The sequence below is a fragment of the Frigoribacterium sp. RIT-PI-h genome, from assembly GCF_001297205.1.
GTDB lineage: Bacteria > Actinomycetota > Actinomycetes > Actinomycetales > Microbacteriaceae > Frigoribacterium.
The window spans coordinates 1-41,454 of the sequence record NZ_LHOZ01000024.1; the positions used below are offsets into that span (position 1 = coordinate 1).

A 41,454-nucleotide genomic window follows, 5' to 3' on the forward strand; every position below is an offset into this window, starting at 1 on the left:
GCGGGCTCGTGCCGCCGCGCCCGCAGCGGCCCTCGCGGCGACCGACCTGGGACACTGGACCGGCGGTCGCGGACGCTCCCGCACGCACCAGGCCCGGGAGGACCACATGAACGGCGAGACCAATCGAGACGCGTGGCGGGACTCGGTCGAGACCTGGCTCAAGGGCGACGAGCGCAACGACGTCTTCGACGGCTACCTCGACTGGTACCGCGCGCCGGTGATGGCCGACACCGACGACTGGACGCGTGACTTCTTCATGCTGCCGGCCGTGGGCTCGGACATCCTGCACAAGCACGCCGGCTTCGTCGACGGCGACTCCGCCGTCTCGGTCGACGACACCACCTGGCGTGAGCTCAGCACCCTGATCGGCGAGGCCTTCGCCACCTACGCCGCCGCCAAGGCCTAGCCCCGTCCACCCCAGGAGGCGCGGGCCGGTTTCCGGCCTCGCCTCATCTGGCGGAGGGCGTGGGATTCGAACCCCGCGGCGCGCCAGCGACGCGTCCGCCCGGTCGGCGCCCTCCAGGGCGCGGTGCGGAACGCGCGACCCGTCTGGCGGAGGGCGTGGGATTCGAACCCCGCGGCGCGCCAGCGACGCGTCCGCCCGGTCGGCGCCCTCCAGGGCGCGGTGCGGAACGCGCGACTCGTCTGGCGGAGGGCGTGGGATTCGAACCCACGAGACATCTCTGCCCACTTGTTTTCAAGACAAGCTCCATCGGCCGCTCGGACAGCCCTCCCGGTGGCCTGGTGAGCTTCGCCGCCACGATGTGGTCAAAACGCCACGTTTTGTCGTGGCGTCGTGTTCATTTCGTGGCGGGGTGCGTCAACCGAGCAACCGGAGCCGAGTCTAGCGGACGACCCCGATCACACGCCGGGGCGAACAGCCGGCTCAGAGTGTCGCGAGCACCTCGGCGAGCCCGTCGTCCAGGTCGCTCGACGTCTGCTCGTTGGCCACCGCGGCGACGTCGTCAGGCGCCTGACCCATGGCGACGCCACGCCCCTCGCCGGCGGCCCAACGCAGCATGTCGATGTCGTTGCGCCCGTCACCCGCGGCCAGCACCTGCGACCGGGGCACGTCGAGCCACCGACGCACGCGCTCGAGGGCGGTGGCCTTGGTGACGCCGTCGGGGGCGATGTCGAGCCAGGCCGTCCAGCCGACGTTGTAGTTGACGTGCTGCAGGCCCATGCGCTCGACGGCCGTGAGGAAGTCCTCGGTGTCGTGGTCGGGCGAGACGACGACCACGCGGGTCGCCGGCCGGCCGACGAGGTCGTCGAACTCGACCTTCTCGGCGTTGAGTGCGGCCGCCGCGGCGGGGAACGACCCGCAGTACCGCAGCAGGCCCTCTTGGTCTTCGACGGCGTAGCCGGCGCCGGCGTCGGCCAGGGCCTCGCGGATCGTCGACAGCACCTGGGTCGGGTCGAACTCTTCCACGTGCACGCGGCGGTACCCCGTGGGGGCCGACTCGTCACGGCCCAGGGTGATCGCGCCGTTCGCGCAGACGACGTAGTCCGAGACGAGGCCGAGGCGCTCCATGACGGGCAAGGTCATCGACACCGACCGCCCGGTCGCGATCATGACCTGGTGGCCCTGGTCGTGGAGGCGCGTGATCTCGCCCAGGACGGCCTCGGAGATCGTGCCGTCCTCGGGCATGATCGTGCCGTCGACGTCGAGCGCGACGAGCCACCGGTCGGCGGCGGCCACGGGCTCGTCCTCGGGCCGGGGTGCGGCGGCGGCCTGGCTCATGCGACCGGCTCGATGACCTCGAGGCCGCCGAGGTAGCCGCGCAGCGCCTCGGGAACGACCACCGAACCGTCGGCCTGCTGGTGCGTCTCGAGGATCGCGACGAGCCAGCGCGTGGTCGCCAGGGTGCCGTTGAGGGTCGCGACGGGAGCGGTCTTGCCGCTTTCGGTGCGGTACCGGGTGTCGAGCCGACGGGCCTGGAAGGTGGTGCAGTTCGACGTGCTGCTGAGCTCGCGGTAGGTGCCCTGCGTCGGCACCCAGGCCTCGATGTCGAACTTGCGCGCGGCGCTCGAGCCGAGGTCGCCGGCCGCGACGTCGATCACGCGGTAGGTGAGGCCCAAAGCCTGCAGCATGGCCTCCTGGAAGCCCACGAGCGCGTCGTGCTCGGCCTCGGCCTGGTCGGGGTGCACGTAGCTGAACATCTCGAGCTTGTTGAACTGGTGCACGCGCAGGATGCCCCGGTTGTCCTTGCCGGCGGCCCCGGCCTCGCGGCGGTAGCAGGTCGACCAGCCGGCGTAGCGGATCGGGCCCGCCTCGACGTCGAGGATCTCGTCGGAGTGGGACCCGGCGAGCGCGACCTCGCTCGTGCCGGTCAGGTACAGGTCGTCGGCGGGCCGGTGGGAGACCTCGTCGGCGGGTGGGCCCAGGAACCCGGGGCCCGCCATGACCTCGGGTCGCACGAGCGTCGGGGTGATCGGCGGCGTGAAGTCGTTCTTCAGGGCGAGGTCGAGGGCCATGTTCATCAGGCCGAGCTCGAGGCGCGCACCGATGCCGCGCAGGAAGTAGAAGCGCGAGCCCGACACCTTCGTGCCGCGCTTGATGTCGATCGCGCCGAGCTTCTCGCCGAGGTCGGCGTGGTCGAGCGGCTCGAAATCGAAGGAGGGGCGGGTGCCGTGCTCACGGAGCGTCACGAAGTTCTCTTCGCCGCCCGAGGGCACGCCGTCGACGATCAGGTTGCCGATGCCACGCGCGGCCGTGTCGAAGGCCGCATCGGCCTCGTTCGAGGCCACCTGCGCCTCCTTCACGCGGGCGGCGAGCTGCTGTGCCTGCGCGACGAGCGCCTTCTTCTCGTCTTTCGGCGCCTTGGCGACGGTCTTGCCGAAGGCGTTCTGCTCGGCACGGAGGTCTTCGAAGGCGGCGATCGCGGCGCGGCGGGCCTGGTCGGCCGCCACGGCGTCGTCGACCAGCGACTCGGAGTCGCCCCGGGCCCGCTGGCTGAGCTTGACGAGGTCGGGGGATTCACGGAGCAACTGGGGATCGATCACCCGCCCATCCTAGGCAACGGCACCTGCCCGGCAGACGTTCTCCACCGAGCCTTCGTCTTCTCGTTACTTCACGGAGGCGCGTCCAATACGCTCGCCCCATGACCGCCACCTCCCCCTCCCCCGCCGAGCACGCCTCGGCGCCCGAGCCCGAGACGGCTCGCCAGACCGCCGCGGTCGTCTACAACCCGATCAAGGTCGACCTCGACGCGATCAAGACGGCCGTCCAGCGCCACGAGTTCTCGAACGGTTGGGGCCCCACGACGTTCTACGAGACCAGCAAGGAAGACCCGGGCGGCGAGGTGACGAAACAGGCCCTCGCCGAGGGCGTCGACATGGTGATCGCCGCCGGTGGCGACGGCACGGTGCGTGCGGTCGCCGAGGCCCTCCAAGGCACCGACGCCTCGCTCGCCCTGCTGCCCTCGGGGACGGGCAACCTGCTGGCCCGCAACCTCGAGCTCTCGCTCGACAACCTCGACGACTCGATCGCGACGGCGTTCAGCGGTCGCGACCGCGACATCGACCTCGGCGTCGTCGACATCGAGCGTGAGGACGGCTCGCGCGAGACCAAGGCGTTCGTCGTCATGGCAGGTGTCGGCCTCGACGCCAAGATGCTCGCGAACACCAACGACGAGCTGAAGAAGCGCGTCGGCTGGCTCGCCTACGTCGACGCCATCGCACGGGCCCTGCGCGACGACAACCGCATCGACGTCCGCTACGAGCTCGACGACCAGGGCCGCAAGTCGATGCGCGCCCACACGATCATCGTCGGCAACTGCGGGCTGCTGCCGGCGAACATCATGCTGCTGCCCGACGCGGCGATCGACGACGGCATCTTCGACATCGTCGCCCTGCGCCCCGAGGGGTTCTTCGGCTGGGTGCAGATCTGGGTCAAGATCGTGTGGGAGAACGGCATCCTGCGCCGCACGCACGTCGGCCGCCGCATCCTCGCCGCGAACAGCCGCGAGGTGCGCACGCTGCGCTACAACAAGGGCAAGAAGCTCGTCGTGCGTCTCGACTCCCCCCAGGACTTCGAGATCGACGGCGACTCGGTCGGCAAGGCCGTCGCCCTGCGCGCGGTCGTCGACCCGGGCGGCCTCACGGTCCGCGTCCCGGCCGACTCCTGATCAGCGCAGCCCGCTGATCAGCGCCGACTCCTGATCAGCGCAGGCTCCTGATCAGCGCAGGCCGCTGATCAACCCGCGCAGCCAGTCGCGGGCCTCGACGAAGGCCTCGTCGTCGTACCGCGGCGAGACCTCGGCCGGGGCACCGTCGGCACGCGGGTACGACCCGAGGAACATCACGCTCGGGCTGAACCGCTTCAGCCCGAGCAGGGCGTCCGCGACGCGCTCGTCGAGCACGTGCCCCTCGAGGTCGATCACGAACCGGTAGCGCCCGAGGGCATCGCCGATCGGCCGTGACTGGATCAGGCTGAGGTTGATGCCGCGGGTCGCGAACTGCTCGAGCATGTCGACCAGGGCACCCGAGCCGTCGGTCGGCAGCTCGACGATCAGGCTCGTCTTGTCGGCGCCGGTCGCGGGGGGCACGGGCACCGTGCGGCTGACCAGCACGAAGCGCGTGACGGCCTGGTCGTTGTCGCCGATGTCGTGGGCGAGCACCTCGAGATCGTGGTGGTCGGTGATGCCGGGAGGCGCGACCGCGGCGTCCGCGGAGCCCCCGACCCCGCCCTCCTCGAGCAACGACGCGGCGGCGGCCACGTTCGACGAGGCGGGCAGGTGCCCGTGGCCGGGAAGGGCGCGCTCGAGCCAGCGGTGGGTCTGCGCGTAGGCGACCGGGTGCGCGTTGACGACCCGCACCTCCTCGATGCGGGTGCCCGGCCGGGCGACGAGCACGAAGTTGACGCGCACCAGGTACTCGCCGACGATGCGGAGGCCCGGGACGGTGGCGAGGGCGTCCTGGGTCGCGCTGACGCCCCCCTCGACGCTGTTCTCGATGGCGATCATCGCGGCCGTGCTGACGCCCGACACGACGTCGGCCAGGGCCTCGCCGACGTTGTTGACGCTCTTCCAGGTGGCGCCGACGGCCTCGGGCACCTGCTTCAGTGCCGCCTCGGTGAAGGTGCCCGCGGGCCCGAGGTAGCTGTAGGTCGTCGAGGAGGCGCGGGTCGGCATGACGAGGAGCCTACTGAGAGCCGCCCGGGCACCGCGACGAAGGTCGGCGCCGGGTGCCAGGATGTCCCCATGACCGACCGTGCCGGAACACCCGCAGAAGCCAGCGACCTGATCGACCCAGAAGAGGTCTCGGCCGCGTACTACGAGCTCGTCCCCGACGTCAGCAAGGTCGAGCAGAAGGTCGTCTTCGGCACCTCGGGCCACCGCGGCTCCTCGCTCGACGCGGCGTTCAACGAGACCCACATCGCCGCCATCACACAGGCGATCGTCGAGTACCGGGCAGGCCAGGGCATCACCGGCCCGCTGTTCATCGGGCGCGACACCCACATCCTCAGCGGCCCGGCCGAGCGCACCGCGGTCGAGGTGCTCACCGGCAACGACGTGAAGGTGCTGGCCGACGCCGAGGGCGGCTACGTGCCGACGCCCGCGCTCAGCCACGCGATCCTGGTCTACAACAACGACCCGGCGAACACCGACAAGGCCGACGGCATCGTCGTCACCCCCAGCCACAACCCGCCCCGCGACGGCGGCTTCAAGTACAACCCCCCGCACGGCGGCCCGGCCGACAGTGACGCCACGAACTGGATCGCGAACCGCGCCAACGAGATCATCGCCGCCGGCAACGTCGACGTGAAGCGCGGTGTCGGCACGCCCGGCCGCCACGACTTCCTGCGCGGCTACGTGGGCGACCTCGTCAACATCATCGACATCGACGCGATCAAGATGGCCGGCGTGAAGATCGGCGCCGACCCGCTCGGTGGCGCGAGCGTCGAGTACTGGGGCGCGATCCGCGACGTCTACGGCCTCGACCTCACCGTCACGAACCCCGGCGTCGACCCGACCTGGCGCTTCATGACGCTCGACTGGGACGGCAAGATCCGCATGGATCCGTCGAGCCCCTCGGCCATGGCCAGCGTCGTGCACCGCAAGGACGAGTTCGACGTGCTGACCGGCAACGACGCCGACGCCGACCGTCACGGCATCGTCACGCCCGACGGCGGCCTGATGAACCCGAACCACTACCTCGCGGTCGCCATCGACTACCTCTACACGCACCGTCCCGAGTGGCGCGACGACGCCGCGATCGGCAAGACCCTCGTCTCGTCGAGCATCATCGACAAGGTCGCCGAGTCGCACGGGCGTCGCCTGTGGGAAGTCCCGGTCGGGTTCAAGTGGTTCGTCCCCGGCCTGGTCGACGGCTCGGTCGCGTTCGGCGGCGAAGAGAGCGCCGGGGCATCGTTCCTCCGCAAGGACGGCACGGTCTGGACGACCGACAAGGACGGCATCCTGCTGGCCCTGCTCGCGAGCGAGATCATCGCCGTCACCGGCAAGACCCCGTCGCAGCTCTACGCCGAGCTCGTCGAGAAGTACGGCGACCCGGTCTACCAGCGGGTCGACGCGGCGGCGACGAAAGAGCAGAAGACGCGTCTGGGCAAGCTCGACGGCGACGCCATCGAGGCGACGGAGCTCGCCGGTGACCGCATCACGGCGAAGCTCAGCAAGGCTCCGGGCAACGACGCGGCCGTCGGTGGCGTCAAGGTGGTCACCGACAAGGCCTGGTTCGCGGCCCGCCCGAGCGGCACCGAGGACGTCTACAAGATCTACGCCGAGTCGTTCGAGGGCCCCGAGCACCTCGCCCGCGTCCAGGCCGAGGCCAAGACGATCGTCGACGCCGCGCTGGGCGCCTGACCGACCGGGCCGACGGCCCACACCCCAGGAAGTCGCCGAGACCCCCACCCGCGAGTGGGGGTCTCGGCAACTTCTGGGGGTCTCGGCGACTTCTGGGGGTCCCAGGGGGTCAGCCGGCGTAGTCGGGGGCGGCGGGCAGGCCGAAGAACTCCTCGAGCGTGGTGACGCCCGTGTCGTGCATCTCGGTGGCGAGCGGCACGCCCACGTACCGGAAGTGCCACGGCTCGAAGGTGAAGCCGGTCACGGCGACCTTGTCGGCCGGGTAGCGCAGCAAGAACCCGAAGCGCCACGCGTTGGCCGCCAGCCACTGCCCCTGCGGCGTGTCGCCAAAGCAGGCCTGCAGCGCACAGCTGAGCGGCACGGGACTGATGTCGAGGGCGAGGCCGGTCTGGTGCTCGCTGAAGCCGGGGCGGGCGCTCTGGGCGTCGGCCTGTGCCTGCCCGAGGCGCTGCACCCAGCCGGCGTAGACGCTCACCTGGGTGTCGTACGAGCGGTACGCGCTCTGCACCTGGAACGCCCCGGCCCCCTCGGCCTCGCCCGCCTGGAACATGGCGACGACCGCGGCGGCGGCCTCGGCGCGCAGGGTCGGCGGGTTCTGGTGGGTCACGTCGGGCGTGACGAGGTCGGCGGGCACGTAGTCGACCGGGGCGAGGGGGCGCCGCTTGTCGCTGACCACCCAGAGGCTGGCGGGGTCGTCGACCGACCGGGCCGCCTTGTCGAACGCGGGTGTCGTGGGGGACGTAGGAGGCGCCTCCTCGGTCGGGGTCGGGGTGGGCGTGGGCGTCGGAGTCGGCGAGACGGTCGCGGCCGACGTGGTCGGGCTCGGCTCGGGCGCGCCCTGCGAGCACGCGGCCAGCAGGCCGGTCGTGAGGACGACGGCCAGCACGGTGGGCGCGGGGCGGGGCAGGGAGGGGCGTCGAGACATCGCGTCGAGCCTAGTCACGCGCGTCGGCCGGGCACGGTCGGCCGTCGCCTGACGTCGAGGACGGACGATTCCTCTTGTTGTCGGGATCTTGCTCGTGAAGTAACTTTGCGTACCGCGCAATGTCGAGTCGCGCCTCCTCCACCAGACTGACTCCCCCACCAGACAGAAGAGACTCCATGTCGAGCGCTGCCCCCGCCCCCACGACCACGGCCCCCGCCGAGCGCGAGGGCCTGATGACCCACCGCCAGATCCTGTATGTGATCTTCGGCCTGATGGCGGGCATGTTCCTGTCGGCCCTCGACCAGACGATCGTGGGCACCTCGATGCGGACGATCGCCGACGACCTCGACGGGCTGAGCCTGCAGGCCTGGGTGACGACCGCCTACCTGATCGTGTCGACCATCTCGACGCCGATCTACGGCAAGCTCAGCGACATCTTCGGGCGTCGGCCGCTCTTCCTGATCGCCATCACGATCTTCCTGCTGGGGTCGATCGCGGCCGGTTTCTCCGAGAGCATGTACCAGCTCGCGATCTTCCGGGCCATCCAGGGCATGGGCGCCGGTGGCCTGATGGCCCTGCCGCTGACGATCATGGGCGACATCCTCGCCCCGCGCGAGCGTGCCAAGTACCAGGGCTACTTCCTGGCCGTCTTCGGCATCTCGAGCGTCATCGGACCGCTCGTCGGCGGACTGTTCGCCGGAGCCGACCAGATCCTGTTCGTCACCGGGTGGCGCTGGGTGTTCCTGATCAACGTGCCGATCGGCATCGTGGCTCTGTTCATCGTCGTGCGGTTCCTGCACATCCCGGGCCAGAAGCGACGCGAGAACGTGCGCATCGACTGGTTCGGCGCCGCGGCCGTCATCGTGGCCGCCGTCCCCCTGCTGCTGGTGGCCGAGCAGGGCCGCATCTGGGGCTGGAGCTCGCCCGGCGCCCTCGCCTGCTACGTGATCGGTGCCCTCGGCATCGTCGCCTTCGTCGTGATCGAGCGGTCGATGGGCGACGACGCACTCATCCCGCTGAAGCTGTTCCGCAACCCGACCTTCTCGATGGCGACCGTGCTCGGCGTGCTCGTCGGCTTCGGCATGTTCGGTGCCCTGCTGACGGTGCCGCTGTACCTGCAGCTCGTGAACGGCGCGACACCGACCGAGAGCGGCTTCCAGATGCTGCCGATGATCGCCGGCCTGATGATCTCGTCGATCGTCGCCGGCCAGCTCATCTCCCGCACGGGCAAGTACAAGATCTTCCCGATCACGGGGACGGCCTTCATGGCCGCCGGGTTCTTCTGGTTCACGAACCTCTCGTTCGACAAGCCGTACTGGTTCATGATGGTCGGCATGCTGCTCGTCGGCCTGGGGCTCGGGCAGCTGATGCAGACCCTGACCATCGCCTCGCAGAACTCGGTCGGCGCCCGCGACATCGGCGTGGCCACGTCGGCGTCGACGTTCTTCCGGCAGATCGGCGGGACGCTGGGCACGGCCGTGCTGTTCTCGGTGCTGTTCAGCCGCATCCCCCAGACGATCGCCGCCGCGTTCGCCGACTCGGGCCTGCAGGGCCGAGCCCAGGCCGCCCTCGCCGACCAGTCGGTGCTGACCGACCCGGCGAACGCCTCGATCCTGAAGCTCTACCAGGCGGCCGACAACGGTGACACGTCACAGGTGAGCGGAGCGCTCGACGGCAACACGTCGTTCCTCAACACGGCCGACCGACGCCTCGCCGCGCCGTTCCTCGACGGCTTCGCGAACGCAGCGGTGACCGTGTTCTGGGTCGCCCTGGCGGTCGTGCTCGTGGCCTTCGTCCTGAGCTTCTTCCTCAAGGCCACGCCGCTCCGGCAGAAGTCGGCCATCGACGAAGCCGCCGACGACGCGCGAGCCGCCGTGGCCGCCGACGCCGCGCTCTCGGCCCAGGCCGTCGCCGCGCAGACCGGCTCGCTCGTCGCACCCGACACCGGTTCGATCGACGTCGCACCCTCGCGCGAGCGGCGTGACGACACCCCGCCACGGCCCTGATCCGGCGCCCGACGAGGTGATCGCGCGCCTGTCGAGGTGATCGGACGGCGCCCGATGAGCGCGAGCTGGTGTCGCGACACGGCAGGTGTCGGGTAGCGTTCCCTCGACGGCGCTTCGGTGCCGAACGGTTCGTCACGTGTCCGGCGTTCCCTGCCCGTGAAGCTCACGCGGGAGGCGAGACGACCGAAGGCCGCACATCCACAGGGTGTGCGGCCTTTCTCCGTCACGGGACGCCCCACCGGATCGATTCCCTGCGTGAAGCTCCGGTCGACACGGCGGGACGTCTCTGCCCACTCGAGGCGGACCTGACCAGCCTAAAACGGCGGCGAGCGACGACACAGGGGGTGACAACAAGAAAAAACCTGATCAGCCATGATTTTTTAGCTAGACACGCTAGCGATGTGGTCTAGACTCGCCGCATGCCCGACCAGCACGCCACCGCCGCACCCTTCGACGCGTCCGGCTATTGGTACAGCAGCAGCACCGAAGAACGTGGCGTCACGGTGCTGAACACCCTCCGCGCCTACCGCGCCGCCGAGGTCGCCATGCGGGCCCGCACCCGCAAGTCGATGAAGATGAACGACACCGACCTCGCGGCCCTCCGCTTCCTCCTCCGGGCCCAGAGGCTCGGCGACCCCGTCAGCGCGAAAGAGTTGGCCGCCCAGCTGAAGATCACCTCGGCGTCGACGTCGGTGTTGATCAACCGCCTCGTCGCGAGCGGGCACATGCTGCGCCACCCGCACCCGACCGACAAGCGTGGCGTGCTGCTGACCGCCACGGGCGACTCGAACTCCGAGGTGCGCGACACCATGGCGGCGATGCACGCCCGCATGATCTCGACCGCCGAGTCACTCGATGCCGACCAGGCCGCCGTGGTCGTGGGCTTCCTGCAGAACATGACGGCCGCGATCGAGATCGACGACCACCACGTCGACGGCGACCCGGCCGACGGGGCGGACACCGGCCGCGCCTCGTCCTAGCCGCTGAGCGAACAGCTGGTGAACTGACTAGATCGACTAGCCATCTCCGTGGCAGGCTGACCGCGCGACACCGATTCACGGCGGTGTCGTGACAGTCCGAAGTCCCGCAGTTCCGCCAGGCATCGCAGGGGTGCCAGAGACGAGCCGAACATGACCACGATCGACGTCGCTCGCAGCGACCGCTCCACCTCCGCCCGCAGCGCCTTCTCCGAGGTGCGCGACACCGCCCGTCAGCGCACGCTGGCCGTCATCGCGACGGCCGCCACCGGCGCGAGCGTCAGCCTCGTCGCCGCCCTGCTGCTCGCCCTCGGCGTCGTCCGATGACCGGCTCGTCGGGTCTCTCCACCCAGCAGATGCAGGGTCTCACCCACGAGCAACTCGTGTCGTTCGTCCGGGGTTCGGTGACGACGGCCGTCTCGGCCCTCGACCTGCACGCCGTCAGGCCGACTCGACCCGCGCCGACGGGAGCCGTCTGCGCATGACGGCCACCGCATCCTCGTTGCTGTCGACGAGCAGGTAGCGTCGGCCGAGGGCGTCGGCGACCGCCCCGGTGGTGCCGCTGCCGGCGAAGAAGTCGAGCACCCAGTCGCCTTCTCGGCTCGCGGCCTGCACGATGCGGCGCAGCACGCCCTCGGGCTTCTGCGTCGGGTAACCGGTCTTCTCGCGACCCGTCGGTGACACGATGGTGTGCCACCACACGTCGGTCGGCAGCTTGCCCCGGGCGACCTTCTCGGGCGTGACGAGCCCCGGCGCCATGTACGGCTCGCGGTCGACGCTCGTCGAGTCGAAGTGGTACCGCTTGGGGTCCTTCACGTAGACGAGGATCGTGTCGTGCTTGGTCGGCCACCGGTTGCGGCTCTTCGCGCCGTAGTCGTAGGCCCAGATGATCTCGTTCAAGAAGCAGTCCCGCCCGAACAGGGCGTCGAGCAGCACCTTCGCGTAGTGCGCCTCGCGGTAGTCGAGGTGCAGGTAGAGCGTGCCGTCGGGGGCGAGCAGCCGCCAGGCCTCGGCCAGGCGCGGCTCGAGGAACGACCAGTAGTCCTCGAAGCGGTCGTCGTAGCCCATCAGATCGCCGCGGATGCGCTCGTACTGCACGCCCTTGAAACCCGTCACCGAGGTGGTCGAGTCCTCGGCGCTGCGCACCGACGTCGTCGACCGGCGCCGCTGCTGGCGCCCCGTGTTGAACGGCGGGTCGAGGTAGACGATCGTGAATCCGCCGTCGGGCAGCTGGACCGTGACGTCGAGGTTGTCGCCCTGGACCACGAGGCTCGGGGAGGCGGTGGTCCAGTCGAGGGGCATCCGACCATTCTGCTGCCTGCCGGGCACCGACACGTGCCCGACTCCCGGCCGGGGGCGCGTAGCGTGTCGGGATGACCACCGAGGTAGAGAACCGCCCCACGCAGAACCAGTACGCCCTCGTCGAGGACGGCGAGACGATCGGCTTCGCGGCCTACGACGTCGTCGGCCACGAGATCCGCTTCACCCACACCGAGATCGAGCCCAGCCGACGTTCCGCAGGCCTCGGGGCCCGGCTCGTCCAGGGCGCCCTCGACGACGTGCGCGCGAACACCGACCTGCGGGTCGTGCCCCTCTGCCCGTTCGTGGTCGACTTCGTCGACGACCACGTCGACTACCGCGAGCTGCTCGACCGCTGACCGCGGCGCGGTCGCCGAGGCGGACGCCGGACAGGAGGCGCGGGTCGCCTCGCCGGCGTCCGTCGCGTGCTCAGGGCACGCGCGCCAGCCACTCGGGCGTCGCGAACTTCGAGGTGACGAGCTGCTCGGCCTTCTCGAGTTCGGCCTCGGTGACGTGGCCCTCGGTCGCGCCGTAGAGACCGGTGAAGGTCTGCTTGAGGCGCTCGATGATCTCGGCACGGGCCAGCCCCGTCTGACTGCGCAGCGGATCGACGCGCTTGGCGGCGCTGGTCGTGCCCTTGTCGCTCATCTTCTCGCGGCCGATGCGCAGGACCTGCACCATCTTGTCGCCGTCCATGTCGTACGACATCGTGGCGTGGTGCAGCAGGGCCCCGTTGCCCAGGCGCTTCTGCGCGGCCCCGCCGATCTTGCCCTTGGCGCTCGTGATGTCGTTGAGCGGTTGGTAGAAGGCGTCGATGCCGAGCGACTTGAGGGCGGTGATGACCCACTCGTCGAGGTACGCGTACGAGTCGGCGAAGCTCATGCCCTGCACGAGCTCGCCCGGGGCGTAGAGCGAGTAGGTGACGATCGACTGCGCGTCCATGAACATGGCACCGCCGCCGCTGATGCGGCGCACCACCTCGAAGCCGTGGGTCGAGGCCGCGTCGAGGTCGACCTCGTTCTTCAACGACTGGAAGCTGCCGATGACGACGGCGGGCTGGTCCCATTCCCAGAAGCGCAGGGTCGGGCCGCGGCGACCCGCACCCACCTCTTCGGTGAGCACCTGGTCGAGGGCGAGGTGGACGTTGGGCGACACCGGGGCGTCGTGGATGATCTGCCAGTCGTAGTCGCGCCAGTCCGTCGCCTTCGAGAGGCTGCGACGGATCGCCACGGCGATCGCCTCGGGCGAGAAGCCCAGCAGCACCGCGTCGTCCGGCAGCCCCTGCTTGATCGTCGCCGCGATCGTCGCCGCGTCGGACTCGACCGGCAGGCCGTTCACCGCCCGGTCGACGGCGTCGAGCGCCGTGTCGGGCTCGAGGAAGAAGTCACCGGCGAGACGGAACCCGGCGATGCGCCCCTCTCTGACGTCGAGGTCGACGACCACGAGCTTTCCGCCTGGGACCTTGTACTCACCGTGCATGGACGCAGCCTATGCCTGGTGCCCCACGCGGTCGTCGAGCCAGCGCACCAGGTCGGCCACGACCTCGTCGCGGTTGGTCTCGCGGAACACCTCGTGCCGGGCACCCTGGTAGACCACGAGCTCGACGTCGCTGAGCCGGCTGCGGTTGACGTACGCGTCGGCGAGCTTGCGGGCGCTGGCCTCGCCGCCGAGCGGGTCGTCGTCGCCGACGAGGACGAGCACGGGCAGGTCGCTCGCGAGCCGGGTCGAGGGGCGACCCATCAGGCGCAGCGTGTCGGCCGTGCCGAACAGCTGCCGGGCGGTCGCCTGAACCGACAGGGGGTCGGCGGCCATCGCGTCCACCACGGCCTGGTCACGGCTGAGCCACTCGTAGCCGGTGTCGCCGAGGTGGGCGTGCCGGGCGTTCAGGTCGCCCGCGTTCATGCTGCCGGGCATGCGGTACGCCGTGCCGCTCAGCACGACGGCGTCGAACCGGTCGGACCCCTCGTCGACGAGCTTCTGTGCCATCAACGAGCCCCAGGAGTGCCCGAGCAGCACGAGGCGCGAGCCGGGGTTCTCGGACCGCGCGATGCCCGTCAAGCGGACCACCGCCTCCATCGCCCCGCGCAACCCCGACGGGCCGAGGCGGCCGAGCTTCGTGTGGTCGCCGCCCCACTGGCCGAGGCCGGTCTCGCCGTGGCCGAGGTGGTCGTTCGCGTAGACCGTGTAACCGGCTCGCACGAGGTCCTGCGCGAGGTCGTCGTAGCGCAGCGCGTACTCGCCGAGGCCGTGGGCGATCTGCACCACGGCCTTGGGCGTCGCGGCCTTCCAGACGTAGTAGTGCACGGTCACGCCGTGGGCGTCGGTGAACTCGTAGTCGCCTCGGGCGGCGGAGAAGGTGGGCACGTGACCAGTCTCCCATCACCGGCCCGACTGCGACCCTGCCCCGGTCAGCGGCGGGCGTCGACGTCGGTGCGCACGACGCCGAACGCCTGGTCGAGGTCGACGTCGACCTCGGTGCCGTCGTCGAGGCGCACGTCGACCTCGTAGGCCACGCCGGCGTCGTCGCTGCGGTCGGCGTCGGTCACCGTGCCCCCACCGGCGGCGGCGAGGGCGGCGGCCGCGGCCCGGTCGTAGTCGGCGCCGGTCAGGTCGTCGTCGCCGCGGGTCGAGTCGTCGACCGAGTCGTCGCGCCCCGGACCCGCGACGGGCGTCGGGGTGGCGTCCGACCCGAGCGGGTCGTCGTCACGGTCGTCGCCCGCGACGGCCGTCGGCGTGGCACCGGACCCGCGCGAGTCGTCGTCGACGCGGCTCGAGGTGACGGCGTGGTCGCCGTCGAGCAGCACCGTCGCCTCGCGCCCGTCGGGCAGGACGACCTCGACCTCGTACCCGACGAGCCCGTCGTCGAGGGTGTCGACCTCGGTCACGGTGCCGCCACCGGTCTCGGCGAGCGCCGCCTCCTGGGCGCGGTCGCGGGTCTGTGCGGACACACCGTCGTCGAGACCCGAGGCGAGGGCCACCCCGCCGCCGCCCAGCACGAGGACGCCGACGATGCCGCCGGCGATCAGCAGGGACTTCTTCTCGGTGAGGGTGTTCTTCAGCATGGTTCGCTCCGTTCGTGGGGCCGCCGCGCGGCCGGGTCTGTCGCTCTCTCGAGCTGATGACCCCACTCTCGCGAGAGGGCACTGAAGCCGTGCTGAAGTCCGCTGAAGAACCGTTCAGGAGGCGCGGGTCGCGTCACCGGAGCAGGGCGGGCAGCGCTCGGGTCAGGCCGGGCCGGCGGGGAGGTCGACCACGAATCGGGCACCACCGAGCGGCGACGTGGTGATCGACACCGAGCCTCCGTGCACCCGGACGATCTCGCGGACGATCGCGAGCCCCAACCCGCTGCCGCCCGAGTCCCGGGCGCGGGCCTCGTCCAGGCGCACGAACCGCTCGAAGACCCGCTCCCGGTCGGCCTCGGCGACCCCGGCCCCGTCGTCGTCGACGGTGAGGACGGCTCGGCCGTCGCGCTCGTCGAGGGCGACGGCGACACGGGTGTCGGCGTGCCGGGCCGCGTTCGCCACGAGGTTGCGCACGACCTGGCCGAGCAGCCCCTCGTCGCCGTCCACGCGGGCCGGGCCGACGGCCGTGGCGTCGACGGCGAGCGGCCCCCGACCGTCGGGACGGGCGACACCGCGCAGTCGAGCTGACTCGGCGACCACGAGATCGTCGAGGTCGACCGGGCGACGCGTCACCCCGAGGGCGCCCTCGTCCGCCCTGGCGAGGACCAACAGGCCCTGCACGAGCGCCGTCAGCCGCGCCTCCTCGCCGAGGACGGTTCCGGCCAACGTCGCACCGTCGATGCTGCCGGGGTGCAGCAGCGCGACCTCGGCGTGCTGCCTGATCGTGGCGAGCGGCGTCTTGAGCTCGTGCGAGGCGTCGCCGACGAAGCGCCGTTGGGCCGTGGCCGATGCGTCGAGCCGGTCGAGCATGCCGTTCAGCGTGCGTGCGAGGCGGGCGATCTCGTCGCTGCCACCCGGGTCGGGCAGCCGGTGCGACAAGTTCTGCGCCGTGACCGTGTCGACCTCGCGTCGCATCGACTCGACCGGGCGCAGCGCGCGGCCGACCACGAGCCAGGTCGTGACGCCGAGCACGACCAGCGCCACGGGGATCGCGACGCCGAGCGTCACGAGGCTGGCCGAGGAGGCGGCACTCGCCTCCTCGAGGGACCGGGCCGCGACGACGCCGTACTCGGTCGTCACGGTCGGGGCGGGTTCGGGGGTGACCTCGGGCGTGGGGGTGGAGTCGTCGTCGGCCTCGTCCCCGGCGTCGGCATCGTCGTCGTCGCCGGACCGCGAGGACGCGGTCGGAGTGGGCGTCGGCGTCGGTTCCGCGCTCGGCGTCGGCGTGGTCTCGACCCCGACGTCGTCCCGTTCGACGACGAACCGGTCGCCGTCGAGCGTCACGCGGTCACCCGACCCGGCCGCCGCGAGCGACGAGGCGGACTCGACGAGGTCGTCCTCTCCCCCGGCGGCGAGCACGCGGCCCGAGGAGGCGGTCACGCCGACGAGGGCCCCCCCCGCCTCGCCCGCCCCCGCGCCGCCGGGCGCCGGACCGATCGCCCGGGCCGACACGGCGCGGTCAACGTCGGCCGAGGCGGACTGGCGTGGGCCGTCGGCGAGCACGGCCTGTTGCACGAGCGCGAAGACGAGCGTGAACACGCCGAGGGTCAGTGCGACGGCGAGCACGGCGGCCGTGGGGATGCGGGACCGCAGCGACGCCCGTCGGGGGCGGCCCGGCCCGGTGCGGGCGGACGGCCCGGCCGCGGCGGACGGCCCGGGCCCGGGCACCGGAACGCGAGGGGCGCGCTCAGCCACCCCGCGCCTCCAGACGGTAACCGGCACCGCGCAGCGTGACGATGGCCTCGCGCCCGAACGGGCGGTCGACCTTGTGGCGCAGGTGCCGCACGTAGACCGCGACGATGTTGGGATCGCCCTCGAAGTCGTCGTTCCAGACGCCGTCGAGCACCTCCCGCTTGGTCACGACGCTGCCGGCGGGGCGCAGGAGGAACTCGAGGACCGCGAACTCGCGGCTGGTGAGCTCGACCTCGACGGCGCCGCGGGGGACGCTGCGGGAGGCGGGGTGGAGGCGCAGGTCGCCGGCCTCGAGCACGACCGGTCGTTCGCGGGCGCCACGGCGGACCAGGGCGCGCAGCCGGGCGAGCAGCACGGCGAAGGAGAACGGCTTGGTGAGGTAGTCGTCCGCACCGGTGTCGAGGGCCTCGACCTGGTCCCACTCGCCGTCCTTGGCGGTGAGCATGATGACCGGGGTCCAGTCGCCGCCCTCGCGCATGGCCCGGCAGACGGCGTAGCCGCTCATGCCGGGCAGCATGATGTCGAGGACGACCACGTCGTACGTGCCCTCGCGGGTGCGCCAGAGGCCGTCGGTGCCGGTCGGTGCGACGTCGACCGCGATGCCCTCGGCCTCGAGACCGAGCCGCAGCCCCTCGGCCAGGGTCGCCTGGTCCTCGACGACGAGCACGCGCACGGGGCCTCCCTCGGTCGCGCCGGGTGCGCGTCGTGCCCATCATGGCGGGCACGCGCTGAAGCGCGGCTGAAGCGAGGTCAGCCCGGGCGAGGTGTCACGACGTGCCGCTCACGTCCGGAGCTGAGCGGCACATCGCGACCTCTCGGCGGGCGGGCGGCCGGGGAGGCGCGGGTCAGTGCGCCGAGTAGCCGCCGTCGACGAGGTGGTAGCTGCCCGTGACGAACGACGCCTCGTCGCTCAGCAGGAACAGGACGAGCGCCGAGACCTCGGCGTCGGTGCCCAGGCGGCCGGTGGCGTGCTGCGACTCGAGGTACGACAGCGCGTCGCCGTCGAGAGACGCGCGCACGAGGGGCGTGTCGATGAAGCCTGGGCCGACCGCGTTCGTCCGGACGCCGCGCTTCGAGTACTCGAGTGCCGCGACCTTGGTCAGGCCGACCAGGGCGTGCTTGCTCGCGACGTAGGCCGCGTTCTGGGCGATGCCGACCGAGCCGAGCACCGAGCTCATGTTGACGATCGAGCCGCCGCCGGCCTCGACCATGGCGGGCAGCTGGTAGCGCAGGCCGTAGAAGACGCCGTCGAGGTCGACCGAGCGGACGCGGTCCCAGGCGGCGATGTCGTACTCGCCGATGTCGGCGGCCGGGGCACCGATGCCGGCGTTGTTGACGGCGAGGTGCAGAGCACCGTAGGTGGTCTTCGTGAACTCGACGGCCGCCTCGGACTGCTCGGGCTTCGCGGTGTTCTGCTCGAAGGCCACGGCCGTGCCACCGGCGGCGACGATCTGGTCGACGACGCCCTGCGCCGCCTCGAGCTTGATGTCGGTGACGACCACCGACGCGCCCTCGGCCGCCAGGGAGCGCGAGATCGCGGCGCCGATGCCGCTGCCTCCACCGGTGACGAGTGCCGTCTTGTCGCTGAACCGTGCCATGGCATGTGCCTCTCTGCGTTCGTGGGCCGACCGTCGGGGCCGGTCGGGCTCGTCGACGAGCCCGTCTGCGAACGTACGCCCGCATGGACTGTCGGGCAACAGGTGTCGCTTTGCTCTCGGCGTGATTCGTGCAGTCCGTGCAGCTCGGCTCGTTCGGGGGCAGGGTGGCGGCATGACCTCCCCCACGTCCTCCTCTCCGTCCACCGCCGTCCTCTTCGACATCGACGGCACCCTGGTGGACTCGAACTTCGCCCACGTCGACGCCTGGTCGCGGGCCTTCACCGACGTCGGCCAGCCCGTCGACAGCTGGCGCATCCACCGGTCGATCGGCAAGGACTCGTCCCTGCTCGTCGAGGGTCTGGTCGGGAAGGAGGCCGCCGCGCGCCTCCTCGACGACGCGAAGGACGCCCACTCGCGCCACTACGCCGAGCACCTCGGCGATCGGGGCGACCTGCACGTCTTCGAGGGCGCGACCGACCTGCTCGCCGAGCTCGCGCGCCGGGGGCACGGCGTCGTGCTCGCCACGAGCGCGCCCGAAGACGAGCTGAAGGCGCTGCGCGGACTGCTGGACGTCGAGGACGCCCTCTGGGCCGTCACGTCGAGCGAGGACGTCGAGACCGCCAAACCCGACCCGGGCATCGTCGAGGTCGCCCTCGAGAAGGCGGACGTGCCGGCCGAGCGTGCGGTCATGGTCGGCGACGCCGTCTGGGACGTCGAGGCGGCACACCGGGCGGGCGTGACCTGCGTCGGCGTGCTGAGCGGCGGCTTCTCCCGGGCCGAGCTGGTCGAGGCCGGGGCCGAGGAGGTCTACGACGACGTGTCCGACCTGCTCGCCCGGCTCGACGAGAGCGTGATCGGTCGGCTCGGGGGCGACTGAGGCGGGGCGGACGAGCTGGGCCGGGGCGTCCTCGGCGACCGCCACCGCGCCTCCTGGGTCCGTCGGCGGCGGGACCCGGCCTCAGGCCGCGGCACCGCCGACGTTGACCATCCAGTGCTGGCCGAAGCGGTCGTCCAGCATGCCGAACGAGTCGCCCCACGGAGCCTGCGACAGGGCCTCGTGCACGGTTCCGCCCTCGGCGAGCGCGGCGAACCACGCCGTCAGCTCGTCCGCGTCGTCGGGTCCGCCGAAGAGCGAGAGCGACACGCTGCTCGCCTCCTCGAGCGGGTACGAGTCGGGGCGGTCGGCCCCCATCAGCAGCAGGCCCGACGGCGTCTTCAGCTGGGCGTGCATGACCTTCCCGGCCTCGTCGGGCGAGCCCACGCCGAAGTCGCCGAACGTGCTGAAGGTCGGGGTGCCGCCGAACACGGAGGCGTAGAACTCGAACGCCTCACGCGTCTCGGAACGGAACGCCAGGTACGGGGTGAGCTGCACGGTCACGGGGGCCTCCTCGGGTCACGGCGCCGGACGGCGTCGAGCTACAGGGTGGCACCGCCCGGTCCGGCGCACCAGCCCCGGATCGACGGCAGGAGGCGCGGGTCGCGTCGCCGGGATCGGGTCGAGTGGGTGCCGCCCCACGCCCGTGGGTCAGGTGGCCGGGGTGCCGCCTCGCGACGACGCCCACACCTGCACGGCCAGACCGGCGGCGATGAACCCGAGCATCAGCGCGCCCATCACGACGGCCGTGCCGCCGAGCGCCCCGGCGAGCGGGGTCGCGGCGCCGCCGAGCCCGAACTGCAGCCCACCCGCGAGCGCGGCCGCCGTGCCGGGCGCGCGGTGGCCGAGCGCCTGCGTCAGCGTGATCGACCCGGGGATGACCCAGCCCCAGCCCGCCGTGACCAGGGCCAACGCCGGCCAGATCAGCGCCGGGCCGACACCGGTCAGTGCACCCGCGAGCACGAGGGCCGACCCCACGGTGCAGGTGACGAGCCCGACGGTGAAGAGGTGGTCCTCGGCGAAGCGTCCGACGAGGCGGCGGAACAGCAGGGTCGACGCGATCATGCACGACGCGTTCGAGGCGAAGACGAGCGTGTAGAGGCCCTCGCCGAAGCCGTACTGCTGTTGGAAGACGAACGACGACGTGGCGATGTACGAGAAGAAGCCGATCGTCGCGGCGCAGCCCGTCACGAGGTACCACCGGAAGCGCGGCATCGCGAGCAACGAGCCCATCCGTCGCAGGGACGCCAGCAGCGAGCCCGCCCCCGGCTCGGGGCCGACGAGCGCCTCGGGCAGACGCCGCGCGGCCGCCCAGGGCAACGCGGCGCCGCGCCCCGCCAGCCCGACGACCGTCGCCCGCCAGCTCGACACCGAGAGCACCACGCCGCCCACGAGCGGCGCGACGACCGGGCCGCCGGCGTTGATCGCGGCGGGCGTGGCGAAGAGACGGCTGCGCGCGACTCCCGTGGTGGAGTCCCCCACCATGGCCCGGGCGGCCACCGAGCCCGCCGCGCCGCCGAGGCCCTGCGCGACGCGCGCGACGACGAGGGTGGCCGCGTCGGGAGCCACGGCGCAGGCGAGGGAAGCGAGGGCGAACAGGACGGTCCCACCCAGCAGGATGCGCCTCCTGCCCCGACCGTCGCTGATCGGCCCGATCACGATCTGGCCGACCGCGAACGCGACGAGGAACGCCGTCAGGCTGAGCTGCACCTCGGCCGTCGTCGCCCCGAGGTCGCGCGCGATGGCCGGCAGCGCGGGGATGTACATGTCGGTCGCGAACGGCGAGATGCCCACGATGAGCGCCACCGTCAGCACGGCCCCCCGCCCGGTCGACCAGGAGGGGCGATTCGGCTCGGCCGGGACGTCGTCGTCGCTCATCGCCCCGAGCCTAGGCGTACGCCGCCCTGATGCCGGCCCGCGCCTCCTCCCTTTGTGCCCTCCTGCCGGCCCGCGCCTCCTGCCCTCCTGCCCTCTCTCTTTCTCCCCTGGGCTCTCGCTCCCTGTGCAAATCGCGACCGCACCCGGCGCCCGCGGCGGGCCGAACCCGACCGCCGGGGCGCGACGCGCCGCTCACTTTCCCGGAGGAGCGGCGTGTCGGCTCTCCGGTGTCGCGATTTGCACACCATCGGCCGGACGTTTACTTAGCCGAACTAAACGAGTATCGTGGCCCGGCGATGACCGACTCCGCGCCTCCTGCCCCCTCCGCCTCCCGGGCCGTGCCGCACGCGCACCTCGCCACCGACGTCCGCGGGGCCGTTCTACGCCTCGCCCGCCGACTGCGCCAGCAGAAGGCCGACGCCGACGTGACCGACGCCCAGATGGCCGCCCTCGGCTACGTCGTGCAGAACCAGCCGCTGACGATCGGGGCCCTCACCGCACACGAGGGCGTCACTCCCCCGTCGATGAACCGCACCGCCGGCAAGCTCGCCGACGCCGGGCTGCTGCGTCGCACGGTCGACGACGACGACAAGCGCCGCGTGCTGCTCGAGACGACCGAGGCCGGCGCCGCCTTCGTGTTCGAGACGCGTCGCCGCCGGGACGAGTGGCGCGGGGCCCGCCTCTCGGCCCTGACCGCCGACGAGCGTCGCACCCTGGCCGACGCGACCGAGATCCTGCGGAAGCTGACCCGCTCGTGACGGCCATGTTCCGCAGCCTGTCGCTGTTCAACTACCGCCTCTGGTTCGCCGGGGCGCTCGTGTCCAACATCGGCACCTGGATGCAGCGGACGGCGCAGGACTGGCTCGTCCTGACCGACCTGACCGACAACGACGCCACGGCGCTCGGCATCACCATGGCGCTGCAGTTCGCGCCGCCGATCCTGATGGTGCCGATCACGGGGCTGATCGCCGACCGGTTCGACCGTCGGCGACTGCTGATGGTGACCCAGCTGAGCATGGGGCTCCTCGGGCTCGGCCTGGGCGTGCTCGTGCTGACCGACAGCGTGCAGCTCTGGATGGTGTACCTCTTCGCCCTGCTGCTCGGCGTCGCGGCCGCGATCGACGCCCCGGTGCGGCAGAGCTTCGTGTCCGAGCTCGTGCCCCCCGGGCACCTGACGAACGCCGTCAGCCTGAACTCGGCCTCGTTCCACGGCGCACGCCTGATCGGCCCCGCGGCCGCCGGCGTGCTCATCGCGCCCATCGGCACGGGCTGGGTGTTCCTGATCAACGCCGGCTCGTTCGCCGCCGTGCTGCTGTCGCTGCGGTTCCTCCGCGTCGCGCAGCTCGAGCTGAAACCCGCCGTGTCGCGGGCGAAGGGGCAGATCCGAGAGGGGTTCCGCTACGTGCGCGAGCGACCCGACCTGGTCGTCGTGTTCGTCATGGTGTTCGTCATCGGCACCTTCGGCCTCAACTTCGCCATCTTCACCTCGACCATGGCCAGCGTCGAGTTCGGCGTCGACGCCAGCGGGTTCGGCCTGTTGTCGTCCGCGATCGCGGTGGGCTCGCTGGTCGGCGCCCTGCTGTCGGCCCGGCGCGAGAGACCCCGCTGGCGCGTGCTCGTCACGGCGGCCCTGGCCTTCGGCGTGACCCGCCTGGTCGCCGCGGTCATGCCGACCTACTGGAGCTTCGCCGCCGTCCTCGTCACCGTGGGGCTCGCGTCGATCACGCTGATGACGACGGCCAACGCCACGGTGCAGCTGACCACGGCACCCCGCATGCGCGGCCGTGTCATGGCGCTCTACATGGCCGTCTTCACCGGGGGCACACCGCTCGGCGCACCGATGGTCGGCTGGGTCGCGAACGTGGCCGGGCCTCGTTGGGCGATCGGTGTCGCGGCGGCGTCGGGCTTCGTGGCGGCCGGCGTCGCGATCGTCTGGCTCGTCCGCGGACAGCACCTGCGGGTGCATCGCGTCCGGGCGGGCGAGCCCGACCCCGTGACCGGCGCATTGCCCGTGCTCGGCGCCGGGCGGTTCCACTACCGGCTGCAGCACGACGGCGACGCGGCGGCTGCCCGCGAGCGTGACGCGGCCGCGGTCGAACTCGCCGTCGACGAGGGCACGGCGAGCCGGCCGTCCTGAGCCGCCGGGCGTCGACGCGCCCCGACGCAGGACGGGCGAGTCCGGGGGATGCGGGCGGGCACGAACGACCGTCTGCCACGGACACGCCCGTGTTCGGCGTGCAGGAGGCGCGGCGCCGGTCCGCCACGCCCGTCACCGGCTGCAGCGTCAGAGGCGCGCGTAGACCAACAGCGACGCCAGCAGCACCACGAACGGTGCGATCAGGAGCACGTTGAGCAACTTGTGTTCGACCATGACGGCGACCCACTCTCGCAGGAAGGCGCTCGGCACGTAGTAGGCGGCGGTCGGCGACCCGACGACGTCGGCGTCGCTGCCGATGTCGCGCGCCAACAGGGCGGCGCGCAGCACGTGGTAGTTGTTCGTCACGACGAGGGTCGGCCCGGTCCGACCGGCGTCGGCGAGCACCCGACCCGACAGCACGAGGTTCTCGCGGGTGGAGCGCGATGCCGTCTCGGGCAGCACGTCGTCCGGGTCGGCGCCCTGGGCGATGAGGTACTCGGCCATGGCCTCGCCCTCGGGTCGGGGCTCGTCGGCGCCCTGGCCGCCCGAGGGGACGAGCACCGGTCGCCGTGCGCCCTCAGGAGTCGACCGGTAGATCGCCAGCGCCCGGTCGAGCCGGCTGCGCAGCAGGGGCGGGACCTCCCCGCGGATCAACCCCGATCCGAGCACGATCAGGGCACCGGGCAGGGCGCGCACCCGGGGGCGCGCGTACACGAGCGACCACAGGGTGAAGGCGACGAAGGTGAGGGCGGCGTATCCGGTCACGAAGACGACGACGAGACCGAGGCCGACGGCGACGTCCTGCAGCGCCGGCACGGTCGAGCGCCGGCCCGCCTCGACGACCAGGACGACGATGAAGGGCACGCCGACGAGGGCGATGCCGACGAGCAGGGACAACAGGTTGCCGAGGCTGCGCCCCTCGGACCGCAACATCGTGATGCCGTTCGCGATCGCGAAGACGGCGAGCGCGAGCACCAGCACGGGGACGAGCACGAGGGCCAGGCCGACGAGCAGGCCGAGCGCCGGGAAGGCGGCGACCAGGACGCCCGACAGGGCGACGAGCCCGAAACCGCCGGCCATCACCAGGAACACCCCGTTGCGGAACCGTCGGGCATCCTGACGACGGGATGTGGCGAACAGCAACAGGAAGACGACGGCGATGCCGGCCGTGATCGCGGTCATGCCCCGAGGCTACCCACACGAGACCCCAGGACGTCGCTCGGACCCCCGCGCGCGCGGAAGGGTCTCGGCGAGATCCTGGGGTCTCGGCAGGTGAGCGCTGGTCAGCGGTCGAAGAGGTTGCCCAGGCCGGGGATCTGGAACCCCTCGCCGAGGTTGCCGAGCTGGTCGCCCAGCCCACCCACCTGGTCGCCGAGGCCGCCGACCTGCTCGCCCAGGCCGCCGAGGTACTCCTCGCCGCCCGCGGTCAGGCCGTCGAGCCCCTCGAAGCCGAACCCGTTCGTCAGCTGCTCGAAGTCGACGCCCGACGTCACGGCATCGGACAGCAGCGGCAGGGCGACGCTGCTGACGGCGGCCGCACCGGCCACGGCGACCGCGAGGCCCGCGACGCCGGCCCCTCCGGCGCCGCCCGCGGCCCCCGCCGCGACCTTGCCGCCCGTGCTGCCGAGCACGCGTTTCATCAGTCCGGGGTGCGCGGTCTCGCCACGGGTCGCCGCCCGGGCGAGGTCGGCCGGTGAGCTCGAGGCGGGGCGTTCGCCCTGGGGCACCTCGGCGCTCAGGCGGGCGAGCACCTGCTGGCGCTGCTCGGGGGTGAGCCGCTCGAACGCGTCGCGGTGCACCTGCTCGAGCTGCTGCGGCGGGGCGGTCTGGAGCAGGTAGTCGTACTTGGCGAGGGCCGCACGGTCGGCGGCGGAGCCCTGCGGGGCGTGCCCGCCGGTCGCCGGACGCCCGACGCCCTGCTGCGGTGCGCCGTACCCGCCACGCTGCGGCTGCTGCCCGCCCTGCTGCGGCTGCCCGTTCTGGCGGTCGTCGCCGGTGACCTTGTCGGAGACCTTGCGCACCATGTCGCGCCAGTCGGTGGATCCGCCGGACGCACCACCGCGCCCGGTCGAGGAAGAAGAGGAGTTGCCGAGCGCACGCGCGGCGGCACCCAGGAGACGGTCGAAGTTGGCCATGGCACCGATCCTCTCGACCCCACATCCGAGAAGCCCGCTCAGAAGCCGAGCATCGCCCGGGAACGGCGCGTCCACCGCTGCGGGTTACGGTCGAGCCCTCGTCCGGGTTACATTCGCAGGGGACGTCCGCGCGGGCCCGACTCGCGGCGTGCGTTCCACGGACGAGGAGGTGTCGCATGGGCAAGGCAGCAGTCACGGGCTGGGTCGCTCTCGCGATGCTGGTCTCGGGTGCCGCGCTCGTCATGGCCGCCACCTTCCGCCTCGCCAGCGGGGGCCTCTTCGCCGGCGGCTTCCTGCCCATCGGCGACCTCGACTTCGTCACCATCGCGATCTGGCTCCTGGGCGCCGCCCTCGCCGTCGGCGGCGTGGCCCTCGCCCTCGTCGGGCTGACCGACCGGGTGCTCGGCGCCCTTCCGCGCGACGAGCCCGACCGCGCTCTCGAGCACGAGACCGTCCGCGAGACGCCACCGTTCACCGACCGCTCGACGGCTCAGGAGGCGCGGGTCCTGTCCGCAGGACGACCGACGTCCGCCGCCGTGCTCGCGTCCGCCCCCGTGGTCGCCGCCGCACCGACTCCGGCGGGCGCCTCCCCCCCGAGCACGCCCGCCGAGACCGAGTCCGCTCCCCTGGCCGCACCCGCCCCGCCTCCCGCCCCCGCGACGGCCCCTGCGGGCCCGACCCTCGCTGAACGCCTGCGTCCCGTCCTCTCGTCCGCCGCCACCCGGGTCGCGGCCGCCGCGCGTGCCACCGGCGACGCCCTGGCCCGTGCCGGTCGGGCCACGGTCCGGGGCACCCGTCGCGCCTCACAGGCCGTGGTCGCCTGGGTCCGACGCACCACCCCCGTCGTCGTCGCCTGGTTCCGCGCGACCGGCACCACCGTTGTCGCCTGGTTCCGCACGACCGGCAGCTCCGTCGCGACGCGTACCCGGCCGGCTGCCCGCTCGACCTGGGACGGCGGGCGCCACGGCAGCCGCGCCACCGCGGCCGGAGCCGCCGTCGCCGCCCGGGCCACGGGAGCGACCGCACGCCGCGCCTCCTCGGCCGCCTCCACCCCCGCCCGCGTCACCCGCGCCCGCCCGCGGCCCCCCCCCCGCGTCCCGGGCCGCCGCCCGCCAGGCCGAGCCCGGCCGCGGGCCGGCCCGACAGGCCGCGCGCCTCGACTTCCTGGCCGCGCGCCGCGCCCGGGCGCCGCCCCCCGCCCCGGGCGACGCCGCGGTGGAGCGCGAGTCCGCCCCGCCCTCCCCCCCGGCCTGCCCCCCGCACCCGACGACACCGGCGAGTGGACACGGCACCGCGTCATTCGCCGGCGTGCTGTCCCCCGTCGGTGCCGCGGGACCGTCTCCCCTAGGCTCGCCGCATGCGCGTACCCCTCGGATTCGTCGGCCTGGTCGCCGTGGCCCTCGCCGTGACGGGCTGCACGGCCGTCGGGGCCGGGGCCGGTGAGCGACCCGAGCGCGCCTCCTCGTCCACGGTGGGGGCGTCGGGTGCCGCGACGGCCGACGGCGTCGTGCTGCCGCCCGAGGGCGCCCGCTTCGACTACCAGCTAGGAGGCGCGTCGCCGGTCCCCGACGGAGCCACCGTCGTCGCCCGCGACAGCACCGACGACCCCGCCGAAGGCGCCTACGGCATCTGCTACGTGAACGGGTTCCAGACGCAGCCCGGCGTCGAGTGGCCGGACGAGCTGCTCGTGCGCACGGCCGACGGCGAACCGCTGGTCGACCCGGGCTGGCCGGACGAGCACCTGTTCGACCTGTCCACCGAGGCGAACCGGCAGGCCGTGGCCGAGCGCCAGGCGTCGACGATCGACGGCTGCGCCGCCTCGGGCTACCAGGCGGTCGAGTTCGACAACCTCGACTCGTGGCCGCGCTCGGACGGCGCCTTCGACGAGGACGCCGCGGGCGCCTGCGCGACCCGGCTCGCCGCCCGGGCCCACGCCGCCGGGCTGGCGACCGCGCAGAAGAACACCGCCGACCTCGGCGCCCGGGGTCGCGACGAGGTCGGCTACGACTTCGCCGTCACCGAGGAGTGCGACCGCTACGACGAGTGCGACGCCTTCACGGACGTGTCCGGCGGGCTCGTGTTCGACGTCGAGTACACCGACGACCACCGCGGCTCGGTCGCCGAGGTGTGTGCCCGCGTCACCGCGCTCGACCCTGCCCCCTCGACGATCGTGCGCGACCACGTCCTGGTGCCGGCCGGCGACCCGGCCCACGTCTACACGGCCTGCTGACCCGCGCCTCCCGCCCCTGGGCCCTCGCCCTCAATCCCGGCGAGACGTCACGACGTGCCGCTCCCCTCGGAAGGCGAGCGGCCCGTCGTGACATCTCGGCGGGCCGGGCCCAGGCCCCGCGGGCGATCCCGACGGTGACGAAGAGCGCGCTGTTGGACGAGCCGGCGCAGACACCGCGCAGCGGCGGCACGGCGCGGTAGTCGCGGCCCTGGCCGCGACCACGTGCCGTTCGCCGATGGCGATCAGGTTGGTCGGGTCGAAGCCGTGCCAGGTGCCGCAGAAGAACTCGACCCAGGCGTGCGACTCGCCCGTGACGGTCTCGCGCAGCTCGGCCGAAGGCTTCGGGTGCAGGTAGCCGCTGACGTAGCGCGCCGGGATGCCCGCCGCCCGCAGGGCGCCGACCGTGACGTGGGCGATGTCCTGGCAGACGCCGGCCCGCGCGGCCCACGACTCGGCGGCCGTGGTCTTGACGTTCGTGACGCCCGGCAGGTACCGCACCGCGCCTCCGACCGTCTCGCAGATCGCCATCGCGGCGGCGCACGGGTCGGCGTGCGCCGCCCGCGCCTCGGTGCCGACCTCGGCCAGGTCGGCAGGAGGCGCGGTGAGGGGCGTCTGCTCGAGGTGCTCGACGAACGACGTGCTGGCCCCCACGACCGCCGCCAGGTCGGCCCACGAGATCGTCTCGGACGGATGCGCCTGCGGCCGCACCTCGACGAGCGAGGTCGCGGTCAGCGAGAGCTGCCGGTGCGGCAGCAGCACCTCGAACGACGACACCCGCGTTCCCCAGTAGTCGACGTACTCGTGCGACGCGGCGACGGGCTCGATGCGCAGGTGCGACGAGAGCACGAACTGACCCTCGGTGTGCGCCGGCAGCATGCGCGCCTCGTTGTAGCTGGCGACCGCCTCGCCCTGGTACGAGAAGCCCGTCAGGTGCCGGATGCGCAGCCGGCTCACGACCGCTCCCCCACCCAGGTCGGTGCCGCGCTCGTCGGGAAGTACCGCTGCCGGATCGCCTCGGACGCGGCGCTCGTCGCGGCCTGCACGGTGTCCATCTGGCCGGGCAGGTCGTCGAGGATCTCGCCGATCGGCCGGTATTCGAGTTCGCTGCGCATCTGACCGAGGATGCGCACCCCGCTGTCGGACGCCGCCACCCGGTGGTTCGTCGGCTCGACGTCGCGCAGGCAGGCCTCGGCCCGACTGATCGCGAACAGCACGCTGCGCGGGAACAACCGGTCGAGCAGCAGGAACTCGGCGGCGTTGCGGGCGCTCGGCACGCCCCGGTAGGTGCGCAGGTACGCCTCGTACGCGCCGCACGACCGCAGGATCGTCGTCCACGACGGCCCGGACGCCTCGGTCAGGGTGCGGGTCGCGAGCAGGCGCGCGGTCATGTCGGCCCGCTCGATCGACCGGCCGAGGGTGAAGAACTGCCACACCTCGTCGCGGCTCGTGGCGCTCTCGATGATCCCGACGGCGAGCGCGCTGCGCTCCCGCACCCAGGCGAAGAACTCGTGCACCTTGTCGTCGGCGACCTTGCGCGGCATGCGGGCGCGCGTCGTGTTGAGACACTCCCACAGCTCGGTCGAGACGATCTCGCGGGCCCGGCGCGCGTTCTCGCGGGCGGCACCGAGCGAGTAGGCGATGGAGGCCGGGTTGTGCCGGTCGACCGCGAGCATCGACAGCACGTCGCCCCGGGCGAGGTCGCGCTCGGGGGCGTCGCTGCCCATCACGGCGAGGAGGCTGCGGCAGGCGACGTCCTCCTCGATCCAGGGGTCCTCGAGCAGCAGCTGCAGGTGCACGTCGAGGATGCGCGCCGTGCCGTCCGACCGCTCGATGTAGCGACCGATCCAGAACAGGCTCTCGGCGATGCGGCTCAGCATGATGGTCCTTCGGTCGGGGTGGCTCCGTGGGCGGGAACGCGGGACGCAGGAGGCGCGGGTCGGCCTCGTGACCCGGCCCGCCCCTCCTTCGTCTGTTGCTGTTGCGCCTGCTGGTCGTTGCGGGGGTCGTCCTGGGGCGCGTGGTCGGGGCTGTGGTCGGCCGCGGCGGCCGCGGCCTCCGCGAGCTGCTCGGGCGTGACAACCGGGATCGACTGGGTCGGGGTCGTCTGCTCGGCGATGAGAGCGCTCACGTCGTGTCCGGCCCAGGCGTTGACGTCGCCGCCGACGATCCAGGTGTCCTTCGAGCCGCCGCCTTGGCTGCTGTTGACGACCAACTGCCCCTCGGGCAGGGCGACCCGGGTCAGGCCGCCGGGCAGCACCCACACGTCGTCGCCGTCGTGCACGGCGAACGGCCGGAGGTCGGCATGGCGGGGGCGGAGGCCGTCGTCGACCAGGGTCGGGATCGTGCTGAGCTGCACGACGGGCTGCGCGATCCAGCCGCGAGGGTCGCGTTGCAGCTGCGTGCGCAACTCGTCGAGCTCGCGTCGGCTCGCGGCCGGACCGACGACGAGGCCCTTGCCGCCCGAGCCGTCGACCGGTTTGACGACGAGCTCGTCGAGGCGGTCGAGCACCTCGTCCAGGGCGCCGGGGTCCTCGAGCCGCCAGGTGTGGACGTTCGGCAGCAGGGCCTCTTCACCCAGGTAGTAGCGGATCAGCTCGGGCAGGTAGGTGTAGACGAGCTTGTCGTCGGCGACGCCGTTGCCCACCGCGTTCGCGATCGTCACCGTGCCGAGACGGGCGGCCATCAGCAGGCCGGGCGACCCGAGCACCGAGTCGGCGCGGAACTGCAGCGGGTCGAGGAACTCGTCGTCGACACGGCGGTAGATCACGTCGACGCGTTCGGGCCCGCCGGTGGTGCGCATGAAGACGCGGCCGCCCGAGCAGTACAGGTCGCGACCCTCGACCAGCTCGACGCCCATCAGGCGGGCCAGCAGGGTGTGCTCGTAGTAGGCGGAGTTGAACACCCCGGGGGTCAGCCCGACGACGGTCGGCTCGTCGACGCCCGACGGGGCGCTCTTCTTCAGCGCGGCGAGTAGCCGGTTGGGGTAGTCCCCCACCGGACGCACCCGCATCGAGACGAAGAGTTCGGGCAGCGTCTGTGCCATGACGCGACGGTTCGAGATGACGTAGCTGACGCCGCTCGGCCCCCGGACGTTGTCCTCGAGCCCGCGCCGGGCCCCCGCCTCGTCGCGGATCAGGTCGATGCCGCTCACCTGGATGCGCACGCCGTTCGCCGGGTCGATGCCACTCGCCTGCCGGTGGAAGTGGCTCGAACTCGTGGTGAGGCCGGCCGGGGTGACCCCGTCGGCGATGGCGGTCTGCGGGCCGTAGACGTCGGCGAGGAACGCCCCGGGGGCCTTGACCCGCTGCTTGATGCCACGCTCGACGGTCGTCCACTCGGCGTGCTCGACGACCCGCGGCACGGCGTCGAGCGGGAACGGCCGCTCTTCGCCGGCGAAGTCGAAGGTGACGCCCTGGGCCAGGTACGAGTCGGCCAGCGCCGCGGTGCGGCCCCGCAGGTCGTCCTGCGTCATGCCCTCGAGCGTCGCGTGGATCTCGTGGTACGCCCGACGGGGCGTGCCGTCGGGCTCGAACATCTCGTCCCACGCGGCCGCCGGCGGACGGGCGCCGGCCGGCCGGGCCGGGGCACCCGTGGTGGTCGCGTATCCCTCGAAGAGCTCACCCATGGCTCGACGCTAGCCAGGGGGTGTTGCCGGGGTGTTTCGGCCGTGCGGCGGGGGTGTGTCGGGGCCCTTCGTGCAGCTGCGCGACACCTGTCGCCCAGGTCTCGACCCGGCTCGGCTCGGCCGCGAGGGAGGACGAAAGCGAACAGGAGAGCCTTCCCGCCGATCCGATTTGTAACAGAGAACTCCCAGGAGGAATAGCGTCACCCCCGAACGACAAGAACGTCCCACTGGGAGGACCACCACATGCGCTTCAAGTACCTCGTCATCGCCCTCATCGCGTTCCTCGCGTACACCTACGGCGCCAAGGCCGGAAAGGGTCGCTACAAGGAGATCAGCAACTTCTTCGACTCGTTCTGGAACGACCCCAAGGTGAAGAAGGCGCGTGTCCAGGCCAAGAAGGACGTCACCAAGGCCCGCAAGGCCGCGGTGAAGAAGGCTCGCAAGGCCTCGCACTAGTCCTCTCAGCCGCAGGGGCCCGAGAGGACGACCTTCTCACGGGCCTCTTCGCATGCGGCCGTCACACATACCCCGCTGGCACGCACCCGACCCCGACCGTCTCAGCAGCACCAGCGCAACCCGCGCACCAAACGAAAAGGAACACATCATGGGCTTCCTCGCCTTCATCCTCCTCGGCCTCATCGCCGGCGCCATCGCCAAGCTCATCCTCCCCGGCAAGCAGGGCGGCGGCTGGATCGCCACCCTGATCCTCGGTGTCATCGGCGCCCTCATCGGCGGCTGGATCGGCGGCGCCGTCTTCGGCGTCGGCTACGACGGCTTCTTCAGCATCCAGAGCTGGATCATCGCGATCCTCGGTGCGCTCGTCGTCCTCGTCATCTGGGGCTTCATCACCGGTCGCAAGGGCAGCCGCGCGTAAGCAGCTCCCCCGCACCACGACAGAGCGGGCCGTCCCTCACGGGGCGGCCCGCTCCGCCGTTTCCAGGGGGTCGCCTTGCCGTCCCGGCGCGCCGCACCCGACCCGTGCCTCCGTGCCCTCCGTCCACCTCCTCACCCCGCGTGCCGAACCCGCCCCGCCCCTCCTCCCCCCGCACCCCGCGCGCCGAACCCGCCCCGCCCCTCCTGAGCCCGCGTGCCGAACCCGCCACCCGCCGCGCGCCACGCCGCTCATCTCCACTCTCCGGCCCCGATCACCCACCGACTGTCGCGAATTGCACACCGCGGCCACGCAACAGGGGCAACAGGGGCAGCAGGTGCGGGTGCGAGACTCGGGTCATGTGGACGCAGAACCGGCCCGACCCCGACCTCGAGGCCCCGGAGGCGGTGGGCGCGACCGCAGGCGCGACACGACCACCGCGGTGTGGCGGAACGAGGCCGGCGGCCCCACGGACCGCCTGGGCGGCGGGCCGACCCGACGCTTCGCGAAGGGGGCCCCGCACGGCAGCGGCCTCGACCTGCACGCCGAGGAGATGCGGCTGCGCTGGGTCGTCGACTTCACCCCCGCCCCCCGCGTGCTCGAGATCGGCGGCGACGACGCGGGCGAGTACCTGGTGACGGCGGGCGTGCCGGGGCGCAGCGCCGTCGACCCGCTCTGGGACGGCGACCCGGCGACCGCCGTACGCCAGGCGGGACGGGGGCTGAGGCGACTGCACGACGTGCTGCCGGTCGACGAGTGCCCCTTCAGCTGGTCGGTGGACGACCGGATCGCGACCAGCGGGAAGGCGCGCACCGCGCCTCCTGAGCTCGGCGACCCGCCGGCGATCGACCGCCTCGTCGTCTGCCACGGCGACCCGTGCGTGCCCAACACGTTGATCGGCGACGACGGACTCTGGTCGGGGCACGTCGACTTCGACGCCCTCGGCGTCGCCGATCGCTGGGCCGACATCGCCGTCGCGACGATGAGCCTCGGCTGGAACTACGGGCCCGGCTTCGAGCAGACCTTCCTCGACGCGTACGGCGTCGCCGACGACCCCGTCCGCACGGCGTACTACCGGGCGCTCTGGGCCGCGACGTGACCCGGGGCTGAGCTGCCCCAGGGGCCACGACGCCACGAAGTCGGCACCGCGCCACGAGAAAACCAGGCGGTCTGACCAGAACGTGGCGTCATACACCGCCCGGGTCGTCCAAGATGGTGCGGTGACCGACATCGAGACCACACGACGACACGACGGCAGCCGTGACGACATCAGCGGCGCCGTCGACGGCAGCCTCCGTCAGGACGTCAGCTACCTCGGCAGCCTGCTCGGCCGGGTGCTGCGCGAATCCGGCGGGGACGAACTCTTCCAGGCCGTCGAGGCCGTCCGGGCGGCAGTCATCGCCGCCCACGAGGGGGCCGACGGCGCGAGCCTCGACGACGCCCAACGCCTCGTCGACGCCCTCGACCAGGGGCTCGCCGAGCAGGTCGCGCGTGCCTTCACCTGCTACTTCCACCTCAGCAACCTCGCGGAGGAGCACCACCGCGCCCGTGTGCTGCGCCGCCGCGGCAGCGAGGCGAGCGCCGCGGGCGACCCGGTCTCGGCCACGCTGCGCCAGCTGACCGACGAGGTCGGTGCCGACGAGGCCTCGAAGCGACTCGACGCCCTGCGCTTCCACCCCGTGCTCCCCGCGCACCCGACCGAGGCCCGCCGCCGTGCGGTCGCGTCGAGCATCCGTCGCATCAGCGACCTGATGATCGACCGCGACCGACTCGAGAACGACGTCGCCGTGGCCGAGGCCGAACGTCGCCTGCTCGAGGAGGTCGACACGCTCTGGCGCACCTCGCCGATCCGCACCACGCGCCCGACCCCGCTCGACGAGGTCCGCACGGCCATGAGCATCTTCGACCAGACGCTCTTCGAGATCGTGCCGCAGGTCTACCGCCTGCTCGACGACCGGCTGCTCGGCGACGCCGCCGGCCGCGAACCCGCCGTCGCCCCCGCCTTCATGCGCCTCGGCACCTGGATCGGCGGGGACCGTGACGGCAACCCGCACGTCACGGCCGAGGTCACCCGGGCCGCCGCCGACATCGCCGCCGAACACGTCCTGCTCGGCCTGCACCGCGCGACGACCCGCATCGGCGGCACCCTGACGCTCGACGAGGCCGAGACCCCGGCCTCCGACGAGCTGGTGGCCCTCGCGGAGGCGCAGCGCGGGATGGACGCGGACGTCGCGTCCCGCATCGGCGTCCGCTCACCCCACGAGCTGCACCGCCGCGTGCTGATGTTCGTCGCGGCCCGCATCGACGCGACCCGCCGCGAGGGCGCACCGCTCGCCTACGGCCACCCCGACGAGCTGCTCGCCGACCTTCGCGTCGTGCAGCAGTCGTTGCGCGCGGCCGGCGCGCACCGCAGCGCCAACGGCGACCTGCAGGGCCTCGTCTGGCAGGTCGAGACGTTCGGCTTCCACCTCGCCGAGCTCGAGGTGCGCCAGCACTCGCAGGTGCACCGCACGGCCCTCGCCGAGCTCCGCGCGGCCGACCCGGTGGCGGGTGGGGAGCGGTCGACCGGCGGCGACGCCGGGTCCGACACCGCGCCTCCTGCTCGGAGCGAGATGACCGACGAGGTCCTCGCGGTGTTCCGCACGATCGCCGACCTGCAGAAGCGCTACGGCGTGCGGGCCGCGTCGCGCTACATCGTGTCGTTCACGCAGTCGTCGGCCGACCTGGCCGCCGTCTACGAGCTCGCCGAGCGCGCGATGGGCGACGAACCCGCGCCCGTGCTCGATGTGATCCCGCTGTTCGAGACGTTCGCCGACCTCGAGGCCAGCACGCGCATCCTCGACGAGGCCCTGCAGACCGAGGCGGTGCAGAAGCGCCTCGCGGCGACCGGCCGCCGCCTCGAGGTCATGCTCGGCTACTCGGACTCGTCGAAGGACGTCGGGCCCGTCTCGGCCACCTTCGCCCTCTACGCCGCCCAGGCCCGCATCGCCGACTGGGCCGCCGAGAACGACATCGAGCTGACGCTGTTCCACGGTCGCGGCGGCGCCCTCGGCCGCGGTGGCGGACCTGCCAACGAAGCCGTGCTGGCACAGCCGCCGGCCTCGGTCGACGGCCGCTTCAAGATCACCGAGCAGGGCGAGGTCATCTTCGCCCAGTACGGCAACAAGACCATCGCCGCCCGACACGTCGAGCAGATGGCCGCGGCCACGCTGCTGGCGTCGAGCCCGTCGAACGAGGAAGCCAACGCGACCGCCGCCACCCGGTTCGCCGAGGTCGCCTCGACGATGGACGTCGCCTCGCGTGAGGCGTTCTTCGGCCTGGTCAAGGCCGACGGCTTCGCGTCGTGGTTCGCCGCCGTCACCCCCATGGAAGAGGTCGGGCTGCTCGCCCTCGGGTCACGTCCCGCCCGTCGGGGGCTCTCGGTTGAGTCCCTCGAAGACCTCCGGGCGATCCCGTGGGTCTTCGCCTGGACCCAGGCCCGCATCAACCTCGCCGGCTGGTACGGCCTCGGCTCGGCCCTCGAGGCCGTGGGCGACCTCGACCTGCTGCGTGAGGCCTACGCGGCCTGGCCGCTCTTCTCGGCGATGATCAAGAACGTCGAGATGTCGCTCGCCAAGACCGACGAACACATCGCCCGCGAGTACCTGGCGCTGGCCGACCGCGACGACCTCGCCGGACGCGTGCTCGACGAGATGACCCGCACGCGCAAGTGGGTGCTCGCGGTCAGCGGCCACGGCGAGGTGCTCGACGGACGCCCGGTGCTGAGCCGCGCGGTGCGCCTGCGCTCGCCCTACGTCGACGCGCTCTCACTGTTGCAGCTGCGCGCCCTGCGGGCGATCCGCGTCGCGGGCGGTGGTGACCCGGCGGACGCCGACCACCGCCTCCTGCTGCTCAGCGTCAACGGGATCGCCGCCGGGCTGCAGAACACCGGCTGAGCCGCCGACGCAGGACGCAGGAGGCGCGGGCTGGGTCGTCGACCCGGCCCGCGCCTCCTGCGTCCTCGGCCCGTCAGCCGGGCGTGCGGGTCCGGTGCGTCAGCCGACCAGCTGCTCGCTGAGCGCCCAGAGGCGGTCCGACTGCTCGGGGTCGAGGGCGTAGTCCTTGACGCCGCGGCCCCGGGCGTCCTCGCGGAAGGGCTCGGCCTCGGCGACGTCCTCGAAGTAGCGGGCGCCGACCCCCTCGACGAGCGGGTGGACGGCCACGAAGACCGACGTCGCGGCCCCCTGCTGGGTCGACTTGAAGGCCGGGTTGGGGGTGCCGTCCTCGTCGATCCAGCCGCGGTCGAGCATCTCCTGTTTGGGCAGGTGGCGCTGCAGCGGGGTGAGGATGCCGCCCGGGTGCACCGCGTTCGCCAGCACGCCGTCGTCGGCCCAGCGCTGCGTGACGCCCACCGCGAAGAGCGAGTTCGCCGTCTTGGACTGGCCGTAGGCCGACCACGGGTCGTACGGGCGGCGCTCGAACATCACGTCGTCGAACACGACGGGCGAGAAGTGGTGGCCGGTCGAGCTGAGCGACACGAGGCGTGACGGGGTGCCCGAGGCCTGGGCACCCTCGACGAGGGCACCGCGGAGCGCGTTGGCCAGGGCGAAGTGCCCGAGGTGGTTGTTGCTGAACTGCAGCTCCCAGCCCTCGGGGGTGCGGGTCTCGGGCGTGGCCATGATGCCGGCGTTGTCGATCAGCACGTCGAGCGGACCCTGCCACGCGTCGGCGAAGGCCTGCAGGGTGTCGCGCTTCTCGAGGTCGAGGATCGCGGCACGGACGGTGCCGTTGCCGTTGCCGTCGCCGGTGCTCTGGCGGATGTCGGCGACGGCCTGCTCGCCCTGCTCGGGACGGCGGACGGCGAGGGTCACGTCGGCCCCGGCGGCGACGAGGGAGCGGGCGGTCTCGATGCCGATGCCGGACGCGGCGCCGGTCACGACGATGCGTCGGCCGGTCAGGTCGAGGCCGTCGACGACCTCGTTCGCGGTGGTGGCGGCACTGAAGGGGGTGGTGAGGCGAGTCATGCGGTCGACGTTACGCCCGGGAGGGTGCGCCTCTCCCGGGGGACCGGACGCCCGGGCACGTCGCGACCGGCACCGCGCTCCCGGGGGTGCCGAACCCGACCGGCACCGCGCCTCCCGGGGGTGCCGAACCCGACCGGCACCGCGCCTCCCCGCGTGCCGAACCCGACAACCGCCGGCCGACACGCCGCCCGATTCACGGGGAAATCGTTTTCCCCGACCTCGGTTGTCGCGAATTGCACACCTGGGCAGGGCAGGGCGGCAGGGCAGGGGCGCGGGTGCGGGTCAGGCGGTGCGGCGCGCTCGGCGCATCCGGACGAGCGCGGCGGCGTAGAGGACCGCCGCGACCCAGTGGCCGACGAGGCCGACCCACAGCACCACGAGGCCGATCGTCCGGCCTGCGGCACCGGCATCGGCGAGCGGGACCGGCGCCGCGCCCCCGGCCGTGCCTCCCGCCCCGCCGACCTGGTCCACGACCGCCGCCGCGACCAGCACGAGCAGCAACCCGACGAAGATCAGCGCGGTACGGACCTTGCCGACCCACGTCACCGGGAACGACGCCCCGGCCAGCACGAACAGGGCGTACGCGCTGAGCAGCAGGTCGGGCACGAGCAGCAGCGGCAGCACCGGCCAGGGCACCAGGCCACCCGCGACGAACGCGATGACGACGACGATCACGGTGATGCGGTCGGCCACCGGGTCGAGCCACTTGCCGAGCTCGGACGTGGTGTTCGTGCGACGGGCGATGAACCCGTCGAGGAAGTCGGTCACGAAGACGACCGCGATGACGACCATGGCCGACCAGTAGTGCTGATCCACGATCAACACGAGGAACACCGGCAGCAGCAGCAGCCGCGCCGCCGAGATGGCGTTGGGCACGGTGCGCCACTCGTCCTGACGGAACAGCTTGTCGACGAGCGTCACGAGGCCCCCTCTGCGCGATCGCGCGGACTGTCGGTGCGGTCGCACCGGTCACACCCGAGGAGGCGCGGGTCGCGCCCCCGAGATCGCTCCGAGTCTACGGGTGCCCCGGTCAGGCGGTGCCGTAGAGCGCGTCGGGCAGCTCGCGCGTGAAGATCTCGGCGGTCTTCGGGCCGACACCCTTGAGGTCGGTGAGGCGGCGGGTCAGGTCGGCCCGGTCCGCCGACGACCGCACGAGGTGGTTCACCGACCCCCAGTCGGAGTCGACGCGCCCCATGACCTCGTGCAGCTCGTCGCTCATCACGTGGTCGATGCGGGCGTAGCCGGCCTCGTCGAGCAGCCGCCGCAGCCCCTCGTGGTCGTGCTCGGCGAAGCGGGCGGGACTGGTCAGCCCGTGGTCGATCAGCACCTGGTAGGTGTCGGCGGCGACGCCCTGCTGCACGGGCCGGCCGAACAGCACGCTCGCGAGCAGCCAGCGGTACAGCTGCTGAGGCGAGCCCTCGCTCACGTCGATCCCGAGGTCGGACGGGTGCTTCACGTCACTCATGCCATCCTGTCTCCGCCCGGTGCGCGGCGCGGGTGACGCGACCCGCGCCTCCTCGGATCGCCGCGGGCGCCGGATGCCGCGCGGACCGCGCGCACGGGCCCCTCGACGACGAACCCCGTTCCGTGCGATGAACCACGAAGGAACGTGGTTCGTCGCACGGAACGGGGTTCGCGGTGCAGGCGACCGACTAGCGGTCGGCGTGCTGCAGCGTCGGGTAGTCGGTGTAGCCCTCAGCACCCTCGGCGTAGAACGTGGCGGGGTTCGGCTCGTTGACCTCGTGGTCGCCCTGCCAACGCTCGACCAGGTCGGGGTTGGCGATGGCGAATCGGCCCACGGCGACGGCGTCGGCCTGGCCGTCCGCGACCTCGGCGATCGCCTCGTCGCGCGTGGTGATCTGACCGAAGCCGCTGTTGGCGATGAACGGGCCACCGAAGCGCGTCCGCAGGTCTTGCACGAGCTCGCCGCGCAGGTCGGCCTGCAGCACGCTGAGGTAGGCGAGGCCGAGCGGCGCGAGTCCTTCGACGAGCGCGCGGTAGACGGCGGTCACGTCGGCGACGTCGGTCTCGACGACGTCCTGGATGTTGTGCATGGGCGACAGGCGGATGCCGACGCGGCCGGCACCGATCGCCTCGGCCACGGCGGTCGCGGTCTCGATCGCGAGGCGGGCACGGTTCTCGGGGGTTCCGCCGTACTCGTCGGTGCGGACGTTCGAGACGGGCGAGAGGAACTCGTGCAGCAGGTAGCCGTTGGCGCTGTGGATCTCGACGCCGTCGAGCCCGGCCTCGAGCACGGCGCGCTTCGACGCGGCGACGATGTCGGCCGTGACCTGGCGCACCTCGTCGGTGGTGAGGGCGTGCGGCACGGGGAAGTCGACCTTGCCGGCCGAGGTGTGCACCTGACCGTCGATGGCGATCGCGCTGGGGCCGACGATGCGGTCGGTGCGGGTGATGTCGGTGTGCGAGACGCGGCCGCCGTGCATGACCTGCATGACGATCTGGCCGCCCTCGGCGTGGACGGCGTCGGCGACGCGCTTCCAGCCGGCGACCTGCTCGTCGGTGACGATGCCGGGCTGGCCGTCGTAGGCCTTCGACTCCTGCGAGGGGTAGGTGCCCTCCGTCGTGATCAGACCGAAGGAGGCGCGCTGACGGTAGTGCTCCACCACGACGTCGCCCGGGATGCCGGCGTCACCGGAGCGCAGACGGGTGAGGGGCGCCATGACGAGGCGGTTGCGCAGCTCGAGCTGGCCGAAGGTGGCGGGAGAGAAGAGGTCCAAGGGTGGTCCTTCCGAACGATGGGTCGCCCTCGGGCGGGGGCGCTCGTGAGGCAACCCGGCGGTTGCACGCTGCATTCCCCGCCGGGTGCGCCGACACCCTCGGAAGTCATCGAGACCCCTGTGCGCGGGCTGGGGTGTCGGCCACGTCCCCGGGGCCAGGCGCGCCAGCGGTCGGGCGGTGACGATGACGGCCGTGCCTCCGCCGCCCTCTCCGGCACGGGCCGCTGAACCCCACCCCGGGCACGTCGCGACCCTCGCCGCCTGGCCCCCCTGTGCAATTCGCGACAGCCGAGCTGCTCGACGTCCGATGAACCCCACTTCGTCGGCGTGTCGCCAGCCCGGCTGTCGCGAATTGCACACGAAAGCCACGGCCGGAGGTCGGGAACGGCTCACGGTCGAGGAGGCGCGCGTCGCCTCACCGAGGAGCATCCACCTCCGGCCGGGCCGGCCCGCTCAGCTCTCCCGGTCGAAGCCGGTGCGGACCGCGGCGATGTCGTCGTCGCCGTGGCCCTGCTCGGCGGCCGCCGCGTAGACGCCGGACAGCGCCTCGAGCAGGCCGGTGTCGAAGCGCGTGCCCCGGGCGGCCTCGCGCATCAGGCCGAGGTCCTTGCGGATGCCGTCGAGCGCGAACTGGGCCGGGTACTCGCCGGCGATCATCGTCGCGCCCTTGAGGTGCGCGTACGGGGTGTCGGACTGGCCGCCGTCGATCGCGTCGAGGAAGAGCTGCGGATCGAGGCCGAGAGTTTCCGTCAGCGCGAGCGACTGGGCCGTGGCGGCGGTGATCGTGGCGATCCAGGCGTTGGCGGCGAGCTTGAGCGCCGTCCCCTGCCCGACCGTGTCACCCGCGACGATCGTCTTCGAGCCCATCGCGTCGAGCACCGGACGCACGGTCTCGAGCAAGGCACCGTCGCCGGCGGCCAGCATGACGAGCTTCCCCGTCGCGGCCGGCTTCTTCGTACCGAGCATCATCGCCTCGACGAGCCGGAGCCCGTGCCCGTCGGCCGCCCGGACGACGCGGGCCGTGTCGGCCTCGCCGATGGTGCTGGCCTGAACCCAGACGGCGTCGGGACGGCTCGCGTCGGCCGCGTCGTCGAGGACCTCGAGCACGGCGTCGCCGTCGAACAGCACGGTGACGATCACGTCGACGCCCTCGACCGCCTGACGCGCCGTGTCGGCGACCACGGCGCCGTCGGCGGCCAGCGGCTCGGCCTTCGACCTCGTACGGTTCCAGACCGTGACGTCGAACCCCTCGCGCAGCAGTGTTCCCGCCACGCCCTGACCCATGATGCCCGTCCCGAGCACTGCGACCTTCATGGCTCCGACGCTACGCCCGGCGCGGGCGAGCAGCGCGACTCAGTCGAGCGGATCGGGACCCACGGGGTCGGGCCGCATCGCGCGGCGCACGCGCGCGACGACCGACGGGGCGGGCGGATCGGTGTACGAACCCGCCTCGACCGGCCCGCTGAGTCGCTGGATCGCCGCCATCACCTCGTCGGTCGCGTGCCGACGAGCCCGACCCGACC

Annotated in this window: 38 protein-coding genes, 1 tRNA gene and 2 pseudogenes; 16 read left to right on the top strand and 25 right to left on the bottom strand. The window is 72.5% G+C overall.

Annotated features, from left to right (window positions below):
- Positions 1-406: hypothetical protein (locus tag AEQ27_RS01560; protein ID WP_054145087.1), on the top strand; the 406-nt coding region annotated here is incomplete at its 5' end.
- 240 nt (positions 407-646) lie between these two features.
- On the opposite strand, the gene AEQ27_RS01565 is transcribed toward AEQ27_RS01560, so the two are convergent.
- The 3 genes from AEQ27_RS01565 to serS all read right to left on the bottom strand — a co-directional run bounded on the left by AEQ27_RS01565 (position 647) and on the right by serS (position 3,003).
- Positions 647-734, bottom strand: a tRNA-Ser gene (locus AEQ27_RS01565).
- Positions 735-886: 152 nt separating this feature from the next.
- The gene (locus AEQ27_RS01570) at positions 887-1,741 is read right to left on the bottom strand and encodes an HAD family hydrolase (RefSeq protein ID WP_200908303.1); all 855 of its coding nucleotides are present in this window, start codon (positions 1,739-1,741) and stop codon (positions 887-889) included.
- Complete coding sequence (gene serS, locus AEQ27_RS01575) at positions 1,738-3,003, bottom strand: serine--tRNA ligase (RefSeq protein ID WP_054145088.1); 1,266 nt, start codon at positions 3,001-3,003, stop codon at positions 1,738-1,740. The genes AEQ27_RS01570 and serS overlap by 4 nt, the downstream gene beginning before the upstream one ends.
- Before the next feature lie 98 nt (positions 3,004-3,101).
- Between serS and AEQ27_RS01580 the strand changes: the two genes are divergently transcribed.
- Complete coding sequence (locus AEQ27_RS01580) at positions 3,102-4,127, top strand: diacylglycerol kinase family protein (RefSeq protein WP_054145089.1); 1,026 nt, start codon at positions 3,102-3,104, stop codon at positions 4,125-4,127.
- 51 nt (positions 4,128-4,178) lie between these two features.
- Here the strand turns inward: AEQ27_RS01580 and pheA are convergent, their stop codons facing one another.
- A complete protein-coding gene (gene pheA, locus AEQ27_RS01585; protein ID WP_054145090.1) occupies positions 4,179-5,132 on the bottom strand; it encodes a prephenate dehydratase in 954 nt (317 codons plus the stop codon).
- A 69-nt stretch (positions 5,133-5,201) separates the two neighbouring features.
- Here pheA and pgm point away from each other — a divergent pair, with 69 nt between their 5' ends.
- Entirely contained in the window at positions 5,202-6,821 is a 1,620-nt protein-coding gene (gene pgm / locus AEQ27_RS01590) for a phosphoglucomutase (alpha-D-glucose-1,6-bisphosphate-dependent) (RefSeq protein ID WP_054145091.1), read from the top strand.
- A gap of 109 nt (positions 6,822-6,930) precedes the next feature.
- On the opposite strand, the gene AEQ27_RS01595 is transcribed toward pgm, so the two are convergent.
- Positions 6,931-7,746 (bottom strand): M15 family metallopeptidase, encoded by an 816-nt coding sequence (locus AEQ27_RS01595; RefSeq protein WP_054145092.1) that lies wholly within the window; start codon positions 7,744-7,746, stop codon positions 6,931-6,933.
- A 176-nt stretch (positions 7,747-7,922) separates the two neighbouring features.
- Here AEQ27_RS01595 and AEQ27_RS01600 point away from each other — a divergent pair, with 176 nt between their 5' ends.
- The 3 genes from AEQ27_RS01600 (at position 7,923) to AEQ27_RS17595 (ending at position 11,056) form a co-directional block, all read left to right on the top strand.
- On the top strand, positions 7,923-9,752 hold the full coding sequence (locus AEQ27_RS01600; RefSeq protein ID WP_054145093.1) for an MDR family MFS transporter: 1,830 nt from the start codon (positions 7,923-7,925) through the stop codon (positions 9,750-9,752).
- Positions 9,753-10,171: 419 nt separating this feature from the next.
- Positions 10,172-10,732: a MarR family winged helix-turn-helix transcriptional regulator gene (locus tag AEQ27_RS01605; protein WP_054145094.1), complete on the top strand. Its 561-nt coding sequence runs from the start codon at positions 10,172-10,174 to the stop codon at positions 10,730-10,732.
- Between the two features lie 150 nt (positions 10,733-10,882).
- Complete coding sequence (locus AEQ27_RS17595; protein ID WP_161805435.1) at positions 10,883-11,056, top strand: hypothetical protein; 174 nt, start codon at positions 10,883-10,885, stop codon at positions 11,054-11,056.
- A gap of 114 nt (positions 11,057-11,170) precedes the next feature.
- Here the strand turns inward: AEQ27_RS17595 and AEQ27_RS01610 are convergent, their stop codons facing one another.
- Complete coding sequence (locus tag AEQ27_RS01610) at positions 11,171-12,031, bottom strand: site-specific DNA-methyltransferase (protein WP_054145095.1); 861 nt, start codon at positions 12,029-12,031, stop codon at positions 11,171-11,173.
- A gap of 71 nt (positions 12,032-12,102) precedes the next feature.
- Here AEQ27_RS01610 and AEQ27_RS01615 point away from each other — a divergent pair, with 71 nt between their 5' ends.
- Positions 12,103-12,387, top strand: coding sequence for a GNAT family N-acetyltransferase (locus AEQ27_RS01615; protein ID WP_054145096.1), 285 nt, complete (start codon positions 12,103-12,105; stop codon positions 12,385-12,387).
- Positions 12,388-12,457: 70 nt separating this feature from the next.
- Here the strand turns inward: AEQ27_RS01615 and AEQ27_RS01620 are convergent, their stop codons facing one another.
- The 7 genes and pseudogenes from AEQ27_RS01620 to AEQ27_RS01645 all read right to left on the bottom strand — a co-directional run bounded on the left by AEQ27_RS01620 (position 12,458) and on the right by AEQ27_RS01645 (position 18,440).
- Positions 12,458-13,507: a biotin/lipoate A/B protein ligase family protein gene (locus tag AEQ27_RS01620; protein WP_054145097.1), complete on the bottom strand. Its 1,050-nt coding sequence runs from the start codon at positions 13,505-13,507 to the stop codon at positions 12,458-12,460.
- Between the two features lie 9 nt (positions 13,508-13,516).
- Positions 13,517-14,392, bottom strand: a complete 876-nt coding sequence (locus AEQ27_RS01625; RefSeq protein ID WP_054145098.1) for an alpha/beta fold hydrolase — start codon at positions 14,390-14,392, stop codon at positions 13,517-13,519.
- A 44-nt stretch (positions 14,393-14,436) separates the two neighbouring features.
- Positions 14,437-15,090: a PepSY domain-containing protein gene (locus AEQ27_RS01630; protein ID WP_054145099.1), complete on the bottom strand. Its 654-nt coding sequence runs from the start codon at positions 15,088-15,090 to the stop codon at positions 14,437-14,439.
- 162 nt (positions 15,091-15,252) lie between these two features.
- Positions 15,253-15,771 (bottom strand): sensor histidine kinase, encoded by a 519-nt coding sequence (locus AEQ27_RS18650; protein WP_369813575.1) that lies wholly within the window; start codon positions 15,769-15,771, stop codon positions 15,253-15,255.
- Positions 15,745-16,872: pseudogene (locus tag AEQ27_RS18190) on the bottom strand (HAMP domain-containing protein); the annotation flags it as partial. The gene AEQ27_RS18650 and the pseudogene AEQ27_RS18190, both read right to left, overlap by 27 nt.
- Positions 16,838-17,515 (bottom strand): response regulator transcription factor, encoded by a 678-nt coding sequence (locus AEQ27_RS01640; RefSeq protein WP_054145101.1) that lies wholly within the window; start codon positions 17,513-17,515, stop codon positions 16,838-16,840. The pseudogene AEQ27_RS18190 and the gene AEQ27_RS01640, both read right to left, overlap by 35 nt.
- Before the next feature lie 172 nt (positions 17,516-17,687).
- Complete coding sequence (locus AEQ27_RS01645; protein WP_054145102.1) at positions 17,688-18,440, bottom strand: SDR family NAD(P)-dependent oxidoreductase; 753 nt, start codon at positions 18,438-18,440, stop codon at positions 17,688-17,690.
- 172 nt (positions 18,441-18,612) lie between these two features.
- On the opposite strand from AEQ27_RS01645, the gene AEQ27_RS01650 reads away from it, so the two are divergent.
- Positions 18,613-19,317: an HAD family hydrolase gene (locus AEQ27_RS01650; protein WP_054145103.1), complete on the top strand. Its 705-nt coding sequence runs from the start codon at positions 18,613-18,615 to the stop codon at positions 19,315-19,317.
- Positions 19,318-19,398: 81 nt separating this feature from the next.
- Here AEQ27_RS01650 and AEQ27_RS01655 read toward each other — a convergent pair whose 3' ends face one another.
- The gene (locus AEQ27_RS01655; RefSeq protein ID WP_054145104.1) at positions 19,399-19,818 is read right to left on the bottom strand and encodes a VOC family protein; all 420 of its coding nucleotides are present in this window, start codon (positions 19,816-19,818) and stop codon (positions 19,399-19,401) included.
- Between the two features lie 147 nt (positions 19,819-19,965).
- Positions 19,966-21,192: a multidrug effflux MFS transporter gene (locus tag AEQ27_RS01660; protein ID WP_054145105.1), complete on the bottom strand. Its 1,227-nt coding sequence runs from the start codon at positions 21,190-21,192 to the stop codon at positions 19,966-19,968.
- A 296-nt stretch (positions 21,193-21,488) separates the two neighbouring features.
- Between AEQ27_RS01660 and AEQ27_RS01665 the strand changes: the two genes are divergently transcribed.
- Together AEQ27_RS01665 and AEQ27_RS01670 are read left to right on the top strand one after the other, a co-directional pair.
- Positions 21,489-21,950, top strand: a complete 462-nt coding sequence (locus AEQ27_RS01665) for a MarR family winged helix-turn-helix transcriptional regulator (RefSeq protein WP_054145106.1) — start codon at positions 21,489-21,491, stop codon at positions 21,948-21,950.
- Positions 21,947-23,329: an MFS transporter gene (locus tag AEQ27_RS01670; protein ID WP_054145107.1), complete on the top strand. Its 1,383-nt coding sequence runs from the start codon at positions 21,947-21,949 to the stop codon at positions 23,327-23,329. The genes AEQ27_RS01665 and AEQ27_RS01670 overlap by 4 nt, the downstream gene beginning before the upstream one ends.
- A 147-nt stretch (positions 23,330-23,476) precedes the next feature.
- Here AEQ27_RS01670 and AEQ27_RS01675 read toward each other — a convergent pair whose 3' ends face one another.
- Positions 23,477-24,511: a YdcF family protein gene (locus tag AEQ27_RS01675; protein ID WP_054145108.1), complete on the bottom strand. Its 1,035-nt coding sequence runs from the start codon at positions 24,509-24,511 to the stop codon at positions 23,477-23,479.
- 101 nt (positions 24,512-24,612) lie between these two features.
- Complete coding sequence (locus tag AEQ27_RS01680; protein ID WP_054145109.1) at positions 24,613-25,464, bottom strand: hypothetical protein; 852 nt, start codon at positions 25,462-25,464, stop codon at positions 24,613-24,615.
- 176 nt (positions 25,465-25,640) lie between these two features.
- On the opposite strand from AEQ27_RS01680, the gene AEQ27_RS17600 reads away from it, so the two are divergent.
- Both AEQ27_RS17600 and AEQ27_RS01690 read left to right on the top strand, forming a co-directional pair.
- Positions 25,641-26,873: a hypothetical protein gene (locus AEQ27_RS17600; protein ID WP_054145110.1), complete on the top strand. Its 1,233-nt coding sequence runs from the start codon at positions 25,641-25,643 to the stop codon at positions 26,871-26,873.
- Positions 26,822-27,694, top strand: coding sequence for an endo alpha-1,4 polygalactosaminidase (locus tag AEQ27_RS01690; protein WP_054145111.1), 873 nt, complete (start codon positions 26,822-26,824; stop codon positions 27,692-27,694). The genes AEQ27_RS17600 and AEQ27_RS01690 overlap by 52 nt, the downstream gene beginning before the upstream one ends.
- A 112-nt stretch (positions 27,695-27,806) precedes the next feature.
- On the opposite strand, the pseudogene AEQ27_RS01695 reads toward AEQ27_RS01690, so the two are convergent.
- From AEQ27_RS01695 to AEQ27_RS01705, 3 genes and pseudogenes are all read right to left on the bottom strand, one after another.
- Positions 27,807-28,648, bottom strand: a pseudogene (locus AEQ27_RS01695) (transglutaminase domain-containing protein); the annotation flags it as partial.
- A complete protein-coding gene (locus AEQ27_RS01700; RefSeq protein WP_054145112.1) occupies positions 28,645-29,571 on the bottom strand; it encodes an alpha-E domain-containing protein in 927 nt (308 codons plus the stop codon). The gene AEQ27_RS01700 and the pseudogene AEQ27_RS01695, both read right to left, overlap by 4 nt.
- Positions 29,565-31,319, bottom strand: a complete 1,755-nt coding sequence (locus AEQ27_RS01705) for a circularly permuted type 2 ATP-grasp protein (RefSeq protein WP_082383140.1) — start codon at positions 31,317-31,319, stop codon at positions 29,565-29,567. The genes AEQ27_RS01700 and AEQ27_RS01705 overlap by 7 nt, the downstream gene beginning before the upstream one ends.
- Before the next feature lie 243 nt (positions 31,320-31,562).
- Between AEQ27_RS01705 and AEQ27_RS01710 the strand changes: the two genes are divergently transcribed.
- The 4 genes from AEQ27_RS01710 (at position 31,563) to AEQ27_RS01725 (ending at position 36,125) form a co-directional block, all read left to right on the top strand.
- A complete protein-coding gene (locus tag AEQ27_RS01710) occupies positions 31,563-31,775 on the top strand; it encodes a hypothetical protein (RefSeq protein WP_054145113.1) in 213 nt (70 codons plus the stop codon).
- Positions 31,776-31,923: 148 nt separating this feature from the next.
- The gene (locus AEQ27_RS01715; RefSeq protein WP_054145114.1) at positions 31,924-32,193 is read left to right on the top strand and encodes a GlsB/YeaQ/YmgE family stress response membrane protein; all 270 of its coding nucleotides are present in this window, start codon (positions 31,924-31,926) and stop codon (positions 32,191-32,193) included.
- A 439-nt stretch (positions 32,194-32,632) separates the two neighbouring features.
- Positions 32,633-33,289: an aminoglycoside 3'-phosphotransferase gene (locus tag AEQ27_RS01720; RefSeq protein ID WP_054145115.1), complete on the top strand. Its 657-nt coding sequence runs from the start codon at positions 32,633-32,635 to the stop codon at positions 33,287-33,289.
- Positions 33,290-33,410: 121 nt separating this feature from the next.
- The gene (locus AEQ27_RS01725; protein ID WP_054145116.1) at positions 33,411-36,125 is read left to right on the top strand and encodes a phosphoenolpyruvate carboxylase; all 2,715 of its coding nucleotides are present in this window, start codon (positions 33,411-33,413) and stop codon (positions 36,123-36,125) included.
- 99 nt (positions 36,126-36,224) lie between these two features.
- Here the strand turns inward: AEQ27_RS01725 and AEQ27_RS01730 are convergent, their stop codons facing one another.
- From AEQ27_RS01730 to AEQ27_RS01750, 5 genes are all read right to left on the bottom strand, one after another.
- A complete protein-coding gene (locus tag AEQ27_RS01730) occupies positions 36,225-37,193 on the bottom strand; it encodes an SDR family NAD(P)-dependent oxidoreductase (protein ID WP_054145117.1) in 969 nt (322 codons plus the stop codon).
- Positions 37,194-37,475: 282 nt separating this feature from the next.
- Entirely contained in the window at positions 37,476-38,114 is a 639-nt protein-coding gene (locus AEQ27_RS01735) for a CDP-alcohol phosphatidyltransferase family protein (protein ID WP_054145118.1), read from the bottom strand.
- Between the two features lie 109 nt (positions 38,115-38,223).
- Positions 38,224-38,658 (bottom strand): hypothetical protein, encoded by a 435-nt coding sequence (locus tag AEQ27_RS01740; protein ID WP_054145119.1) that lies wholly within the window; start codon positions 38,656-38,658, stop codon positions 38,224-38,226.
- A 187-nt stretch (positions 38,659-38,845) separates the two neighbouring features.
- Positions 38,846-39,931, bottom strand: coding sequence for an alkene reductase (locus AEQ27_RS01745; protein ID WP_054145120.1), 1,086 nt, complete (start codon positions 39,929-39,931; stop codon positions 38,846-38,848).
- 453 nt (positions 39,932-40,384) lie between these two features.
- Positions 40,385-41,245: an NAD(P)-dependent oxidoreductase gene (locus tag AEQ27_RS01750; RefSeq protein ID WP_082383143.1), complete on the bottom strand. Its 861-nt coding sequence runs from the start codon at positions 41,243-41,245 to the stop codon at positions 40,385-40,387.
- Positions 41,246-41,454 lie beyond the last annotated feature (209 nt).

Coding starts and splice junctions, on each gene's coding strand:
- AEQ27_RS01570 (WP_200908303.1), bottom strand. CDS start 1,741: ATGAGCCAGGCCGCCGCCGCACCCCGGCCCGAGGACGAGCCCGTGGCC.
- AEQ27_RS01580 (WP_054145089.1), top strand. CDS start 3,102: ATGACCGCCACCTCCCCCTCCCCCGCCGAGCACGCCTCGGCGCCCGAG.
- pheA (WP_054145090.1), bottom strand. CDS start 5,132: ATGCCGACCCGCGCCTCCTCGACGACCTACAGCTACCTCGGGCCCGCG.
- pgm (WP_054145091.1), top strand. CDS start 5,202: ATGACCGACCGTGCCGGAACACCCGCAGAAGCCAGCGACCTGATCGAC.
- AEQ27_RS01595 (WP_054145092.1), bottom strand. CDS start 7,746: ATGTCTCGACGCCCCTCCCTGCCCCGCCCCGCGCCCACCGTGCTGGCC.
- AEQ27_RS01600 (WP_054145093.1), top strand. CDS start 7,923: ATGTCGAGCGCTGCCCCCGCCCCCACGACCACGGCCCCCGCCGAGCGC.
- AEQ27_RS01605 (WP_054145094.1), top strand. CDS start 10,172: ATGCCCGACCAGCACGCCACCGCCGCACCCTTCGACGCGTCCGGCTAT.
- AEQ27_RS17595 (WP_161805435.1), top strand. CDS start 10,883: ATGACCACGATCGACGTCGCTCGCAGCGACCGCTCCACCTCCGCCCGC.
- AEQ27_RS01610 (WP_054145095.1), bottom strand. CDS start 12,031: ATGCCCCTCGACTGGACCACCGCCTCCCCGAGCCTCGTGGTCCAGGGC.
- AEQ27_RS01615 (WP_054145096.1), top strand. CDS start 12,103: ATGACCACCGAGGTAGAGAACCGCCCCACGCAGAACCAGTACGCCCTC.
- AEQ27_RS01620 (WP_054145097.1), bottom strand. CDS start 13,507: ATGCACGGTGAGTACAAGGTCCCAGGCGGAAAGCTCGTGGTCGTCGAC.
- AEQ27_RS01630 (WP_054145099.1), bottom strand. CDS start 15,090: ATGCTGAAGAACACCCTCACCGAGAAGAAGTCCCTGCTGATCGCCGGC.
- AEQ27_RS01645 (WP_054145102.1), bottom strand. CDS start 18,440: ATGGCACGGTTCAGCGACAAGACGGCACTCGTCACCGGTGGAGGCAGC.
- AEQ27_RS01650 (WP_054145103.1), top strand. CDS start 18,613: ATGACCTCCCCCACGTCCTCCTCTCCGTCCACCGCCGTCCTCTTCGAC.
- AEQ27_RS01660 (WP_054145105.1), bottom strand. CDS start 21,192: ATGAGCGACGACGACGTCCCGGCCGAGCCGAATCGCCCCTCCTGGTCG.
- AEQ27_RS01665 (WP_054145106.1), top strand. CDS start 21,489: ATGACCGACTCCGCGCCTCCTGCCCCCTCCGCCTCCCGGGCCGTGCCG.
- AEQ27_RS01675 (WP_054145108.1), bottom strand. CDS start 24,511: ATGACCGCGATCACGGCCGGCATCGCCGTCGTCTTCCTGTTGCTGTTC.
- AEQ27_RS01680 (WP_054145109.1), bottom strand. CDS start 25,464: ATGGCCAACTTCGACCGTCTCCTGGGTGCCGCCGCGCGTGCGCTCGGC.
- AEQ27_RS17600 (WP_054145110.1), top strand. CDS start 25,641: ATGGGCAAGGCAGCAGTCACGGGCTGGGTCGCTCTCGCGATGCTGGTC.
- AEQ27_RS01690 (WP_054145111.1), top strand. CDS start 26,822: ATGCGCGTACCCCTCGGATTCGTCGGCCTGGTCGCCGTGGCCCTCGCC.
- AEQ27_RS01700 (WP_054145112.1), bottom strand. CDS start 29,571: ATGCTGAGCCGCATCGCCGAGAGCCTGTTCTGGATCGGTCGCTACATC.
- AEQ27_RS01705 (WP_082383140.1), bottom strand. CDS start 31,319: ATGGGTGAGCTCTTCGAGGGATACGCGACCACCACGGGTGCCCCGGCC.
- AEQ27_RS01710 (WP_054145113.1), top strand. CDS start 31,563: ATGCGCTTCAAGTACCTCGTCATCGCCCTCATCGCGTTCCTCGCGTAC.
- AEQ27_RS01715 (WP_054145114.1), top strand. CDS start 31,924: ATGGGCTTCCTCGCCTTCATCCTCCTCGGCCTCATCGCCGGCGCCATC.
- AEQ27_RS01730 (WP_054145117.1), bottom strand. CDS start 37,193: ATGACTCGCCTCACCACCCCCTTCAGTGCCGCCACCACCGCGAACGAG.
- AEQ27_RS01740 (WP_054145119.1), bottom strand. CDS start 38,658: ATGAGTGACGTGAAGCACCCGTCCGACCTCGGGATCGACGTGAGCGAG.
- AEQ27_RS01750 (WP_082383143.1), bottom strand. CDS start 41,245: ATGAAGGTCGCAGTGCTCGGGACGGGCATCATGGGTCAGGGCGTGGCG.